Below are 57,671 nucleotides of genomic sequence, written 5' to 3' on the forward strand. Positions count from 1 at the left end.
GGTGGCTGGCGTGCGCGAACGAAGGCGCGCTGCCGGTCCATCACGTCGGAGACCGCGTCGGCCATGTCGTTGAAGCTGGTCGCGAGCCGGCGCAGCTCGGGTGGGCCGAGCCGGGGGCGCACCCGCGCGGTCCGGCGGCCCTCGGCGATCTCGTGGGTCACCGCGTCCAGCTCGGTGACCGGGCGCAGCACCCAGCCGGCCAGCCCGAACGCGGTGGAGACGCAGGCCAGCACCGCGAGCAGGCCGATGCCGGCCAGCAGCAGCCACCACGCGCTGACGGTGCGGCGCACCCCGTCCGCCGGGCTGGTGGTCACCACCGCGCCGAGCACCTCGCCGCCGTCGTTGATCGGCACGGCCGTCACCACCGGCCCGCCGTCCCACGGCCAGACCGACTCGGGGCCGCTGAACTGCTGCCCGGACAGCGCGGTGTCGAGCGCCGCGCCGGTGCCCGCTCCCGGCTCCCAGGCCGACGAGGCGGCCACGGTACGGCGCTCCCGGTCCACCACCGCGGCACCGATGCCGTAGAGGGCGTCGTAGGCGGCCAGTTCCCCGTCGAGCGGACCGGGGCTGCCGCCGCGCAGCGCCGGGCCGGCGAGCGAGGCGAACCGGGTGGCGTCGGCGAGGCGGTCGGCGCGTACCCGGTCGGTCTCCCGGGAGGCCAGCGTGAACGCCAGCGGCGTCTCCAGGGCGATCAGGACGAGCACCATCAGCAGCAGGTAGCTGATCACCAGTCGGCGCCGCACGGGCCCCTCCTCACGCGCCGCGGAGCCGGTAACCGACCCCGCGCACGGTCTCCACCAGCGTCGCGTCGCCGAGCTTGCCGCGCAGCGACCCGACGTGCACCTCCACGGTGTGCCGGTCGGCCCAGGTGGTGCCCCACACGTCGAGCAGGATCCGCTCGCGCGGCACCGCCACCCCCGGCTGGCGGGCCAGCGAGAGCAGGATGTCGAACTCCTTGCGGGTGAGCGACACGTCCCGGCCGTCCACGCTCACCGTCCGGCCGCCGACGTCGATGCGCACCGGCCCGGCCTCGATGAGGTGACGCTCCGGGACGGTGTGCGCGGCGCGGCGCAGCACCGCCTCGATGCGCGCCTGCAACTCCACCATCGAGAACGGCTTGACCACGTAGTCGTCGGCGCCCAGCCGCAGGCCCAGCACCCGGTCGCGTTCCTCGCCACGGGCGGTCACCGCGATGATGCCGAGCTGGCTGCTGCGGCGGCGCAGCTCGCGGCACACCTCGGTGCCGTCGCCGTCGGGCAGCGTCAGGTCGAGCAGCACCAGGTCGCAGGGGGCGGCGGAGAGCGCCGCGGCGACTGTGGCGGCGTGTTCCACCTGGTAGCCGCGCCGGGTCAGCGCGGACGACAGCGCGGCGGCGACCCGACGGTCGTCCTCGACCAGGAGGATCCGCACCCGTTCCTCCCTCCGCTCGACGTGTGCCCTGCGAATGGTGGCAGACGCGCCGCCGGGACGCGAGGCCGCTCTAGGCTGCTGGCGTGATCTACAAGATTCTCTCCGACGACGAGTGGGCGCGGGCACGGGCGGACGGGCGGTTCGCCGGCACCGCGATGGACCGGCAGGACGGCTACGTCCACCTGTCCGCCGCCGACCAGGTGGTGGAGACCGCGCGGAGGTTCTTCGCCGGGGTCACCGGCCTGACCGTGCTCGCGGTGGACGAGTCCCGGCTCGGCGACGCGCTGCGCTGGGAGGCCTCCCGCGGCGGCGCGCTGTTCCCGCACCTGTACGCCGCGCTGCCGGTGGACGCTGTCGTCGCCGCGCATCCGCTGCCGGCCGACCGGCCCGCCGCCGACGCGGTGGCCGAACTGCTCGGGTGAGCGCTCGTTATGCTGCGTCGAGCCCGCCCGACGGCGCGACGCGCCCTGCCACGATGCGAGTTGAGATGACTGACAGCAACGACCGGTCCGCCTCCGTCTTCGTCCACCCGACGGCCGACGTGGAGGACGGCGCCAAGGTCGGCGACGGCACCAAGGTCTGGCACCTGGCGCACATCCGGTCGAGCGCGCAGGTCGGCGCCGGCTGCGTGATCGGCCGCAACGTCTACGTCGACGCGGGCGTCACGGTGGGCGACCTGGTGAAGATCCAGAACAACGTCTCGGTCTACCAGGGCGTGACCATCGAGGACGAGGTGTTCGTGGGTCCCTGCGCCGTGTTCACCAACGACTTCCGCCCGCGCGCGCAGAATCCGGACTGGACGATCACGCCGACGCTGATCCGGCGTGGCGCCTCGATCGGCGCGAACGCCACGCTCGTCTGCGGCATCGAGGTGGGCGAGTACGCGATGATCGCCGCCGGTTCGGTGGTGACCCGCGACGTCAAGCCGTACCAGCTGGTGGCCGGCAACCCGGCCCGGCCGAAGGGCTGGGTCGACGCCAAGGGCGAGGTCGTCTCCCGCGACGTCGACAACCCGCCGCACCAGGGCTGAATCGACGAGAAAGGGGCGACGACCGCGCCGGTCGTCGCCCCTTTCCCGGTACGCCTCAGCCGCAGAGCCGGCCGATCTCGTCCCGGAAGCGGTCCATCGGGTTCGACCCGGCCGGGCCGAGCAGGTACTCCTTCAGCTCCCGTCGCGCCCCGGTCATCGGGTCGTCGCCGGACCGCGTCACGTCGAGGATCTTCGCCAGCTCGCCGCAGTCCGCCGAGAGCAGGTACGCCGCGCGCGCGGTCGGGAACTGCCGGCGGAACTCGTCCTCGGACAGGCCGGCCGGGTTCGCCACCACGTACGGCCGCTCGCTCTGCACGAAGTCGGAGACCACGCTGGACACGTCGCTGACCAGCAGGTCGGTGACGTTGAAGCAGTCGAACAGCCCCGGCGTGCGGCCGGTGACCACCAGGTGCGCGGTCCCGTCCAGCGAGGACGGATCGGTGTCGCCGCCGGCCGCCTTGATCCGGCCCACGATGCGCTCGTGTACGGCCCGCGCCTTCGCCGACCGGCTGCCGGTCAGCGGGTGCGGCTTGTAGATGACCCGCACGTCACCGGCGGCGAGCAGCCCGGAGACGATCCGCTCCCCCATCAGCACCAGCGAGGTGTGGTACGGGTCGTCGTCGAGCCAGCCCTCCCAGGTGGGCGCGTAGAGCACGGTGAAGCGGTGGTCGGCGGCGCCGGAGCCGAACGTGTGCACCCCGGCGAGCTGCGGCCGGCCGACCTCCACGATGTCGCGGTCCAGCACGCCGACGTCGGCGCGCGCGTACCGCTCCCGCCCGGCCGGCCCGGCCACCCAGACCTCGTCGTACACCTTGCTGTACGGATTCACGCTCGCCTGCTTGTCGCTGTCGCCGTGGCCGACGAAGACGTGCTTGACGCCCGGTTCCCGCAGCAGGTGGATGTTGGCGCCGACGTTCGCGGCGTACAGGGCCACGCGCAGCGAGCTGAGGTCGAGGTTCATGAAGTCGACGCCGGCCGGCACGCAGATGACCGGCAGCCGGGTGTCGGCGAGCTGCTCGAACGCGTCAGCGGCGCGCAGCAGAACCACCGCGCGGCGGCCGGTCGCCTCCACCGGGGCGAGCCACATGTTGGCCTGGTAGACGTCCTTTGGCCGGGCCGGCGAAGTAGAGCGCGACCTCGGGCGTTCCCGGGCATCCAGTCGTGCACGGCGGGCAGCACGCCCGGCTGGCTGCCCCGGCCGCGCAGCGCGGTCAGCGCCAGCACCGCGGCGGTGACCAGGCCGGCGGCGAGCGTCACCAGGCCGGTGACCACCACCGGGGCGACCTGGTCGCGCGCGGCGGCCACCACCGCCGCCGGCACCAGAAGCACGTTGAGCAGCGGCATGTTCAGCCCGGCCAGCCACCGCGCCCAGGCCGGCGGCACCGGGACGCGCCGCAGCGCGCCGAGGTCGATGTTGCGGGTGTACGCCGGGGGGTCGACCCGCCCGTCGATCACCTTCGTCACCGCGTTCGTGGCTACCGCAACGGTCCAGAGCGCGGCGGGCAGCAGCAGCACCGCGATCGTGCCGGCCACGCCGGGGCGGGCCGAGACGACCACCAGCAGGACCACCGACAGGTCCCGCACCAGCTGCCGGAAGGTCTCGCCGAGCCCGGCCTTGTCGAGCAGTTCGGCGGTCGGAGTGTGCCGCCCGGCCAGGGCCAGTTCACCGGCGAAGGCGACCACGGCGGCCACCGCGAACGGCACCACCAGGCCGAGTACTCCGGAGAGGACCATGACCGCGTAGCCGAGGAGCGTCGCGCCCACCGCGGCGAGACCCTGCTGGCTGCGAATTCTGCTCAACAACGACACGCTCCCTGTCTGCCCCGACGTCGGCCAGGTTCGATTCGGACCGCTGCGACCCTAAACGGGTCACATGACACAAGTATTGCCGGGGTGTCCGGCAGGTGAACGGCGGACGCCGATCGGCTGGTGGCGACACGCGACGGGCCCCGGCCGTGATCACGGCCGGGGCCCGGTACGCGCGTGTGCGGTCAGCCTCCGATGACCACCCGGCGCACGCCGGTCCAGCGCTCCGGGTCGGTGACCCGCCGGCCGTCCACGAGCACCGTCACGCCGGGCAGGTCGGCCGGGGAGAGCGTGCGGTACTCCGCGTGGTCGGCCTGGATCACCGCGGCGCCGAGCGGCTCGCCGTCGTAGCCGGGCAGGCCGTGCGCGGCCAGTTCCTCGTTGCTGTACATCGGGTCCGACACGTACGGCACCGCGCCCCGGCGGCGCAGCGCCTCGACGGTCGGGAAGACGCCGGAGAAGGCGGTCTCCTTGACGCCACCCCGGTAGGCGGCGCCGAGCACCAGCACGCCGACCCCGGTCAGGTCGCCGTACGCGGCGGCGAGCAGGTCGACCGCGTACTCCGGCATGGCCGCGTTGGCCTCGCGGGCCGAGCGCACCACGGTGGCGGCCGGGTCGTTCCACAGGTACATCCGCGGGTAGATCGGGATGCAGTGGCCGCCGACCGCGATGCCCGGCGAGTGGATGTGGCTGTACGGCTGCGTGTTGCACGCCTCGATGACCTTGGTGACGTCCACGCCCACGGTGTCTGCGAAGCGGGCGAACTGGTTCGCCAGGCCGATGTTCACGTCCCGGTAGGTCGTCTCGGCGAGCTTGGCCAGCTCGGACGCCTCGGCCGAGCCGAGGTCCCACACGCCGTTGGGGCGGTCCAGGTCGGGCCGCTCGTCGAAGTCGAGCACCGCCTCGTAGAACCGGACGCCGTGCGCGGCCGACGTCTCGTCGATGCCGCCGACCAGCTTCGGGTAGCGGCGCAGGTCGGCGAAGACCCGGCCGGTGAGCACCCGCTCGGGGCTGAACACGAGGTGGAAGTCGGTGCCGGCGGTGAGGCCGGACCCCTCGGCGAGCATCGGCGCCCAGCGGTTGCGGGTGGTGCCGACCGGCAGCGTGGTCTCGTAGCTGACCAGCGTGCCCGGCTTCAGCCCACGGGCGATGGCCCGGGTGGCGTCGTCCATCCAGCCGAAGTCCGGCACGCCCTCGGCGTCCACGAACAGCGGCACGACCACGACGACCGCCTCCGACTCGGCGACCGCGGCGGCGGTGTCGGTGGTGGCCGACAGCAGGCCGGCGGCGACCGTCTCCTTCAGCTTGACGTCCAGGTCGGCCTCGCCCGGGAAGGGCACCGCACCGTCGTTCACCAGCTGGACGACCCGCTCGGAGACGTCGGCGCCGATCACCCGGTGCCCCTTGGACGCGAACTGCACGGCCAGCGGCAGACCGATCTTGCCGAGCGCGACGACGCAGATGTTCATGAACTACTTTCCTCCTCGGGGGAGCCGGCGCCGAAGACGGGCCGCGACCCGGCGAAGCGTCACCGGCCAGACGGTGAACGCCAAGTGACCTTTGTGGTTGTTGTTGATCGTGACCAGATGCAGTCGGGTGCCGTCTCGGTACACCACCCGGTGGATCAGCGGCGGCCGGAACCCCCGCACCGGGACGGCGGCGCTGTCCGCCACCCGGACCCGGACCGCCCGGGTCGTTCCCGCCGGACCGAGGTCGGCGGCCAGATCCGGGAGCCGGAACGTCGCCTCCACAGTCGTGCCCATCGGGTCGGCCGGCAGCAGCCGCACGGCGGCCTCCGCCTCACCCACCCGCACGGACATGTCCCCGCCGACCAGGTCGGCGAGATCCGGCCGGGGACTGCGGGCGAGGATCTGCACCCGCCGGTCACCGTCGGGCCCGGTCACCGAGCGTACCGAAACCGCGGTCAGCGCGGCGAGCCACCGGCTCGCCGCCGGCTCCAACTCGTACCATTCGTCACTCAGGCCACCCGCCTCACCGAAGCCCGGGAACGCGGCGAACCAGCGCTGGTCGCGGACCACCGTCGAGGGCAGGCCGTCGGCGGCGGTCAGCCGGATGATCGCCACCAGGTCCTCCGGCCGGCCGTACGCGGCCGTGCCGACGAGCACGCGGGTGGCCGCGTCGAGCCGGTCGCGGATGCCGTCGGTGAGGTACTCCCGGACCAGCTTGCCGACCCGCGACCGGACCTGCTCCCGGGTCTCGGCGTCGAGCTTGAGGTAGTCGGGGCGGAACAGCTTCGCGATCTCCCAGGCGAAGTGGCGCCGCAGCACCGCGTCGCGCCGCTGCCCCGGCTCCACCATGTCGGCCACGAACCGGACGATGCGCTCCACACACTCCAGCCGGGCGAGATGGTCGCTGCGGTAGGTGATGTTCGTGGAGTTGAGGCGCTTGACCGCGAAGTAGTAGTCGTAGTCGGCGAGCACCGAGATGCGGGCCGCCCGCAGGCACGCCTCCAACGTGAACGGCTGGTCGCTGCCGACCGCCATGTCCTCCGGGAAGCGCAGGTGGTGACGCTCGATCAGGTCCCGCCGGAACAGCTTCGTGTTCGACAGCGAGAACGGCAGCGGCGAGTCGAACAGGTCGATGTCGGACCGGGTCCGGTCGTAGATCTCCTGGTGCACGTAGCGCTTGTTCACGCCGACCATGCGGCCGAGCACCACGTCCGAGCCCCACCGGTCGGCCGCCGACACCAGCCGCTCCAGCGCCTCGCGGCCCAGGTGGTCGTCGGCCCCGATGAAGAATACGTACCGGCCGGTGGCCAGGTCCAGCGCCCGGTTGCTGGGGGCGGCCGGCCCGCCGGAGTTGGGCTGGTGCACCACCGTCAGGACCGAGGGGTACGCCGCCGCGAACCGCTCCAGCTCCGCGCCGCTGCCGTCGGTGGAGCCGTCGTCGACCGCGACGATCTGCAGCCGGTCGTGCCCGATCGTCTGGTTGACGAGCGACTCGAGGCAGGTGGTGAGGTCCGGCATGGTGTTGTACACCGCGACGACGACCGTGACGTCCGGTCGGCTCACCGCCCGGCCGCCGTCCGGGCCGAGGTGTCGATCGTGACGGCGCCCCGTGCCGCGGCTGCCGCCCCCAGGTCCGCCGCAGAGATCGCCCCGTCAGAACCCATGCCCGTCCGTCTCCGTGTCAACCACTGTCGCACGTGCGACCCGAGCGAGTGTACGACAAGCGCGGCGCGGGAGGCCGATGCCCGGCCGTGCCGGGAAGCCGGTGTCGCCGTTGCTACCCTGCACCCGGCTCCCGGGCGAGCGCTCCCGCCGGTCGCCGACGCCCCGGACGCCGACGCCGGGGGCGAAGATCACTCGGACAGGACCACGCATGACCGCACCGACGCGCGGCCAACAGCCGCCCGCGGAGACGGTTTCCCAGCACCGGGCCTCCTTCGGGCACCGGCTGGCGACCGCCTTCCGCAACGCCCTGCCCGCGCTCGTCGGCTACGTCGCCGTGCGAGCGGTGGGGCTGGTCACGCTCTGGCTCTGGGCCCGCGCCACCGGGGCCCGGCCGGCCGCGCTGCTCACCGGGTCCGACGGCGTGTGGTACCTGCGGATCGCGCGCGACGGCTACGACGGCTACGCCCGGGTCCAGAGCGACATGGCCTTCTTCCCGCTCTATCCCCGCCTGGTCGGGGCGCTGGAGCCGTTGACCCCGCTCGGCGCGCGCGCCACCGCGCTGGCGGTCGCCGCCGTCGCCGCGCTCGCCGCCGCCTGGGGTCTGTTCGCGGTCGGCGAGCGGCTGTACGACCGCCGCGTCGGCATCCTGCTCGCCGTGCTCTGGGGCGTGCTGCCGCACAGCATCGTGCAGAACATGAGCTACAGCGAGGGGATCTTCACCGCGTTCGCCGCCTGGTCCCTGTACGCGCTGCTGCGCCGCTCGTGGCTGCTCGCCGCCGTGCTCAGCCTGTGCGCCGGACTGACCCGGCCGACCGGCTCCGCGTTGCTCGCCGTGGTCTGTCTCGCGGCGCTGATCGCGGCGTTGCGCCGCCGCGACGGCTGGCGCCCGTGGGCCGCGCTGGTGATCGCGCCGGCCGGCTGGGTCGGGTACCTGGCCTGGGTGGGTTGGCAGACCGGGCGGCCGGACGGCTGGTTCCACATCCAGGACGCCGGCTGGGGCACCACCTTCGACTTCGGCGCCGACACGGTCCGGGTGGCGCAGCGCGTGCTGGCGCAGCCCACGGCGCTGACCATGTACGTGGTGACGCTCGTGGTGCTGATCGCGCTGGCGCTGTTCGTGCTCAGCGCCCTCGACCGGCAGCCCTGGCAGCTCCTGCTCTACAGCGGCCTGATCCTGCTCACCACGCTCGGCGCGGCCGGCTACTACCACGCCAAGGCGCGCTTCCTGCTGCCCGCGTTCCCGCTCCTGCTGCCGGTCGCCGTCGCGCTGGCCCGGGCCGGCTGGGCCCGGGCCGTCACCGTGCTGGCCCCGCTGCTGATCGTCTCCGCCTACTTCGGCGGCTACGTCCTGATCATCTGGAACCGGTCGCCGTAGGCGCGCCGCTCAGTTGCTGAACGGCCGCACGTCCCAGAGCCACACGTCGTCGACCTGGCGGCCCGGCCCGTACAGGGCGTCGAGCACCACGCGCAGGTCTTCCTGCCGGCGGTGCTTGGGCAGCGCCACCGCGTCCGCCCGCCAGTAGCGGGCGTCGGCGCGGGCCTGGGCGACCTCGGCCGGCGTCACGTCGGTGCCGCGCTTGCCCTCCGCGACCAGCGTGAGCAGCTTCGCCGTCGGCTGCGGCTCGACGCCCCACCGCCCGGTCGGGTCGTCCTTGGACGTGGGGGCGAGGAAGTAGCCCTGTGGGACCGCGAACTCGGCCAGCGCCACCGAGCCCCAGTAGACCGAGGTCATGTTCGCCACCGGCACCGGCACCAGGGTGCGGCCGGGGGCCACGTGGTCACGCCAGGTGCCGGCGGTGACGAAGTCCGGCACCGCGGGACGGCCCTGGGCCGGCAGCGGGGTGGGCAGGATCGGCACCAGCGCGGCAACCACCGCGACGACAGCGATCCGGGCTGGCAGCCGGTCCCCGTCACGCGCGAGACTCGCCACCCGGTCCAGAGCCAGCGCCAGCAGGACGCCCACGGCCATGGTGGTGATGAACCCGAAGCGGGCCACCACCACGGCGTCGAAGACCGGAAGGTGCTGCAGCAACGCGAACGGCGCCGGGATCGTGGTCCGCTCGGTGCCCCACGTCCAGGTGGTGCCCATCGACAGCAGCGCGCACACCACGGCGACCAGGGTCAGCACCCGGACGGTGACCTCCCTGCGCAGCCACCACGCGGCGGCGACCGCCACCACCACCAGCGACCAGCCGAAGAAGCTGACCTGCTCGGTGGTGTTCGGGCCCCACCCGCCGGCGCTGGTCGGGCTGCCGGCGATCGACTCGGTCGCGTAGCGCACGTAGGAGCCGAGCTTCAGGGCGTAGACGTCGGGGCCGCCGGGGTGCCCCATCCGGTGCTGCGGCCCGAAGAACTGCATCCACAGCGGGTACGCGGTGACGACAGCGACCAGCGCGCCGGCCACCCCCAGCCCGCCCAGCAGCCGGGGGGCGCGCCGCAACGCGACCTTCGGCGCCAGCGCGAGATGGGCCAGCGCGGCGAGCAGGCAGCCGAGCGCGAGCAGGAAGAGGATCTCCACGCTGATGAAGAACTGTGCCGCGATCAGCGCGCCGAGCACCAGCCCGTCCCGCAGCACCCGGCCGCCCCGGGCCAGCACCAGCACCCGCCAGCCGATCAGCGGCACCAGCCACTGCGCGGTCATGTGCGGGTGCCCGTTGCTGTGCGACACCAGCGCCGGCGCGAACGCGCAGAACAGGCCGCCGACGAACGCGGCGGCACGGGACCGCACCACGTGCCGGGACAGCACGTGGTACCAGGCGTAGCCGGTGCCGACCAGGTTGAGCGTCATCAGCAGCACGTACGCCGTCGGGGCGCCGAACAGCAGCGTCACCGGCGACAGCAGGATCCCGGGCAGCTGCATGCCGACGTTGGTCATCAGGTTCACGCCGTCGGGGGCGTTCTGCGCGGTGGTGAAGAACGGGTTCTCCAGGTGCCGGACCGCGTGCGCCGCGTACGCCAGCATCCACTCGTTGAATCCCTGGTCGTCCGGGCGGCTGCCGAGCAGGCGTCCGTCCGGGTTGCGCCACCCGCGGGCGGTCACCAGGAGCGCCCAGGCCAGGTAGACCGCCGCGACGACGCCGTCCCACCGGCTCCACCGCCGGACCGGCCGCTCGCCGGTCCCGTCGCCGGCCTCGGTGCGGCCGCCGTCGTCCGTCCCGGTCTCCGCCGGCTCCGGCGCCCGGCGGACCTCCGTGTCGCCGGGCGAGGTGTCGCCGGGAGTGGCCGCAGCGGGGTCGGTGGGACGGGTGTCCGGAACGGTCATGAGGCAGGAGTTTACGGCTGCGCGGCGTCGTCGCCCGGCACCCCCCGGGCCGCCCGCCCGGCGCGTCTCCACGGCCTGGTCAGCGCCGCGTCGAGCGCCGCCACGGCCAGCACCACCAGGCTGATCCGCAGGTAGATCGCCTCCTGGATGCCGAACCGGCTGTACTCCCCGGCGGACAGCATGAGGCTGGCGAGCACACTGACCAGGCTCACCACCACACCGAGCACGCCGGCCAGGACGAGCCACGGCCGCCGGCGGACCGCGCCGGTGAGCACGCACGCCAGCACTGTCGCCACGACGGCGCCGGCGAGCAGAGGAAGCACCAGGTCGCGGCGCGGGTACCAGACCCTCTCGACCGCGTCCGGCAGCATCGACACCGGGCGGCCGTACGTGTGCAACTCGGTGCTGCCCAGCGCCATCGGCAGGATCCGGCCGACCATGATCTCGCGGTAGTGATCCGGCTCGGCCATCGCGTACCGGAAGCCGATTGCCATCTCGTGCTCCTCGGCCCACCGCTGCAGTTCGGGGCAGTTCGCGTACGCCTCGGAGAACTTGCGGACGTTCCACCGCCGGACCAGGCTCGGGTCCTCGATCGCGACGCACCGCGGCATGCCGAGCTCGCGGTGGTAGACCTGCCGCATCTCCGGGTCGCGCTGCACCTCGACCATCAGCCGGTAGAGGAACGTCTCGTCGGTCTGCGAGCGGCCCGACGCGCTCCACTTGGCGAACGTCTCGTCGGTGGGACCGAGCAGCGCCGCGTTCCAGCCCAGCCCGGCGCCGATCGCGACCAGCGCCACCACCGCCGCCCAGCGGTGCGGGCGGCTGCGCCACGCCAGCACCGCCAGCACCGCCGGCACCAGCGCGATGAACAGCAGCATGTCCTGCCGGACGAACATCCACCACACGGTCACCACGACCGTGGCGGCGAGCAGCGGCCACGAGCGCCGGCGTACCCAGAGCACCAGCAGGCCGAACGCGAGCAGGCCGAGGCTGATGGACAGCGACTCGGCGGTCAGCGTGTGGTCCCACACGTAGACCGCGCGGGTCAGCGCCAGCACGAACAGCGCGACCCCGGCGCAGACCCGGGCGGTCGTGCCGCGCAGCATCGTCCAGAGCGCCAGCACGAGCACCACCCACGCCGCGGTGCTGATCAGGGCCTGCGTCCACGCGCGGGCGGGATCGCTGCCGGCCAGCGTGTAGAGCAGCGGGGTGCCCCACAGTCGCGGCGCGTGCCCGGTGAAGGAGAGCGTCGCGGTCGGGTTCGGCCCGTCGAGCAGCCCGGCGTACGACCGGGTGTCGAAGGTGCGGAACGCCTCGGCCCGCGCGGCGATACTCAGCCGCGCGGCGACGAACGCGACGACCAGACCCGCGAGCACGAGCTGCGCGGGGCGCGGCCGGGGACGCGGCCGCCGGGCGGCGGGCGGCTCAGCCGGCTCCTGCGGGCGCTCTTGAACGACCGACGACTCGACCATGACGGGATTTCCTCGCGCTCGTGCCGGCCTTGTCGGCGTCCAGAAGCGGAATGCCCCGATGTTAGCCTGGATCGCCCGCGTGGGGGTTCCCCTCACCGGCCGGCGCAGCCGGTTCCGCGGGGCGCCCACGGACGCCGCCCCGGTCGGACGGACAGTCAATCGGAGGGATCACCCACATGAAGGTCGTCAGCATCGTTGGCGCCCGGCCCCAGCTGGTCAAACTCGCACCGATCGCCGCGGCGTTCGCCGCCACGGAGCACGAGCACGTCATCGTGCACACCGGGCAGCACTACGACGCCGACCTCTCCGACGTCTTCTTCTCCGGGCTCGGCATCCCCGACCCGGATGTGCACCTGGGCATCGGTTCCGGCAGCCACGGCGTGCAGACCGGCAAGACGCTGGCCGCCCTCGACCCGGTGCTCGCGGCCGAACGACCCGACTGGGTGCTGGTGTACGGCGACACCAACTCCACGCTGGCCGGCGCGCTGTCCGCGGTGAAGATGCACCTGCCGGTGGCCCACCTGGAGGCGGGGCTGCGTTCGTTCAACCGCCGGATGCCGGAGGAGCACAACCGCGTCCTCACCGACCACTGCGCCGACCTGCTGCTGGCGCCCACCGAGGAGGCGGTGCGCCACCTGTCCGCCGAGGGCCTGGCCGCCCGTTCCGTGCTGGTCGGGGACGTGATGGTCGACGTGTGCCTGCGGGTGCGTGACGCGGTGCTGGCCGGTGACCAGCCGCGCCCCGAGCTGCCGGCCGGCATCGACCCGGACGCGCCGTACCTGCTGGCCACGCTGCACCGGGCGGAGAACACCGACGACCCGGAGCGGCTGGCCGCACTGGTGGGCGCGCTCGCCGAGCTGCCGGTGCCGGTCGCCCTGCTGGCGCACCCGCGCCTGCTGGCCCGGGCCGAGGAGCACGGCATCAAGCTGGGTGGCGGCGCGCTGCACGTGGGCCGGCCGCTGCCGTACGGCGGCATGGTGGCCGCGGTGCTCGGCTCCGTCGGTGTGGTGACCGACTCGGGCGGCCTGCAGAAGGAGGCGTACCTGCTGGACCGGCCCTGCACCACGCTGCGCCCGGAGACGGAGTGGGTGGAGACCCTCGCGGACGACTGGAACCGGCTGGTGCCGGACCCGTCCGCGCTGGGCGCCGACGGCTGGGTGCGGACCGCCACCCGGCCCCGGCCGGCCGCCGCGCGGGGCAACCCGTACGGTGACGGCCGCGCGGCCGAGAACGTGGTCCGGGTGCTCGCCGAGCACGCCCGCTGAAATCGGACCGGCCCGCCGGGCGCCGTCGCGATCGACGGTGCCGGCGGGCCGCTTCACGTGGTGCGGCAGGCGGCGTCAGGCCGCCGCGGTGAGCTGCGCCAACGGGGGCGGGTCGAGCGAGGTGGTGGCGACCACGTTCGGGAAGCGGCGGGCCAGCCGCCAGCCCAGCGTGATGGACAGCGCGTCGGAGGCCACGATCAGGTCGACCGGGTCGCGCTCCAGGTCCAGTTCGGACAGCCGCTTGTCGGCCAGCCGGGACAGCACCAGCGGGCGCACGTTCGAGTACGCCTTCATGAACACTCGCTTGTGGAACGCCCGGCTCAGGCGCTCCTGCCGCCGGCTGAGGCCGCTCGCCGTGCCGCCGCCGGCCAGCCGGCTCAGCCCACGGGCCACTCGCCGGGGTCCGCTGGTGACCACGATCCGTTCGGTACGCAGCAGCGGATGCCGCTTCTCCGCGGCGCCGAGGGTGAACAGCCGCACGTTGGGCCGGCCGGCCAGGTCCGCCCAGTTCGTGTCGCTGAGGACCACCACGTCCAGCCGGGCGCCCTCGTCGAGGAGCCGCTCGGCCAGCGCCACGACCTTCTCGTGCGGTTTGTGGTTGAACGCCAGCAGCAGCGCCCGCGGCGTGCGGGACGCGCCCGCGGTGGACGGCTGGTTGCCGGCTGCGTCGTCGAACGTCACGATGCGATCCTTCCCGCCTCGATCTTGCGCCGCACCATCGAGCGCAGTCTGGCCTCCAGCGGCGCCGTGACCGCCTGCCGGGTGAACGTGTCGGCGTGCGCGCGCGCCTCGGCACGCTGCTTCGCCGACATGTCCCGGGCCGCCTTGCCGGCGGCGATCATCGACTCGGCGATGTCGTGCACGTCGAGGCTCTCCGGGTTGAACCAGAGGGGATAGCCGGCCAGCACGTCCTGCGCGGCGATGCCGGGCGCGTGCACCGAGACGATCGGGCTGCCGCTCGCCATGTACTCGAAGATCTTCCCGGAGGTGACGTACCGCGCGCCGCCGGCCAGGAAGACCAGCACGTCGCTGTCCTGGTAGACCTTGCCGACCTCGGTCTTGGAGACCGGGCCCCGGTAGTGGATGCCGTACTCGGGCAGCGCGTGCCCCTGCTCGCCCTCGACCAGGCCGAGCCGCGCGATGAGGTCGGTCTTGCCCTGCTTGAAGTAGCCGAGGTGACCGTGGATGTTCAGCTCCGCGTCGGCCAGGTCGGGATGCCGCCGGGCGATCTGGAACGCCTCGGCCATCTGCTCCACCGGCTGGGTGCTGTTCATGGTGCCGAGGAAGGAGAAGCGCAGCGGGCGGTCGCGGTCCGACTCGGACGGCGGCGTGGGCGCGTCGAGCTGGGTCAGCAGATCCGGGTCCCAGCCGTTGGGGACCACCATCATCCGGTCCGCGGCGTTCGGGTAGCGGTCGGCGTACCAGGCCAGCAGCGGCTGGTTGACGAAGATCGAGGCGGAGGCGTCGCGCAGGATCCGGCGCTCCCAGCGCCAGGCGGGGTGGCCCGGCTCGTACCCCGGCTCCTCGGTGAACATGTTGAGCGTCCAGGCGTCGCGGTAGTCGACGGCGAACGGCACGCCGGTGGCCTTGTGGATCATCCAGGCGGCGGCGAACGAGGCGAACGGGTTGCCGGTGGCGAGCACCACGTCGAAGCGCCGCCGGGCGTGCATCCGCAGCGCCTTGCGCACCGACGCCAGCGCCCAGGACAGGTAGTGCTCGGGGAAGAACTTCTTCAACCCGAAGTTGTAGAGGTTGCGGGCCAGGATCGGCGACATGCCCCGGAACCGGCCGTAGGCGTGCAGGTCACGTTCCCAGGCGAAGTGGCTGATGTTGGGCCGCTCCACCTGGACCGACGGGTGCACGGTCTCGGCCAGCTGCTCGTCGACCGAGCCGATCACGCGGTGCAGGAACGACAGCGGCGACGCGAAGGCGGTCACGTCCCAACCGTGCTCGGCCAGGTAGTTCGCGGTGGCCCGGGCCCGGTACACGCCGCTGGCCCGCGACGGCGGAAAGTAGAAGGACAGGTACAGGATGCGCGGTCGGCGCGTCGGGCGCGTCATGGATTGTCCCCCTGGGCGGAATCCGGGTCGGGTCGGTTCTGGCCATCGGTCGCCACTCCAGAGTAGTCGTAACTGAAGCAGACTCTCGGGCTCGCGTGACCGCGTCGGCGCTCCAGCAGGCGCACCGCGTACGGCATCGCCACCGGATCGGTGACGACGAGCACATCCACCGTGGGACGCGCGCAGGCCCGGGCGAGAAGCCGGTCACGCTGGTCGCCGCGCATCCGCACGAACGCCCGGTGCGCCGGGTCGGCGAGGCGCCGCTGGAACGCGCGCTCGGCCCGCTTCGACACTTTCCGCAGCGGACCGCGGCCGATGGTCCGCAGCAGCTTGCGGGGCGCCTTGTACAGCGCCGCCTGTTCGACCCGGTCGGCCGGCAGCCGACGTTGCAGGGCGGCCAGGTCGATCACCCGCACGCCGGTGGCGAACGTCTCACGACTCCAGGGGCCCATCTTGTCGACCACCACGGTGGCGGCGCCCCCGTCGGCGATCACCTGGCGGGACTCCTCCACGACCGCGCGCCGCCGGACCGACCCGACGGACAGGAAAAGGACGTGCATCTCACTCCATCAGCTGCGGCGCCCGGCGTCAGACCGCCGGGTCGGCCTCGTCGGAGAACCACAGGCGGCGGTGCGTCTCGGCGACGGCGGCGTAGCCGTACCGGTCGGCGAGCGCCTTACGGGCGTGGGCCGGTTCGAGGTCGTCGGGGAACCGGGACCGCAGCCGCCGGTATCCGGCGACGATCGTCTCCGGGTCGTCTGTCACGTCGATCATCTGACCGGCGGCGTCCTCGATGCCGGCCAGCGTCCGCTCCGGACCGCCGCAGCGGGTGACCAGGACGGGCAGCCCGGCCGCGATGGCCTCGATGACCGCCACCCCGAACGTCTCGCGGCGGCTCGGGTGCACCAGCAGGTCGTGCTCCCGCATCAGCTCCAGCGCCCGCTCGGGCGGGACCGCCCCGGTGAACGTGACCGCGTCGGCCACCCCGAGCTCGGCCGCCCGGGCGGTCAGGCTCGCCAGCAGCGCGCCCTCCCCCACCAGCGTCAGCGTCAGTGCCGGGTCGTCCTGCCGGCACCGCGCGAACGCCTCCAGCAGCAGCGGTACGCCCTTGAGCTCGGAGAGCGCGCCGACGAACAGCCACCGGCGCAGCGCGGTGATCGGCGTCGGACGGGGCCGGTCGAAGGAGATCGGGTTGGCGATCGCGCCGATCCGGTCCGCGTGGTGCGGGAACGCCTCGACCAGCGGGGCCCGGACGCCCTCGCCCACGGCGAGGAAACCGGCGCACCGGTCGAGCACCTCGTCGTACATCTCCCGGCCGCGGGCGGTCTCGAGCACCTTGTCCAGGAAGCTGGCGTGCTCGGTCACGTAGACCCGGGTGTCCGGGCCGGCGTTGCGGATCGCCGCCCAGCCGCTGGGCAGCCCGACGTGGGCGTGCACGACCGGTGCGGTGAGCGGACGGCCGCCGAGGGCCGCGCGCAGCGCCTCGTCGTGCCGGTCGGCGATCTCCGCGTGCCCCAGCCCGCGGGGCACCGGCACCGGGACGTAGACCAGGTCGGCGCCGCCGACGGTCGGGGTGCGGTGCCGGGCGTGGCCGAGCAGGACGCGGTGGGCGTCCTTGACCCGGCGCTCAGCCGCCGGATCGAGGGCGGCCACCCAGGCGTCGCAGTGATAGACGGTCATCCGGTCGGAAACCGGTGCGGTCGCGTCGACCATCGCCTGGACGAACGAGCCGCGGAAGGGCAGTTCGCGGGTCGGGAACCAGGGCGTGAGGACGACGACGTCCCGTGCTGAAGTTGCCGGCACCCGAACCTTCCTCGCCGCAAGTAGGGACCGCGCCACGTTAACATGCACGAACCGCGCTCGCCGACCACGCGGGTCGGCGTTGCGGCGCCAGCCTCCGCGATCGGAAGGACCCAGCCCAGATGGGCAGCAAGCTCGCAGCCGGCGTGCTCCGTCGCGTCACCGCTCCCCGGGTGGTGCGTCACCGCGCGGCGGCCCGTCTGATCCACGGCCTGGCGGCCGCGCCGCTGCTGCCGGCCGGCGCGCGGTCGTCGCTGGCCCGCCGCCTGCGCGCCGGCATGGTCCGGGCCGGCTGGCCGGCGGCGGAGTCCCGGGCCGCGCTGGTCGCGGTGGCCGGTGGCGTGGGCCCGGCCGCCCGTGCCGACCTGCTCGCGCAGGAGGCCGCCGACGAGATCGCCGAGGGACGCACCCCGGCCCACCTGACTGCCGCCGTCGAGGCCGACCTGGCCGAGGCGGACCGGGCGTACGCCCGGGGTGACGGCGAGGCGGCGGCCCGGCGGCTGCACCGGGTGCTGCACACCCAGTTCCACCGGGTGATCCACTTCGACCAGCTCGACTCGCCGCTGGCGGACGATCCGGCGGCGTTCCTCGCGCCGCTGCACGGCAGCGCCGTGGGTCGGGCGCTGCTGACGCCGCGCGGCCGCCGGCAGCCGGCCGCGCCGCCGCCGACGGACCGGCCGCAACGGGTGCTGCTGCTGCTCAACGGAAGCGCGCACTTCGTGCAGGCGATCCGGGAGCGCTACGCCGCCCACCCCGATGTGGAGCTGCGTTACGTGCGGCTGGACGACGACCCGGTGGCCGGGCCGCTGATCCGGCAGTCCAGGCGCATGACCGCCGAGGCGCTGCTGCGCGACACCGAGTACGGCAGGCAGGTCGAGGCCTGGCTGCGCCCGCACCTGGACTGGGCCGACACGGTGTTCGTCGACTGGGCCGTGGCGACCGCTGTGATGGTCGGCCTGGTCGACCCCGGCGACACCCGGGTGGTGGTCCGGCTGCACAGCTACGAGGCGTTCGGCAGGTGGCCGAACCTGATCGACTTCAGCCGGGTGGACGACGTCGTCTTCGTCTCCGAGCACCTGCGTGACTTCACGCTCCGGGTGGCGCCCGGGCTCACCGGCGCGCACGCGCCGCGTACCCACGTGTTGTGCAACGCGATGGACCTGGCCCCGTTCGCGCGGCCGAAGGACTCCGCGGCCCGGTTCACGCTCGGCCTGGTGGGCACCAGCGCGGTCGCCAAGGACCCGCGGTGGGCGATCGAGGTGCTGCGGCTGCTGCGCGCCGCCGACGAGCGGTACCGCCTGCTGCTGGTCGGCGGGAGCATCGACACCGGGATGAGCCGGGCGGCGCGCGACTACGCGGCGGCGCTGGAGACGGAGCTGGCCGAGCTGGCGCCCTCCGGCGCGGTGACCCGGCTCGGCCACACCGACGACGTGCCGGGTGTGCTGACCGGCATCGGCGTGGTGCTCAGCAGCTCGGTGCGGGAGAGCTTCCACTGTGCCGTGGTGGAGGGCGCCGCGAGCGGCGCGGTGCCGGTGGTGCGGGACTGGCCGTTCTTCGCCGATGGGGAACACGGCGCGCGTACCGTCTTCCCGGCCGACTGGGTGGTCGCGACGCCGGCCGAGGCCGCCGCCCGCGTCCGTGCGGTCACCGCGGACGAGCAGGTCTGGCGGGCCGCCGGCGAGGCCGCGGCCAAGCACGCCTCGGCCACCTGGGACTGGTCGGTGAACGCACCGGGCTTCGACCGTCTGCTGGGGATCGACTGACCGGGCCGGCCGGGCGTCGGTGACGCCCGGCCGGGCCGGTGTCAGGCCGGGGTCGGCTGCAGGCCGCGCCCGTCCCGGTCGGCGGCGGCCGGGCCCACGGCCACGGTACGGCCGTCGGACGCGGACTCCAGCAGGGCGGCGGCGACCTGGACGGTACGCAGGCCCTGCCGCAGGGTGACGATGTCGCTCTGCTTGCCCTCCACCGCGTCGCGGAACCGCTCGTGCTCGACCAGCAGCGGCTCCCGCTTCGGGATGGCGTAACGGACCATGTCGCCCTCGGCCACGCCGCGGAACGCGCGCAGCGCCTCCCACTCGGTGTCGATGGCGGCGTTGGCGTAGAAGGTGAGGTCGGCGGTGAGCGTGTCGGCCACGAAGCAGCCCTTGTCGCCGGTGACGACGGTGGACCGCTCCTTGAGCGGGCTCAGCCAGTTGACCAGGTGGTTGACCATGGTGCCGTCGGCGAGCTGGCCGACGACGGCGACCATGTCCTCGTGCAGCCGGCCGCTGCGCGAGACCGTGCGGGCGGAGACCGAGGTGTACTCCTGGCCGGTCACCCACGCGGTGAGGTCGATGTCGTGGGTGGCCAGGTCCATCACCACGCCGACGTCGGCGATCCGGTGCGGGAACGGGCCCTGGCGCCGGGTGACGACCTGGAACACCTCGCCCAGCTCCCCGGCCTCCAGGCGGGTGCGCAGGCTCTGCAGCGCCGGGTTGTAGCGCTCGATGTGGCCGACGCCGGCGACCAGGCCGGCGGCCTCGAACGCCTCGACCAGCCGGGTCGCCGCGTCGACGGACTGCGCGAGGGGCTTCTCGATCAGCGCGCAGACGCCGTTGGCGGCCAGCTCCATGCCGATCGGCTCGTGCAGCGCCGTCGGGCAGGCCACCACCGCGTAGTCGACGCCGAGGGCGAGCAGGTCGCTCAGCTCGGGTACGACGGGCGCGCGCAGCGTCCCGGTCACGTCGCCGGCCGGGTCGACCACGCCGACCAGCTCGACGCCGTCGAGGTTGGACAGCACCCGGGCGTGGTTGCGCCCCATGGCGCCGAGGCCGATCAGACCGGCGCGCAGCTTGCGACCTTCACTCACTGAGCTGTCCTTCGTTCGCGACTGCGGGGCTCGCAAACCCGACTCACTCCTCGCGCTCACCGGGCACCGCCGGCCAGGTTCGCGCCCTCGGCGATCCGCTCCAGGTCGGCCTGGCTCAGCGACGGGTGCACCGGCAGCGAGACGACCTCGGCGGCGGCCCGCTCGGTCTCCGGCAGGTCCCACGCGCCCGGCTTGCCGTCCACGAGGTACGGCTTGAGCCGGTGGATCGGGGTCGGGTAGTAGACCGCGTTGCCGATGCCCAGCTCGGTGAGGCGGGCCTGGGCGGCGTCCCGGTTGCCGGTGACGCGCACGGTGTACTGGTGGTAGACGTGCCGGGCGCCGTCGGCGACCGGAGGGGTGACCATGCCGGTGATCGCCGAGTCGAGGAACTTGGCGTTGGCGCGGCGCTGCTCGGTCCACTCGCCGAGCTGGGTGAGCTGCACCCGGCCGATGGCGGCGGCCACGTCCGTCATCCGCATGTTGGCGCCGACGATCTCGTTGGCGTACCGCTGCTCCATGCCCTGGTTGCGCAGCAGCCGCAGGGTACGGGCCAGCTCGGCGTCGGCGGTGCTGATCATGCCGCCCTCCAGGGCGTGCATGTTCTTCGTCGGGTAGAAGCTGAAGCAGCCGGCGGTGCCGAAGGCGCCGACCGGGGTGCCGTTCAGCTCGGCGCCGTGCGCCTGCGCGGCGTCCTCGACCACAGCGAGGCCGTGCTGCTGCGCGATCGTCATGATCCGGTCCATCGCGGCCGGGTGGCCGTAGAGGTGTACCGGCATGATCGCGACGGTCTTCGGCGTGACGGCGGCGGCGACCGCCTCCGGGTCGACGCAGAAGCTGCCCGGCTCGATGTCCACGAAGACCGGCTCGGCGCCGACCAGCCGCACCGCGTTGGCGCTCGCGGCGAAGGAGAACGAGGGCACGATGATCTCGTCGCCCGGGCCGAAGCCGAGCGCCATCAGCGTCAGCTGCAGCGCGGAGGTGCCGGAGTTGACGGCGACGCAGTGCCGGCCGCCGACCAGGTCGCCGAACTCCTCCTCGAACGCCGCGACCTCGGGGCCCTGCACGACCCGGCCGCTCCGCAGCACCCGGACGGCCGCCTCGATCTCGGCCTCGCCGATGATCGGCCGTGCGGGGGGAATGAACTCTGGATGCGGCCCGGCCATGGGGCTTCCTCCTGTCGACACGTGGTTCATGGGAGACATTTCGGGGGATGCTACCGCTCTGTCAGGAAAACAATCGGGTCGCGCTGATTGTCCGACTGGATGTGACGTTCTGTTCATGATCGACGACGGCCCTCCGGGGGCGACCCGGGTCAGACTTCCACCTCGTCGCGCACAGGCCCCACGCATGCTACCCGCAGGGCGGCGACGATCGCGGCCGCCATCCGGGGCACCTCGGCGGGCTCCAGCGGGGCCCGGGAGATCGCCATCCGCCAGTACACCGGCCCCACGATGAGATCGACGGCGGCACGCCGGTCGGTGTCCGGGGACAGCTCGCCGCGCTCGACCGCCCGGCCGATCAGGATCCGCCCCACCGCCTGCTGGTAGTCGTCCAGGGCGGCCTGCAGCTTCTCCGCGATCTGCGGGTTGCGGGCCGCCTCGGCCAGCAGGTCCGGGATGATCTGCGCGGCCAGCCGGTGACGCAGCGCACGCGCCATCACGTGCAGCAGGATCTCCAGGTCACCGAGCAGGCTGCCGGTGTCCAGCAGCGGGATGTTGCGGCCCGCCACGGCGGAGACCATGTCCAGCACCAGGTCGAGCTTGGACCGCCAGCGGCGGTAGATGGCGGTCTTGCTCACACCGGCCCGGCGGGCCACCGCCTCGATGGAGAGGCGACCGTAGCCGACCTCGGCCAACTCCTGCATCACGGCGGTACGGATGGCGCTGGTGATCTCCCCGCGCAGCACCGCCGCGCCGGCCGGGGCACGCCTCTTCTCGGTCGTCACGTGGAACAATGTAGCGCAACGACGGTACGGTTGCGTCCCGACGTTCGGTGGACTACCTTCCATGCAGCAGCGAGGCGGCTCCTCCCCGCCGGGCCACGCTGGATCTGTTCACCGCACTGCTCCCCATCAGCACGAAAGATCGGAGCGCCTGATCATGGCCAACACCGCGGTGGCCGACCCCGAATCCGGACTGAGCCGGGCCGAACTGGCCCGGCGGTACGGGTTGCGGGTCGCCGGGGAACGACCACCACTGGGCGAGTACACCCGCCGGTTGTGGGCGTACCGGCACTTCATGACCGCGTACTCGCGGGCGAAGGTCGCGTCCTCGCTGAGCAACACCCAGCTCGGGCAGCTCTGGCAGGTGCTGACACCGCTCACCAACGCGGCGGTCTACTTCCTGATCTTCGGCGTGATCCTGTCGCAGAACCGGAACGTGTCGAACTTCATCGCGTACCTGTGCACCGGCGTGTTCATCTTCATGTTCACCCAGACCGCGGTGTCGAACGGCACCAGCGCGATCACCGGCAACCTGGGCCTGATCCGGGCGCTCCAGTTCCCCCGGGCCGCGCTGCCGATCACGGTCACGCTGGTGCAGCTCCAGCAGCTGCTCATGTCGATGGTGGTGCTGGGCGCGATCGTGCTGTTCACCGGCGAGCCGGTGACCTGGCGCTGGCTGCTGCTCGCCCCGACGCTGCTGCTCCAGACGGTCTTCAACATCGGCCTCACCATGATCATGGCCCGGATCGGCTCCAAGATCACCGACCTCAAGCAGATCATGCCGTTCGTGATGCGCACCTGGCTGTACGCCTCCGGCGTGCTCTACCCGGTGGCGCTGTTCCGCCAGCACCTGCCGCACTGGGCCGCGAGCCTCCTGGAGTGGAACCCGCCGCTGGTCTTCATCGAGCTGGCCCGCTTCTCGCTGCTCAACTCCCACCAGCCCGATCTGGTCAGCTCGCCGCCGAAGCTCTGGGCGCTGGGCCTGTTCTGGGCGGTCGTCATGGGCATCGGCGGGTTCGTCTACTTCTGGCGCGGAGAGAAGGAGTACGGCCGTGGCTGAGCAGACCCTGCCGCTGAACGCCGGTCCCGTGATCGACTCGGGTCGCGTGCCCACAGTCGTGGTGGACGACGTGCACGTGATCTACCGGATCCACAAGGGCGCGAGCGGCGGCACCACACCGGTCTCCGCGCTCAAGCGGATCGTCTCGCGCACCAAGGCGCCGAACATCCGCGAGGTGCACGCGGTCAAGGGCGTGAGCTTCACCGCGTACCAGGGTGAGGCGATCGGCCTGATCGGCAGCAACGGCTCCGGCAAGTCGACGCTGCTGCGGGCCATCGCCGGGCTGCTCCCGCCGGCCCGCGGCGCGGTCTACACCCAGGGCCAGCCGTCCCTGCTGGGCGTCAACGCCGCGCTGCTCAACGACCTGTCCGGCGAGCGCAACGTGGTGCTCGGCTGCCTCGCCATGGGCATGCAACCGGACCAGGTCAAGAAGATCGCCCCGGAGATCATCGAGTTCTCCGGCATCAACGAGCGCGGCGACTTCGCCTCGCTGCCGATGCGCACGTACTCCTCCGGCATGGGCGCCCGGCTGCGCTTCGCCATCTCGTCGGCGAAGAAGCACGACGTGCTGCTCATCGACGAGGCGCTGGCCACCGGTGACCGCAAGTTCCGGGTCCGCAGCGAACAGCGGGTCCGCGAGCTGCGCGACAGCGCCGGCACCGTGTTCCTGGTCAGCCACTCCATCGGCTCGATCCGGGACACCTGCGAGCGGACCATCTGGCTGGAGGGCGGCGTCCTGAGGATGGACGGCCCCACCAAGGAGGTCTGCGACGCGTACGAGGGCCAGAAGTAGCCCGCCGGAGCGCACCGGTCCCGGGATCGCCCGGATCGGTGCGCTCCGCCGTCCGCGTTAAGGTTTTCGGATCCATCCCCTTTCACCCAGAGTGAGGTACGGCAATGACGCAGGACCACACCACCGCACCGGACGCCGCGCCGGCGAGCCCGGCACCCTGGCGACCCGCGCGTACGGTGGCCGTGATCCTCGCTGGGGGGACCGGCACGCGCCTCGGGCTGGGCATCCCGAAGCAGCTCCTCAAGATCGCCGGTAAGCCGATCATCGAGCACACCCTGGCCGTCTTCGAGGCCGCGCCGGAGATCGACGAGATCATCGTGCTGATGGCCACCGGTCACGTCGACGACGCGCGGCGCATCGTCGCCGACGCCGGCTTCCGCAAGGTCACCAAGGTGATCGAGGGCGGCGAGACCCGCAACGACACCACCCGGATCGCGCTCGACGCGGTCGGCGAGGGCGACGTCAACATCCTCTTCCACGACGCGGTACGCCCGCTGGTCAGCGCCCGGATCGTGCGCGAGTGCGTGAACGCGCTCTGGACGTACTCGGCCGTCGACGTGGCCATCCCGTCCGCCGACACGATCATCCAGGTCGACGCGGACGACTGCATCACCGACATCCCGGTCCGCTCCCGGCTGCGCCGCGGCCAGACCCCGCAGGCGTTCCGCTCCGGCACCATCCGCGAGGCGTACCGCCGTGCCGAGGGCGACCCCGACTTCGCCGCCACCGACGACTGCGGCGTGGTGCTGCGCTACCTGCCCGGCACGCCGATCAAGGTGATCGACGGCTCGGACGAGAACATCAAGGTCACCCACCCGGTCGACGTGCACCTGGCCGACAAGCTGTTCCAGCTCGCCGCCGCCCAGGCGCCCCGGCTGACCCACCGCGGCTACGCCGAGGAGCTGACCGGCCGGACCATCGTGGTCTTCGGCGGCAGCTACGGCATCGGCCACGACCTCGCCGAGCTGGCCCGCGGCTACGGCGCGCAGGTCTTCCCGTTCAGCCGCTCCACCACCGGCACCCACGTCGAGCGCGCCGAGGACGTCACCGCCGCGCTGAAGACCGCGTTCGAGGCCACCGGCCGGATCGACCACGTGGTGGTCACCGCCGGCATCCTGGAGAAGGGCGCGCTCGCCGAGATGGACTCCGAGACGATGGACCGTCTCCTGCACGTCAACTTCGTCGGCCCGGTCACCATCGCGCGCCAGTCGCTGCCGTACCTGCAGCAGACCAAGGGCCAGCTGCTGCTCTACACGTCCAGCTCGTACACCCGGGGCCGGGCCCGCTACGCGCTCTACTCGGCCACCAAGGCCGCGCTGGTCAACCTCACCCAGGCGCTCGCCGACGAGTGGGCCGAGTTCGGCGTACGGGTCAACTGCGTCAACCCGGAGCGCACCGCCACCCCGATGCGGACGCGGGCGTTCGGCGAGGAGCCGGAGCACACGCTGCTCTCCTCCGAGGCGGTCGCGCAGGCGTCCCTGGACGTGCTGATCTCCGAACTGACCGGCCAGGTGGTCGACGTGCGCCGGTCCCCCGGCGAGCAGGTCGCCGCCGTACCGGCGCAGCCCGGCGCCGACCGGTCCGAGCTGTCCACCGGCGCCTGAGACCGACGGGACGTGCCAGATGCGTGGTGACCTGGTCCGCAAGCTGCTCGCCCGAGTACTGACCACCGGGCTGGCGGTGCTGGCCTTCCTCGTCGTGGCGCTCACCGGCGCCACCGGCTGGGGCCTGGCCCTGGCCGTCGCGGCGCTCGCCGCCACCGCCTGGGAACGCCGGGTCCGGCCGTCCGCCGACGGTCTCGCCGAGACGGTGCTCGTCGCCGCCGGCATCCTCGTCGGCTACGCCCGGCGCCTCGACGACGGCTTCGACCCGGCCCTCGCGGCCACCGCGCTGGTCCTGCTCGGCCTGGTGCTGCTGGTCGGCCCGCTGCGGCAGGCCGGCGCGCTGGAGATCCGGGCGGCGAACCTTCCGGTACGCACGTGGACGCCGCTGGTCGCCGCCCGGCTCGGTGACGCGCTGCTGGTGCTGCTCGCCGTGGTGGCGCTCGCCGCCGCGCTGGCCCTGCCCGCCTTCACGGCGCTCGCCGCCGCGCTGCTCGTCGGCGCCGGCTGCGGGGCGGTCGCGCTCGACCTCGCCCGGCGCCGGTTCCGGCCGCCCGCCGGGCGGGGGCCCGGTCGGCCGCGCGCTGCCGCCGCCACCAGCCCGAGTTCGTGCTGCACTTCTCCGCGCCGCCCGGCTCCGAGTACCAGGTCACCATGTGGCTGCCGTACCTGGAACGGATCGGCCGCCCGTTCATGGTGGTGCTGCGCGAGCCGGAGCTCCTGCCGGCCGTCGCCGCCGCCACCCGCGCCCCGGTGGTCCTCTGCCCCACCCTGAAGGCGCTCGACGAGGCGCTGGTGCCCAGCCTGCGCGTCGCCTTCTACGTCAACCACGGCGCGAAGAACGCCCACCTGATCCGGTTCAACCAGCTCACCCACGTGCAGCTGCACCACGGCGACAGCGACAAGGCCCCGAGCGCCAACCCGGTCTCGGCCATCTTCGACAAGATCTTCGTGGCCGGGCAGGCCGCGATCGACAGGTACGCCCGCGCGGGCGTGGAGATCCCCGCCGACAAGTTCGTCGTGGTCGGCCGGCCCCAGGTCGAAGCCATCGAGGTACGCCGGGAGCCGGTCGCCGCGTCGGCGCACCCGACGGTCCTCTACACCCCGACCTGGACCGGGCACCACGCCGACGCCAACTACTGCTCGCTGCCGGTGGCCGAGACGCTGATCCGCCGGCTGATCGACCGCGGGGCGGCGGTGATCCTGCGCGCCCACCCGTACACCGACAAGAACCCGGCCTCGGCCCGCCAGCTCGCCCGGCTCACCGAGCTGCTCGCCGCCGACCGGGCCAAGACCGGCCGCCCGCACCTGTTCGGCGCCGCCGCGGCCCGCGAGCTGACGCTCACCGAGTGCGTCAACCGCGCCGACGCGCTGGTCTCCGACGTCTCCGGCGTCATCTCCGACTGGCTCTACTCCGGCAAGCCGTACGCGGTCACCGACACCGGCGCCGACGGCGAGCACTTCGTCGAGCGGTTCCCGCTCGCGGCGTCCGGCTACGTGCTGCGGCGCGACATGTCCAACGTGGACCAGGTGATCACCGACCTGCTCGACGCCGACCCGAAGGCCGCGCAGCGCTGGGCGGCGCGCACCCGCTACCTGGGCGACTTCCCCGCCGACGCCTACGCCGAGGCGTTCCTCGCCGCCGCCCGCCGCGAGCTGCAGGCCGACTGGGCGGTCCCGGCGCAGCGCGCCGTCGTGTAGGCCCCGCTCTACAGGTACGCGTCGAGCAGGGCGAGCACGGCGGCCGGGTCCTCGACGTGCGCGTTGTGGCCCAGGCCGGGCAGGGTGGCCACCGGCACGCCCAGCTCCTTGAGCTGCGCGTCGCTCACCATCGGGTCCTGCTCGCCGCGGGCCAGCAGCACCGGCACGCCGGTCGCGGCCAGCAGGGCGGGCAGCCGAGGCTCGCCGACCGCGAACGCGGCCGGGTCCATCGCCAGCCGCCAGCGGCCGTCGACCCGCCGCAGCCCCGCCTCCACCACCGGGTGGTCCGGGGCGAACAGCCCGGCCAGCCCCGAGACGCGCAGGTAGCGGCGGGCCACCTCGTCCCGGGTGGCGAACCAGGTGACCGGCCGGGCGGCCAGTTCGCTCGCCTTCGCCAGCTCGGCCGGGGACCAGACCGCCTTGATGCCGAGCCCCACCACCGCGTCGACCGGAAGAGCCCGCTGCCGGGCCGCGAGCGCCAGCGCCACCACCCCGCCGAGCGAGTGTCCGAGCAGCACCAGCCGGTCGTGCGGGCCCAGCCGGAGCGGACCGAGCCCGTCCGCGACGCGCTGGGCCAGGGCGTCGAACGAGTAGCCGTCGAGCGGCGGCGACCAGCCGTGGCCGGCCAGGTCGGGGGCGAGCCAGCGCCCGGGCCAGCGGCGCTCCAGCAGCGGCGCCCAGGGCAGCCACACTTCGCCGGTGGCGCCCATGCCGTGCAGGAGAATCAGGTGCCGGTTCCCCGTCGCATCGCCCATTGGCGCAGTCTGCCACCGCCCGCCCCGGACACGCGAGACCAAACCCGACCGACCCGCCCCCACGCCCCACGCCGCCCGCCCTCGCCCTCGCCCTCGCCCTCGCCGCCGATCTTGGAGTTGTGGTGCCTTCCATAGCGGGCGAGCCGGGCATACCAGGCGCCACAAGTCCAAGATCGACGCGCCGAGAGGGCGGCGGGCCAGGGCGGGTGGGGACGGGGAAGGCCGGCGCCCCGGGAGGGGTGCCGGCCTTCCGGGGGTGCGGAGGGTCAGGCGGAGTAGCCGCGGCTGGCGATCCAGTGCGCCAGGTCGATCGTGGTGAGCCAGTACGACGGCAGCGACGGGTCGGCCGAGTCGGCGATCCGGACGGTCCGGCCGTCGTCCTTGTAGCCGATCACCGCGACGTAGTGGCCGCCGGGGAACGAGTGCCAGCCGCCGTTGGTGTCGGTGGCGGTGCCGGCGACGTTCGCGACGACCCCTCGGCCGTTGCTGATCGCCTCGACCACGTCGGCCTGGAGCCGGTCCATCTGGGCCGGGCTGGCCGAGCCGGGAATCATCCGGGTCCGGTACGGGTTGCCCTTGACCTGCTGGTTGAGCACGCGCGTGGTGTCCTCGGCCGAGTTGGTGCCCATCTCGGTGGTGCCGAGCGGGCCGGCGAGTGCGTCCTGGCTGCGCTCGATGCCGGTGGCGCTGAGCGCGTTGCGCACGGCGGCCGGGCCGCAGTAGTAGTAGTTGATCTGCGCCTGGTAGTCGTAGTCCAGCGTCTTGCTCGACGGCGGCTTCGGCGCGGCCTTGGTGACGTCCGGGTCCGCCGCGGCCTTCTTCGCCGACGGGGAGGCGCTGGGCGACTTGCTGGGCTCGGCGCTCGGCGACACCGGCGGGACGCCGATACGCGCCTCGCTGCGGCTGGCGGGCTCGCCGAGCCGTGCGCCGAGTTCGGCGACCGAGGCGGTGTTCTCCTGCTGGACCGGGGCGTCCTCACCGGCGGCGAGGGCGGTGCCGGCGCCGGCGGCCAGCACGAGCGCCGCGGCCGATCCGGCGATGATCTGGTACGGGCGTTCGGTGGCGATCCGCCGCAGCTGACGCTTCAGGTGGTGCTTCACGAAATCCTCCACGGGGGGCGTGATCGGCACACGCCGGCCCGGCACGTGGAGGGGTTCACACGTGCTGGCAGGCCGGATTGGCCGGGGGAACGGGTACGCCCGCGATGCCGGGCGCCCAGGGGCGGTTTGCCGGTCGCGTCAGGCGAGCGCGGGTACCGCGGAGCCGTGGAGGCGGGGGGACGATCGAGGGGTGGGCACGAGGATGGGACTCCTTCCGTGGCCGCCGACCGGGTTAGCTGACGGATTCGGGCGGGAAGTACGCCCTACCGCGGCAGTGGCCGCGGATTCACCCCGATGGTGCTCATGGTTCCCCGGTTCGTGATGACACGATTAGGCGGGTCGGCGCGGCGTCGCCTTCTGCGATCGGTTACCGCACCGGACGCGCCGACACTACCGGCGGGTACTGCCCCTGCCAAGCGCTCCCACCTGCGTAAACATGATCCCCGGTAACGGATTTCGGAACAGCCGGTTACTCACTTCACTCAATGGGACAAGCGGTGGTGACGGCGCCCGGGAGGCGAAAAGGGGACAGACGGCGAGCGCCTGACCGGCAATGGCGCGGCTCATTGGCCTGTTCTGCGCTCCACGCCCGTTTCGGCGCCGGGGGTGAGCCGGCTCACCACATTCCGGGTAACAATTCGGTCGCCTCAGCCGACCCGGGCCGGACGCCAGCGGGCGTTGCGGACGGACGCGCCGACCGGCAGGGGGATCGTCGCCACGCCGCGGGACACCGGGGCGGGCCGCACCGCCAGGGTGGCCGCGTACGCCTCGGCGGCGAGCGTACGGGCGGCCTCGGCGGCCAGTTCGGCGTCCCGCCACGCCTGCCGCTCCCGCTCGGCGGCGCTCTCCCAGCCGGTCCGGCGCCGGTCCCGTACGGCCCGGGCCAGCACGATCTCCTGCTCGGCCGGGTGCCGGCGCGGGTCCCACCCGTTGCGGCGCGCCAGCACGTCGGCGAGTTGCCGGGCGGACAGGTCGCCGCGCCAGTGCGCCGTCATGGCGGCGTGGTGCAGCCAGCGCTCCCGGGCCGCGTACTCCGCCGGGGTGCGCGGGGTGCGCGGGGCGGCCAGCGCGGCGGCCCCGGCCAGGCGGCGGGCGGCGCTGTCCGCCTCGTCGTACGCGGTCCAGGCGCGTTCCGCCTCGTCCTGCGCGGCCAGCCACCGTTCCCGGCGGCGACGGGCCGTCTGGGCGGCCCCGGCGGCGGCCACCGCCACCTCCTCGGCGTACCGGACGAGGTCGTCGCGGCGCGCGGCGTCCTGGTCCACCGGATCGGCGGCAGCCTCGGCGACGCCGTCGCGCTCGGGCCGGGCCACCAGCGCGGCGAGCAGGCCGAACGCGAGCAGCATCAGGAAGGACCAGATGGCGGCGGCCTCGGGGACCGCGGTGAGGAAGTGGTAGAGAGCGGTCTGCGACATGGTCGGCACCTCACGGGAAGAACCTGGCGGGAGAATCCGCACGGCCGGTCGGGGCGCGGCGCGGGGGCGCCGGGCCGTCGAAGGGCGGGTGCGGGATGACGTTCGGTGGGTGCGGTGACGGGCGCGGCCCGTGGGCGGATCAGCGGGCGGGCGGGGCCCGCAGGCCGACCGGCGCGGTGATCCGGCCGGCCGGGACCGGCTGCGGGTCGTTCGGGAGCGTGTCGGTGGCCCGTGCGGCGGGCGCGGGTGCGCCGTCGGGACGGGCCTGCCGCTCGGCGGCGCGGTCGGATTCCGGTCGCGGGGCGGCCGGCGTGCTCACGTACGCCGGGCCGGCTGGCGCGGCCGGGGCGGCGACGGCCGGCAGCGTGGCCGCGCCGAACGAACAGGCGACGACCACGGCGAGACTGGCGAGCATCCGGGCGGTCCAGCGCGCCACCCACCACACGGGGCAGGTGAGCGCGATCGGAAGCACGGGTACAAATTACCGCCGAACCCCCACTGGCGCACCGCCGCACGGCGTGTCGCGGACCGACCGGCCGGCGTGTGCGCGTGTCAGTCCGGGCGACGCCGCCCGGCGTACTCGATGTCCTCGGCCGGACCGGAGACGGACCGCGCGCCGCCGTCGGCGGCCGCGCCCTCGGCGGGCCCGCGTGGAGCCGGCACGGCCGGTGCGCGCGACGCCGCGCGGGCCCGGCGGGTCGGGCCGAGCAGGCGCATCATCGGCACCTCCACCCAGCGGTGCAGCGCGGCGGCCAGCGCGAGCGTGAGCAGCAGGAAGCCGAGCACCGCCAGCGGCCCCCGCCAGCCGGGCAGGCCGGTCCCCCAGTCCCCGGTCAGCCGCAGCACGGTGACCATGACCAGCACGTGCACCAGGTAGAAGGCGAACGAGACCTCACCGAGCCAGATCATCGGCCGGGACCGCCAGGGGGTGGGCCGGCCGCGCACGTCGGCGTCCGCCGCCGCGGCGATGACCAGCAGGTACGCCACGGCGAGCAGCGCCGCCCAGAACTCGGCCGGGATCCACAGCGCGGCGACCACCCAGGTGGTGACGAACAGGCCGGTGGCGACCGCGAGGTTCGGTCCGCGCCAGCGGTGGCGGCGCATCAGCTCGGCGGCGGCCACCCCCATCCAGAACTCCAGCGACCGGGTCACCGGGAAGATCTGGGTGAACCACCACCGCTGCTCCTCCGGCACGAGCTGCTGGCCCGGCCACAGCGCCAGGATGAGCAGCGGCGCCGCGACCAGCACGGTCCGCAGCACCCCGGTACGGGCCCGGCGCAGCCACGGCACCACCAGCGGCAGGCACAGGTAGAACGCCAGCTCGCAGGAGAGCGACCAGCTCACGTTGTTGACGCTGTAGAAGTAGCCGTTCAGCGGGATCCACGCCTGGACCAGGAAGAAGTTGCCGATCGCCGCCCACGGCAGGACCGGGTCGGCGAACCAGGCCGCGACCGCCAGCGCCGCCACGAACGTCACCACGTGGTTCGGGTAGATCTTGGCGAGCCGGCGGCGCAGGAACGTCCACGCCCGCTCCCCGTCCCGGTACGACCAGACCAGGACGAACCCGCTGAGGATGAAGAAGAACTCGACGCCGGACAGGCCGAGGCTGAACGCCTTGTCCACCACCGCCTTCAGGTGCGGCTCGGCGACGATCCCCATGGTCCCGGCGTGGAAACCGAAGACCAGCAGCGCGGCGATCCACCGCAATCCGGTCAGCGACGGCAGGCGCGGGGCACGGGTGACAGTCGGCGCGCTGGTCATTCCGGGCACCCTACCCCGGAGTACCGGGACGTTCCCGGCGAGCCGACGGCCGCCGGGTCACCCAGGGACGGCGGATAGGATTTCCGTTCCTGCACGCGCGGGCGACGCCCGCCGGCACGCCGTGCCGTACGGAAGGTGAGCGAACCGGATGCACCAGCGGATCCTGCTCCGCGCCCGCAAGGGCCCGTTCGACGTCCTCACGCCGGAGGAGACGTTCGCCGGCAACTGGATCGGGGACAACAGCGGAAACCTGGTCTTCAGCCACGCCGCGCACAAGCTGCTGGCCACCTCCGCGGCGGAGATCACCGCGACCCGCACCCCGGCCGACCCGCGCCTCGCCGACGAGATCAACGAGCGGTACGACGTGTTCGTCGTACCGCTGGCGAACGCCTTCCGTCGCAGCTTCGTGCACCGCCTCGCCCCGCTGACCCGGCTGATCGAACGGCTGAAGATCCCGGTGGTGGTGCTCGGTGTCGGCGTGCAGACGAACGTCGACGGCGACCGCGAGTACCTGCGCCCGATCGACGAGCCGGTGCGCGCGTTCTGCAAGGCCGTGCTGGACCGGTCGCACAGCATCGGCGTACGCGGCGAGGTGACCGCGAGCTACCTGAACACGCTCGGCTTCTCCGATGTGGAGCAGATCGGCTGCCCGTCGATGTTCCTGCACGGCGACACGTTCCAGCTGGCGAAGAAGCAGCCGGAGCTGACCGCCGAGTCGAAGGTCGCGCTCACCATCTCGCCGTACGTCCGCTCGATGGCCTCGGTGGTCCGCCACCACCACGAGCGCTACCCGAACCTGTGCTACGTGCCCCAGGACCTGCGGACGCTCGGCACCCTGCTCTACGGCGACGCGCCCGAGCACCGCGGCCAGAGCAGCGACATCCCGCTGCACACCTCGCACCCACTGTTCGTCGAGGACAAGGTGCGCATGTTCGTCGACCCGTGGACCTGGATGGACCACCTCTCCGGGTACGACTTCGCGTTCGGCACCCGCATCCACGGCACCATCACCGCGCTCGTCGCCGGCACGCCCGGCTACCTGTTCGCGCACGATTCGCGCACGCTGGAACTGGCCCGCTACTTCGACATCCCGCACCGGATCATGCGCGACGTGCCGGCCGACGTGGACGCCGCCGACCTCTACGCCGAGGCCGACTACACCGCGCTCACCGAGGGCCACAAGGCCCGCTTCGAGACCATCACCGCGTTCCTGCGCAAGCACGACCTCGGCATCTCGTTCGACGACGACGACAGCGCCGCCCGCTTCGACCAGCGGGTCCGCGAGACGGTGTTCCCGCCGGCCGTCCGGCCCGCTGCCGCCACCCCGCCGGCCGAGCTGCTGACCCGCATCGAGCGGCTGCGCGACGAGAACGCCAAGCTCACCGGGACCATCGACGCGCTGCGCTCGCAGCAGCTCCGGGAGCGGATCAAGCAGGCCGTCCCGGGCAAGGTCCGCCGGATGCTGCGGCGCTGATCGTCGTACGCCTGTTCTAAGCAGGGTACGATCGGCGGCGTGCCCGACGTCGCGTACCAGCCTTCGATGCTCGACCTGGCCGAGCAGGGCCCGACCCTGGGCCCGCTCGCCGGGGCGGTGCGCCGCCACGAGCTGAGCCGGGGCGCCTGGGTCGACCACCTGCCCGGCTGGGTCCGGGGCTCCGACGCGGTGCTCGACACGCTGCGCCACGACGTGCCCTGGCGGGCCGAGCGCCGCACCATGTACGACACCGCTGTCGACGTGCCCCGGCTGCTCTGCTGGTACGCCGCCGGCCGGCCGCTGCCGCACCCGGTGCTCACCGCGGCCCGCGACGGCGCTCACCCGGGCACTACGCGCCCGAGCTGGGCGGAGCCGTTCGTCACCGCCGGCATGTGCCTCTACCGCTCGGGCGCGACAGCGTGGCCTGGCACGGCGACACGCTGGGCCGCTCCGCGCACACCGACACCATGGTGGCGATCGTCTCGTTCGGCTCCCCGCGCGCGCTGCTGCTCCGCCCTCGCGGCGGAGGCGGCGGCAGCCTGCGGTTCCCGCTCGGCCACGGCGACCTCGTGGTGATGGGTGGCTCCTGCCAGCGCACCTGGGAACACGCGGTACCGAAGACCACCCGCCCGGTCGGCCCCCGCGTCAGCGTCCAGTTCCGTCCCACCGGCGTCGCCTGAGCCCGGGGCGGGCCCACATCCGTGCTGGGCACGTGCTAGAAACAACTCCCAGGGTCGATCACGCCCCCGTCACCCGATGACGCGAAGGGCGACCGATGACCCAGTCCCCCACCTCCCGCTGGTCCCCGTGGACGCTGCACGGCGACGGCCGCCAGGTACGCCCCGGCGACGTGGTCGCGCCCGACGAACGGCTCTCCTGGCCGCGCACCGTCGGCGTGGGCGTGCAGCACGTGGTCGCCATGTTCGGCGCCACCTTCACCGTCCCGCTGATCACCGGCTTCCCGCCCGCCACCACGCTGCTCTTCTCCGGGCTCGGCACGCTGCTGTTCCTGCTGATCACCGGCAACCGGCTGCCCTCGTACCTCGGCTCGTCGTTCGCGTTCATCGCGCCGGTGCTCGCCGCGAAGACCGACGGCGGCATCGGCGCGGCCCTCGGCGGCATCGTCGTCGCGGGCGTCGCGCTCGCGCTCGTCGGCGTGGTGGTACAGGTGGCCGGCTCCCGCTGGATCGACGCGCTGATGCCGCCCGTGGTCACCGGCGCGATCGTCATGCTGATCGGCCTCAACCTGGCGCCGGTGGCCTGGGACGGCGGCGGCGCCGGCACCGGCGTGAAGGCGCAGCCGCTGATCGCCGTGGTCACGCTCGTCGCGATCCTGCTCACCACTGTGCTGTTCCGCGGCTTCGTGGCGCGGCTGTCGATCCTCGTCGGCGTGGTGGTCGGCTGGGTGCTCGCCGCGCTGACCGGCAACCTCGACCAGCAGGCCGTACGCGGGCTGCGGCAGGCCGCCTGGGTCGGCTTCCCCGAGTTCCACACGCCGAGCTTCGACGCGCGCGCCGTCGTGCTGGTCATCCCGGTGATCCTGGTGCTGATCGCGGAGAACGCCGGGCACGTCAAGGCGGTCGCCGCGATGACCGGCCGCAACCTCGACCGCGACATGGGCCGGGCGCTGCTCGGTGACGGCGTCGCCACGGTGCTGGCCGGCTCCGGGGGCGGTTCCGGCACCACCACGTACGCGGAGAACATCGGCGTGATGGCGGCGACCCGCGTCTACTCCACCGCCGCGTACTGGATCGCCGGCGGCACGGCGATCCTGCTCGGCCTGTGCCCGAAGTTCGGCGCGCTGATCCTCACCGTCCCGGCCGGCGTGCTCGGCGGCGCCACCACCGCGCTGTACGGCCTGATCGCCATCCTGGGCGCCCGGATCTGGATCGAGAGCCGGGTCGACTTCCACGACCCGATCAACCTGTTCACCGCGGCGGTGGCGGTGATCATCGGTGCCGCCAACTACACGCTGACCGCCGGTGACCTGTCGTTCAACGGCATCGCGCTGGGCACGGCGGCCGCCCTGATCATCTACCACGGCATGCGCCTGATCGCGCGGCTGCGCGGCACCACGCCCGAGTCCCGCCAGTCCCCCGACCCCGAACTCTGACCCCTCCCCTCCTCTCCCCTTCCGCCCGGCCCGGCCCGGCCTCGTTGATCATGAGGTTAGCGGCGCAAATTGTCCGACTCACACCCGCCAACTTCATGATCAATGGACCACTTGGCGCGCGATTGGGGCCGGCCCACGCGAGCGGGACACCCAGAGGGCCCGAAGTGCAAGATCGCGCGGGTGCCCCCAGCGGCCCGACGCCCTCGCAGCCAGGGCCAGCCAGCCCTCAACCACGTCGATCATGAAGTTAGCGGCGCCCGGTGTCCGTTTTGTCGCCGCTAACCTCATGATCGACCGTGCAGGGCCGAGGTCTTCCGCCAAAACACCCGGAATGTGCCCCATTACCCCTGGGGCAGCCCTGCCCCCGGAGTGCCCGGGCGCGTTGATCAAGGAATTTAGGGCCTGCAGAGAGCGCAAAAAGGCCGCCAACTCCTTGATCAACGCGTCGGGGCGGGAGGGGGCGGTCTCCCGCCGCCCTCCCCCAGCTGGCTCGTCAGTCGCGGTCGATGTGGTGACCCACCACCGTCGGGCCCAGCATCACGGCGAAACCGGAGCCGTCCCGGCGCGGGTCGGCCGGCGGCAGGTCCACCGGGTCGCCGGTCGCGGTCGCGCCCACCGGCCGCGGGCCGATCCAGGCCACCGACAGCTCCACCTCGCCCTTGAGGAACCGCTGCGCGCGCACGCCGCCGGTCGCCCTGCCCTTCGCCGGGTACGCCTTGAACGGCGTCACCTTCACCGTGGCGCCGGTCGACGTGACCACCATCGGCTCACCGTGCGCCGTATCGTCGGTGCGGATCGCGCCGAAGAACACCGCCCGCGCCCCGGCGGGCAGGTTGATGCCGGCCATGCCGCCACCCTTGAGCCCCTGCGGGCGCACCACCGAGGCGGCGAAGCGCAGCAGCGACGCCTCCGAGGAGACGAACGCCAGTGTCTCGGCGCCGTCGGTCAGCCAGGTCGCGCCGATCACCTCGTCGCCGTCCCGCAACGAGATCACCTCGAACTCTTCGGAGCGGACCGGCCAGTCCGGCGCGCACACCTTGACCACGCCGGCCCGGGTGCCGAGCGCCAGCCCGGGGGACCCCTGCGCGGACGACCCCAGCGGGGCCAGCCCGACGACCGTCTCGCCCGGCTCCAGCGGCACCAGTTCCGCAGCCGACATGCCGCCACGCAGCGACACCGTGCCGGACTGCTCCGGCAGCACCGGCAACGGCAACACGTCGATCTTGAAGGCGCGCCCGGCGCTGGTCACCAGCAGCACCCGGCCCCGCGCGGTGGAGTGCACGATCGCGCGTACCGCGTCGTGCTTGACCCGGCCGCTGCGCCGGCGCGCCTCGGCGGCCTCCTCCGACTCGGCCGCGGTCCGCGCCACCAGCCCGGTGGCGGAGAGGATCACCTGGCACGGGTCGTCGGCCACCTCCAGCGGGCCGGCCGGCACCGAGGCGGCGAGCACCTCCTTGAGGTCGCCGTCGACGAGCGTGGTGCGCCGCGGCGCGCCGAACTGCTTGACCACCGCGGCCAGCTCGTCGGAGACGACCTTCCGAAGCACCTTGTCATCGTCCAGGATCTTCGACAGCTCCGCGATCTCGCCGCGCAGCTTCTCCTGCTCGGCCTCCAACTCCAGCCGGTCGTACTTGGTCAAACGGCGCAGTGGAGTGTCCAGGATGTAGCTCGCCTGGATCTCGGAGAGCTTGAACTTCTGCATCAGGCCGTCCTTGGCGGCCTGGGCGTCCTCGCTGGCGCGGATCAGCTTGACCACCCGGTCGATGTCGAGCAGGGCGATCAGCAGGCCGTCGACCAGGTGCAGGCGTTCCTCCCGCTTGCGCTTGCGGTACGCGCTGCGTCGGGTCACCACCTCGTAGCGGTGCGCCAGGAACACGTCGAGCAGTTCCTTGAGCCCGAGCGTGCGCGGCTGCCCGTCCACGAGCACCAGGTTGTTCACGCCGAAGGACTGCTCCAACGGGGTGAGCCGGTAGAGGTCGGCCAGCAGCGCCTGCGGGTTGACGCCGACCTTGCACTCGACCACGAGACGGGTGCCGTTCTCCCGGTCGGTGAGGTCCTTGACGTCGGCGATGCCGGTCAGCCGCTTGGTCTTGTTCACCTCGTTGGTGATGGCCGCGATGACCTTCTCGGCGCCGACGCCGTACGGCAGCTCGGTGACGGTGATGGCCTGCCGGCCGCGGCTGCCCTCCAGCGGGCCGATCTCCACCCGCCCGCGCATGCGCACCACGCCGCGCCCGGTCTCGTACGCGCGGCGCACCTCGTCCAGGCCGAGCAGCAGCCCGCCGGTGGGCAGGTCGGGGCCGGGCACGAACTCCATGAGCTTGTCGAGCGTGGCGTCCGGGTGGTTGATCAACCAGCGGGCGGCCTGGACCACCTCGCCGAGGTTGTGCGGGATCATGTTGGTGGCCATGCCGACCGCGATGCCGGATGCGCCGTTGACGAGCAGGTTCGGGAACGCCGCCGGCAGCACCGTGGGCTGGGTCAGCGAGCCGTCGTAGTTCGGCTCGACGTCGACGGTGTCCTCGCCCAGCTCGCCGGTGAGCAGCATCGCCTCCCGGGACATCCGGGCCTCGGTGTAGCGCGCCGCTGCCGGGCCGTCGTCCGGCGAGCCGAAGTTGCCGTGCCCGTCGATGAGCGGGACGTTGAGCGAGAAGTCCTGTGCCAGCCGCACCATCGCGTCGTAGATCGCGGTGTCGCCGTGCGGATGGTACTTTCCCATCACATCCCCGACAATTCGAGCACTCTTGACGTGGCCGCGGTCCGGCCGGTGGCCCTGCTCGTACATCGACCACAGGATCCGCCGGTGCACCGGCTTGAGCCCGTCGCGCGCGTCGGGCAGCGCGCGGGAGTGGATGACCGAGAACGCGTACTCCAGGTAGGAGTCCGAGACCTCGGTGACCAGCGGGTTGTCGAAGACGCGAGCGCCGGCCTGGTCGAAGGCGGCCAGATCCGCCTTCGCGCGGTCGTCCTTGCGGCGTGCCATGGTGCGGTTTCCTTCCGAGACGAACCCGTTGGTCAGGCGTCGATGGCGTCGCGGTCGACCCGGTCGGCGGAGTCGATCAGCCAGTTGCGGCGGGGCTCGACCTTCTCCCCCATGAGCAGTTCGAGGATCCGCTCGGCGGCGTCGACGTCGTCGAGCGTGATGCGGCGGACCGCCCGGGTGGCCGGGTTCATGGTGGTCTCCCACAGCTCGTCGGCGTCCATCTCACCGAGGCCCTTGAAGCGCGGGATCGGCGTGACGATCTGCTTGCCGGCCTTCTCCAGCTTGCGGACCGTCGCCTCCATCTCCGCCTGGGTGTAGGTGTAGACGGTCTGCGGGTTGCGCCCCTTCGTGGTGATCTTGTGCAGGGGCGGCATCGCCGCGAAGAGCCGCCCGGCCTCGATCAGCGGCCGCATGTAGCGGGCGAACAGCGTGATCAGCAGGGTACGGATGTGCGCGCCGTCGACGTCCGCGTCGGCCATGATGAGGACCCGGCCGTAGCGCAGGGAGGACAGGTCGAACGTGCGGCCGGAGCCGGCGCCGAGCACCTGCACGATCGCGGCGCACTCGGCGTTGTCCAGCACCTGCTGGAGGTTGGCCTTCTGCACGTTGAGGATCTTGCCGCGGATCGGCAGCAGCGCCTGGTATTCGGAGGACCGCGCGAGGCGCCCTGTCCCGAGGGCGCTGTCCCCCTCCACGATGAACAGTTCGCTTCTCTCGATGCCCGCGGCCCGGCAGTCGACGAGCTTGGCCGGCATGGCCGCGCCCTCCAGCGCGGTCTTGCGGCGGGCGGCGTCCTTCTGCTGCTTCTGGGTGAGCCGTACCCGGGCCGCGTCGACGATCTTCTGGAGCACCGTCCGGGCCTCGGCCTTGGTGCGCCGGTCGTCCAGCCAGCTCTTGAGGTGCGCCTCGATCAGGCCCTGGAGCACCTTGGTGATGCCGGCGGTGGACAGTTCGTCCTTGGTCTGCGAGGTGAACTGCGGCTCCGGGATGCGCACGTGCACCACGGCGGTCATGCCCTCCAGGACGTCGTCCAGGGTGGGCGCGTCCTCCTTGGGCTTGAGCAGGCCGCGGGCGTTGCGGGCGGCGTCGGCGAGGGTACGCGCCAGCGCCCGCTCGAAGCCCTTGCGGTGGGTGCCGCCGTGGGCGTTGCGGATGGTGTTGGTGAAGCACTCGACGGTGCGCTCGTAGCCGGTGCCCCAGCGGAACGCCACCTCGACCTCGGCGCGGCGCTGCACGTTGGACTGCATGACGCCGTTGGCGTCGGCGGCGTTCTCCCGGTAGGTGCCCTCGCCGGTGACCAGCAGCGTGCCGGAGACCGGCCGGTCGCCGGCCGGGGCGAGGTATTCCACCATGTCGGTCAGGCCGTTGGGGAAGTGGAAGCGTTCCTCGACCGGCTCCTCGCCGGTCTCGTCGCGCAGCCGGTAGGCCACGCCGGGGACGAGGAAGGCGGTGTTGCGCAGCTTGAGCCGGACCGCCTCGGTGTCGAGCGCGGCGCCGGTCTCGAAGTAGCGGGGGTCGTGCCACCAGCGGATCGAGGTGCCGGTGCGCTGGCCGCGCTTCATCGCGCCGACGATCTGCAGGCCGGGACCGGGGGTGAACGGCGCGTCGGGGCCGGCTCCGTCGAAGACGCCCGGCACGCCGTGGCGGAACGACATCGCGTGGATCTTGCCGCCGCGCCGGACGGTGACGTCGAAGCGGCGGGACAGGGCGTTGACCGCGGAGGCGCCGACGCCGTGCAGGCCGCCGGAGGTCTTGTAGCCGGAGCCACCGAACTTGCCGCCCGCGTGCAGGCGGGTGAGCACCAGCTCGACGCCGGAGATGCCGGACTTGGCGTGCACGTCGGTGGGGATGCCGCGGCCGTCGTCGTCGACCTGGACCGAGCCGTCGGCGTGCAGGATCACGTCGACAGTGGTGGCGTGACCCGCGACACCCTCGTCGGTCGAGTTGTCGAGGATCTCGTTGACGAGGTGACCCACGCCACGGCTGTCGGTCGAGCCGATGTACATGCCGGGGCGCTTGCGGACGGCGTCGAGGCCCTCCAGGTGCGTCAGGTCGTCGGCCCCGTAGAGGGTCTCAGGCTGTGCGGTCAACTGGTCGTACTCCCAGGTCTCGGCGGTGTGGTGCCGTTCACCGTGTGACTCCCCCACGATGATCGCCGGGCGCGGCGCGCCGGAGCGAGCCTAGCCGGATGCCCTGACAGGTCGGCGGTACCGGGGCGGTGCGTTGCGCGATCGGCCTCGCGGCCGGGTCCGCGCCGCCGCCGCGTACGGCGGTCCGGCGGGCGGACGGGGCGTCCAGGCGGCACAACGATCCGCACGCCCGATGTCTTCCCCGGCGACCCGTCGCAGGTGTCAGGGCATTGACGCACGTCACACGCGCGTGATCTGATCGCCATCCCAAAGAATCTTTCACGTTTCGATGTCTGGGAGGTCGGGCATGTCCGTGTTCCGTCGTTCCGCGCTCGCGGCGGCGCTGGCGCTCGCCGCGGTGGCGTTACCCGCCGCCGCGGCGCCCGCCCAGCCGGCTGCCGCCGCGCTGCCCACCGCCGCGGTGGCGCTGGGAGACAGCTTCATCAGCGGCGAGGGCGCCGGGGCGTACGCGCCGGTGGTGGACGTCAACGGGGTGGCCCAGGGCTTCCCCGGCTGGTCCGCCGCCAACGCCAACGCCTACTTCTGCCACCGATCGCCGAACGCCTCGCTGTTCCAGGCGAACCTGCCCGGCATCTCCGCGCGGTTCAACCTGGCCTGCTCGGGCGGCCAGCCGTACGACATCGCGAACGCCTCGTCGACGCGGGCCAAGGGACGGCAGGTGGCCGCCCAGCTCGACCAGCTCCGGTCGGTGGCCCGGACCCACGACATCGACCTGGTGCTCGTCGGCCTCGGCTCGAACAACAGCTCGTTCACCTTCGGCAGCGTGGCGGAGAAGTGCGCCAACCGGTTCATCGCCGACGCCTGGACCGGCTGGTGGGAGTTCTGGGCGTACCTGGGCGGGCCGGTGGAGCAGAAGCCGTGCACCGACGCCGACCTGGGCACCGCCGCACAGTTCGCCGCCGCCACCGCGGAGACCACCACGGCGCTGCGGCAACTGCTCACCACGCTGGACGAGATCGACGCCGACGGCCAGCACCGGGTGGTGTTCCAGGACTACACCAACCCGCTGCCGTTCGAGCTGGAGCAGAGCTACTGGACCGAGGACAGCCGGGACGACACCCGGGACAAGTTCCGCGCGCTGGGCGCCGAGCGGTACGCGGCCGGGTGCCCGATCCACCGGGCCAGCCTGGCACCCGGGCACCGTTTCTCGCAGGGGCTCGGCACGCTGGTCAGCTCGGTGCGCGGCACGCTCGCCAACGAGTTCCCGCAGGACGACCTGGTCTACCTGAACGTGCAGCGCGCGTTCGACGGGGCCCGGCTCTGCGAGTCGACCGGTAGCCCGGGCAACGCCCTGGCCACGCCGATCCGGCTGATGGACGGCCCGACCGGCACGTTCGTCACCAGTCTCTCCGGGTTCGACAAGCTCGACATCCAGCGGATCGCCAACGCCTGCGGCACGTACTTCCAAACCTGCCAGGAGTCGTGGCACCCGAACGCCGCCGGGCACAAGGTGCTCGGCCGGTGCCTGGCCGGGGCGGCGGCCACCGGCGCCCGTACCGTCTCCTGCGTCCGCGCCCCGGACGGCACGGTGAATGTGAGCTGAGCACGCCGGACCGGGCCGGGACGAACCGGCCCGGTCCGGCGTCAGGCCCGGATCGCGGCGCCGAGCACGTGCGGCGAGGCCGGGGCCGGCAGCCCGGTCGGCGGGAAGCGGAAGCGGTCCAGCGCGGTCACCTCGAAACCGGCGGCGCGGATCGCGGCCACCGTGTCCCGGGCGGTGTGGCAGCCGGCGCAGAACAGCGGCCAGAGCGTGGCGTCGGCCAGGCGCTGGGCCCGGCGCAGGCCGGGCGTGGCGGCCACCACGTGTTCGTAGAAGCGCAGCTCGCCGCCGGGCCGCAGCACCCGCCGCGCCTCGCGCAGCGCGACCGCCTGGTCCGGCACCGAGCAGAGCACCAGCGACACCACCACCGCGTCGGCGGCGCCGTCGGCGACCGGCAGTTCCTCGGCCAGCCCGGCGGCGACGGTGACCGGGACCGGGGCGCCCGGCGCGGCGGCGTGGGCCAGCGCGCGCAGGTGGGGTTCCGGCTCGACGGCGAGCACGCCGGTCACGCTCGCCGGGTAGTGCGCGAGGTTGCGGCCGTTGCCGGCGCCGACCTCGACCACCCGGCCGCGCAGCCCGGCGACCAGGCGGGCCCGGTGCCCGGCCACGCCGGCCTGGTCCATCGCGACGCTGGCGCGGGCGAAGAGCCGGGCGAAGATCGGATGGGAGACGGCCATCAGCGACCGGCCGGTGGCGCGCCGAGGCTGAGCAGGAGCGGGCCGGCGGATCCGTCGACCAGGTCGCCGAGGCGTACGCCGTCGAGCACGGCGAGGAAGGCGGCCTGGGCGCGGCGCAGCTCGCCGCGCAGCCGGCACTCCGCGATGAGCGGGCAGACCGGCTGCGCGCAGTTGACCACCTCGCCGTCGCCCTCGAAGGCGCGGACCACCTGGCCGACGGTGAGGTCACCGGCGTGTTCGGCGAAGGCGACGCCGCCGGAGCGGCCTCTGATGGTGACCAGGACGCCGATGCGTTGCAGCCGCTGCACCACCTTGGCGACGTGGCTGCGGGGCAGCACGAGCCGGGTGGCGAGTTCGTCGACTGTGGCCCGGACCGGGGACGCGGCGGTGAGCATGGCGATCCGCAGCGCCATGTCTGTCGACCGGTTGAGCCTCACGCACCGACCCTAGCCATTCGGTGCCCTCGGCGACACAGGCAGATTCACGGTGACCCATGCCACCGCACTCCCGGGACCTTCGACCCTAAAAGAGGAATCCAGAAATCCTGTTTCGTGGGGATCGACCTGTTCGAGCCCCGGAAGGAGATTCGGTAGTGCTCACGGAATCCTCAGCAGCGATCGTGACCGCCACCCTGCCCGTCGTACGGGCACACGGCGAGGCCATCACCGGCCGCTTCTACCAGCGGATGTTCGACGCCCACCCGGACCTGCTGGACCTGTTCAACCGGGGCAACCAGGCCACCGGCGCGCAGAAGGCCGCGCTCGCCTCGGCGGTGGTCGCGTACGCGGCGCACCTGACCGGCGACGGCGGCATGCCGTGGGTGCCGGTCCTGGACCGGATCGCGCACAAGCACGCCTCCCTCGGCATCACCGCCACCCAGTACCCGATCGTCGGCCGGCACCTGCTCGCCGCCGTCGCCGAGGTGCTCGGCGACGGCGTCACCCCGGAGGTGGCCGCCGCCTGGGACGAGGTCTACTGGCTGCTGGCCTGCGAGCTGATCGCCCGCGAGGCGCGGCTCTACGCGGGCGCCGGCGTACCGGAGGGCGGTCCGGTGTGGCGGGACTGGCGGGTCACCGGCCGGACCCGGGAGAGCGCCGACGTCGTCTCGCTCACCCTCGCGCCGGCCGGCGGCGGCGCCGCGCCCGGCTTCACCCCCGGCCGGTACGTCTCGGTCGCCGTCGACCTGGACGGCGGCCGGGGACAGCAGATCCGCCAGTACAGCCTCTCCGGCCGTCCCGGCGCCGACCAGTGGCGGATCACCGTGAAGCGGGTACGCGGCGAGGGCGGCGCGCCCGACGGAATGGTCTCCGGTCACCTGCACGACCGGGTCGCGGTCGGCGACACGCTGCGACTGAGCCCGGCGTTCGGCGAGGTTGACGCGGCCGGCGGCGACGGGCCGCTGCTGCTGGTCAGCGCCGGGATCGGGCTCACCCCGGCGATGGCGGCGCTGGCCCACCTGGCCGACCGGGATCCGGGACGCCGGGTGACGCTGGCGCACGCCGACCGCGCCGCCGAGGCGCACGCGCTGCGCCACGAACTGCCCGCGCTGCAGCAGCGGCTGCCGAACCTGGCCCTCCACCTCTGGTATCTGGACGCCGCCGGGGCCGACCTGCCCGGCCTGAAGGCCGAGGTGTCCGCCGGACTGATCGACCCGGACCGGCTCGCGCTGCCCGCCGGAGTGACCGCGCACCTGTGCGGCCCGGTGGCGTTCATGAACCTGGTCCGGGCCAACCTGCTGCGCCGGGGCGTGCCGGGCGAGCGGATCGCCTACGAGGTGTTCGGCCCGGGGATGCTGCCGGGCTGACGCCCCGCGGCGAAACAGGACCTCCGGGGACCCGTTCTTCGGTACGGGGCACGCGTCGATGCCCTGGCCAGGGCCGCGAGCCTCCACAGCGGAGCGGGCGGCGCGCGGAGAAGTCGACGATCTCCTGGTTAGGGGCGCAGGCCGAGGGTACGGGTCCCTCCATGCGCGTCCCCGGCATCAACGCGATCTTCCGGCCCCCACGGAAGCTGTGGACGCCGTCCCACCGGAAGCCGGGGCGCCGGCCACCCGCGTCGACACGCTCGTGGAGGCGGCGCGCCGGCTGACCGAGGGCGCCGACGCCGCGTACCGACTCGGCGCACGGGCACGCGAGGTGGCGAGTAAGCGGTCCGGTCCGGACCGCTTACTCGCCGACTGGGACCGGATCCTGGAGGACGAGAACATGCGCATCGCGATGATTTCCCAGCACGCCAGCCCGCTCGCCGCGCCCGGCGCGGAGGACGCGGGCGGCCAGAACACGCATGTGGCGGAACTCGCGTCCGCGCTCACCGTCGCCGGCCACGACGTCCGCGTCTACACCCGTCGTGACTCCCCCGCGCTGCCCGAGGCGGTCGACGCGCCCGACGGCTATCAGGTGTGCCACGTGCCGGCCGGTCCCGCGCGGCGGGTGCCGAAGGCCGACCTGCTGCCGTACACGGGCGAGTTCGGGGGCCGGCTGGCCGACACCTGGCGGCGCGGCGGCTGGACCCCGGACGTGGCGCACGCGCACTTCTGGACGAGCGGGCTGGCCACCGTGCACGCGAGCCGTCGCACCGGCGTGCCGACCGTGTTGACGTACCACTCGCTCGGCACGGTCAAGCGTCGCCACCAGGGCGTGCCGGACACCGGTCCACCGGGGCGCGCCGGTTACGAGCGGGCGCTCGGCCGGGCCGTGGACCGGGTCGTCGTGCAGTGCTCCGACGAGGTCGCCGAACTGGTCCGGATGGGCGTACCCCGGTCCCGGATGGCCCTCGTGCCGTCCGGCGTCAACGAGGCGGTGTTCCGCCCGGACGGCCCGGTCGCGCCCCGCGACCCGGCCCGCCCGCGCATCCTCACCGTCGGGCGGATGGTCGAACGCAAGGGCTTCCTGGACGTGGTCCGGGCGCTACCAGCGGTGCCGGACGCGGAGTGCGTGGTGGTCGGCGGCCCGCCGGCCCACCTGCTGCCCGCCGACACGTTCGCCCGCCGGCTGTCCGCGCTCGCCGACTCGTGCGGCGTGGCCGACCGGGTACGGCTGCTCGGCGGCGTGCCGCGCGAGGAAGTGGCCGCCTGGTACCGGTCGGCGGACGTGCTCGTGGCCGCACCCTGGTACGAGCCGTTCGGGCTCACCCCGCTGGAGGGCATGGCCTGCGGTGTGCCGGTGATCGGCACGAACGTGGGCGGCATCGCCGACAGCGTGGTGGACGGGCTCACCGGCGACCTGGTGCCGCCGCGTGACCCCCGCGCGCTGGGCACCGCGCTGCGGCGGCTGCTCGGCGACAACGTGCGCCGGTTCGCGTACGCCACCGCCGCGCTCGACCGCGTCCGCAGCCGGTACTCCTGGAGGCGCTGCGCGGAGCAGATCGTCGCCGTCTACGGCGCGCTGACGACCGCGGCCCGGCCCGCACCGGCGGTGGCGTGAGGCGACCCCTTGCTACCCACCGGTAGGGTTCGGGCCGTACCCTGATCCGGGTGAGCGGGGACTACATCCAGGAGTTCGTGGACGTCGACGGCGCGCGCATCGGCGTGCAGGTCTACCCGGAGCCGGCCGGTCCGCCCGGCGCGCCGGTGGTGCTGATCTGGCCCGCGATGGGTGTGCGCGCCCGCTACTACCGGCCGTTCGCCGCCGCCTGCGCGAGGCCGGGCTCGCGGTGATCGTGGCCGACCTGCGCGGCACCGGCGAGAGCACCCCCGCGCCGTCGCGCGCCTGCCGGTACGGCTACCAGGAGATGGCCGCCGACGTCGGCGCCGTGCTCGACGCGCTCAAGCCCCGGCTGGACGGCCGCACCCGGCTGCTGCTCGGGCACTCCCTGGGCGGTCAGGTGGCGGTGCTGCACCAGGCGCTGGACGACGACGACCGGGTGGACGGGCTGGCCCTGGTGGCGGTGGGGCTGCCGTGGTGGCGGACGTACCCGGGTCTGCGCGGGTGGGGCGTGCTGCCGTACACCCAGGGGATCGCCGCGACGGCGCGGCTGCTCGGCGTCTGGCCCGGCTGGGGTTTCGGCGGCCGGCAGGCCGCCGGCGTGATCCGGGACTGGGCGCACACCGCCCGCACCGGCCGGTTCCCGGCGCTCGACGGGGTGGACACGGAGGCCGCCGTGCGGCGGATCCGCACGCCGGTGCTCGCGGTCAGCGTCGACGACGACCAGTACACGCCGCACGAGACGCTCGACCACCTCTGCGGGAAGCTGGCCGGCGCACCGGTGACGCGGCACCGCTACACGGTCGCCGAGGCGGGCGCGCCGCTCGACCACTTCACCTGGGTACGCGCGTCGGCGCCGCTGGCCGCCCGGATCGCCGCGTTCGCGGGCACGCTCCCCCGCCGGTGAGCCACGCCCGGGCGTGAGTCGCCCGATCGTGGGTATGCCGCACCGCCCGAACACGGCGGAGGGGGATCTGATGTCAGAACGGCACACCACGCTGCGCTCGATGCACGACCTGGGCCTGGCGGCCTGGTTCGGCGGTTCCCTGATGGGGGCGCTGGGCGTGAACGGCGCGGCGGCGCGGATCAACGACACGACCGAACGGCTGCCGGTGGCCTCGGCCGGGTGGGCGCGGTGGACGCCGGTCAACGCGGCGGCGATCGGGGCGCACCTGGCCGGCGCGGTCGGTGAGCTGGTCACCGAGAGCCCGCGGATGGCCCGCCAGGCGGGCGTGGGGAAGATGAGCGCGGTGAAGACCGCGCTGACGGTCGGCGCGCTGGCGGTGACCGGTTACAGCCGGTTGGTCGGCAGGCGGCTGGAGCGGGCCGGCGGGCCGCCGGTCGAGGGGACCACCGAGCCGAACCACCACACCCCGGCGAACGTCGCCGCCAGCCAGCGGCAGATGAAGCTGCTCCAGTGGGCGGTCCCGGCGATGACCGGCGCGCTGGTCGTGGTGTCGGCGTACATGGGTGAGCAGCAGAAGCCGGGGCAGGTGTTCCGGGGCATGCTCGACCGCGCGGGCGGGCTGATGGCCGCGCCGAAGAACATCGGCAAGGTCGCCGCCGTGGGCGCGGCCGGCCGTCACCTGGTCGGGGCGACCCGCTGACCACCGCGCGGCCGACGACCCACATCGGGGTGGGTCGCCGGCCGCGCGGTGCACCGGGACCGGACCGGCCACGCCGGTGGCCAGCAGCCAAGGTGAGGTGACCATGACCAGCAGGGACCGCCCGGGTACGGGCGACGGGCGCGGGCCGGAGTCGGCCGCGCCGTGGGGCAGCACCGGCGGCTTCGACGCCGACCCGCCGTGGGGCGCGGGCGACGACGACCCGATGGACGAGGGCAGCGAGGAGACGGCGGTGCCCGAGGGACGGCTCGGTGAGCGCCGGGCGGCCGGCGCAGGACGGGGCGGGCCGAAGACGGGCCGGCACGGGTTCGGGACCATGGAACCCACCCGGACGCCGGAGGCCGGGCCGGGCGCGCCGCCGGACCCGCCCCCGTCGGCGCGGACGTTCCCGGACGACCGCGCGGACGGCGACCTCGGCGACAACGCGCTGGAGGAGGCGACCGGGATGCGTCCGGAGACGCGTCAGTGAGAGCTCAGGAGCCGGTGCCGTCCTCGTCCGGGCTGCCGAGCGCGGACGGCTCGTTGTCCGGCACCGGTGACTCGGCCACCGGGTGCCCGGTGTCGTCGACCAGGCCCGGCGCCATGCTGCCGCCGTGCGCCTCCTCGGCCTCCCGGGTCGCCCGCGGGTCCCGCTCGTCCTCGTCGCGCCGCTGCTCCACCGATCCCCCTTCGCGGTCGTCCACGAACCCGGCGGTACCCGGGAGGAAGCCGGGAAAACCTCAGGCGCGCGCGGCGGCGGGCGCGACGCCGAGCAGGTCGGCCAGGCTCGCGGCGTCGCGCTGGGCCTGGTCGCCGCAGCAGTTGTTCATCAGCACGTGCAGTTCGGCGCACTGGTCGGCCAGCTCGCGCAGCAGCACCGACCAGTGCCGCAGCTCCCGCTCGCCGTAGGCGTAGCGGAACCGCTCCTGCTTGTCGCCGCTCTCCCAGGCCGTGCTGTGCCCGTGGAACCGGATCACGGCCAGATCGGTGGTGGCGACCAGGACCGGCGGCACCGAGGAGACGTGCCCCTGCGGCATGTCCACGCAGGCGTACCCGAGGTCGTGCTCGCGCAGGAACGTCACCGTCTCGGCCATCGCGTCCCCGTCGAACCAGGAGGAGTGCCGCAGCTCGACGGTGACCGGCCAGGGGCGGCAGCGGCGCGCCGCGTCCAGGATCCGCCGCCGGGCCGCGTCGCCGCGGGCCAGCCACGGCGGGAACTGCAACAGCACGGCGCCGAGCCGGTCGGCCGCCGCGAGCGGCGCCAACGCCGCGTGGAACCGGTCCCACAACTCGTCGTACGCCCCGGCGGGCAGGTCGCGCCAGCGGATCCGGTTCGGGCCGCCGGCCGGGCGCAGATCCTTCGGCAGCGCGTCGATCGGGGTGTGGTGGCCGGTGAACAGGCGGAACGCCTTGACGTCGAAGGTGAATCCGTCCGGCGTCGCGGCCGCCCAGCCCGCCGTCGTCTCCGGCGCCGGCACCGCGTAGTACGACGTGTCCACCTCGACCAGTCCGAAGCGCTCGGCGTAGAAACCCAGCCGGCCGGCGGGCGTGTTGACGCCGCGCGGATACCACCCGGAGCGGACCAGCATCTGGTCGGCCCAGGAGGACGTGCCCACCTTGATGACACCCATGTAATTCAGTTCACCGCGACCGCCGGACATCGGCAACCGGAGATGCCGTGCGGGCCGTGACCGGCACCGGGGTGACCGGCCTCACCGGCGTTCCGCCGCGCCGAAGTGTGACGCGGGGCCGGGTGGCGGCGCTGAGGGTCACGAGATGGACGCATCCGGCATGGACCAGGAAACCGTCGAGCGGCTGCTCGCCGGCCGCCCCGGCGACACGTCGTCCGCTCCGCCGGGGCTGGTGGCCGTACTGGCTGCGGTCCGGACCGCGCCCGGCACGGGCGAACTCGACGGGGAGGCGGCAGCCGTCGCGGGGTTCCGGGAGGCCCGGCGGGCACGCCGTCGCGCCGCGTCCGTTTCGGCGTCCGGGTGGCCGTGTCCGCGCTCGCCGCGTCCCTCACCAGCGGCGTCGCGCTCGCCGCGACCGGCAACCTGCCGCACGCCGCGCGCCCGGCGGCGACGCCGGTCGACGCCGCGCCGCCCGTGCCGTCGGCCCGCCCCGCCCGGCCGGCCCTCTCACCGGCTACCCGGGCGGCGCAGCAGTCCGCGCCGCCCGGACTCTGCGTCGCGTACCGGGCCCTCGCCGAGGCGGACCGGGGACGCGCTCTGGAGACACCCGCGTTCAGCGACCTCGTCGCCGCCGCCGAAGGCCGCGAGCGCGTGCCGGACTACTGCGCCGCGCTGCTGGGCGACGACGACACGCCGGGGAAGGCCGACGGCGGGCGGGGCGGCGGCAGATCCGCTCACCCGGTCCAGCCGTCGGTCGGGCCGCCGGGGGCGGACGTCCTCCCGCCGGGGCAGGCGAAGCGGCCCGATGGCACCCCGCCCGGGCGGCGTACCGGCTGACGACCGGCTGGTAACTTGTGCCTCCGTGACCCCCCGGCGTCGCCGACCGGCGATCCTTCTCCGCCTCGCAGTGGTGCTCGCCGTGCTGGCCGGCATCGTGCTCACCGCGCTCGGCCCGGCCACGCTGACCGGCCTGCTGCCGTACTTCACCATCCAGAGCAACGTGGCTGTCGGCGTCCTCGCCGGCTACGCCGCCTGGTGCGCGCTGCGCGGTCGGCCGGAGCCGCCGAGCGTCCTCAAGGGAGCGGTGACCCTCTACATCACCATCACCGGCACGGTCTACCACCTGGTGCTGGCCAACCCGGCCAGCCCGTTCGCCATGGCGCAGCCGGACCGGCAACCGGGCGAGTGGTGGGGCAACCAGTTCCTGCACACGGTGGTGCCGCTGCTGGCGATCGCCGACTGGGCGCTGTTCGACAGACGCGGCCGGTTGCGCCCGCGCTACGCCGCCTGGTGGCTGGCGTTCCCGCTGGCGTATCTCGGGTTCGCGCTGGTGCGCGGACTGGTGGTGGACCGCTACCCGTACCCGTTCCTGGACGCGGGCCAACTCGGCTACGACGGCGTGACGGTGAGCGCGATCGGGTTCGCCCTCGCGTTCTGGCTGCTGGGACTGCTGTTCGTGGGCGTGGACCGGCTGCTCGCCCGGGCCGGGACGGCGCAGTCCCCGCCGTCCGCGCCCGCGTCGGCCGACCCGCCGGCGCCGGTCCGGCCCGCCTCGCGGGAACCCACCGGCTCGGGCTGACGGACGCCGGGCGGGTCAAGCGGCCCGCCGGGCGTCCACGCCCGCCCGCAGCCGCCGGCTCGTGCCGCGCTCCCGGCCGTACGCGTCGGCCCGTCCCCACCGGCCCGGCACGTCGAGCAGCTCGATCCGCCCGTACCCGGCCGGGACCGCCGGGTTCACCAGCAGGTTGTCTCCGCAGGGGCGCAGCCCCAGCATGGTCGAGAGCAACATCAGCAGGCCGCTCGCGGCCCACGACTGCGGCCGCCCGGCATCCGGCATCTGCACCGGGTACTTGGTGACCCCGCGGGGGTAGCCGGCGAAGGCCTCCGGGATCGAGCCGCCGAGCGTCTCCGCCGCCGCGAACATGCCGGCCGCGATGTCGCCCGCCTCCGCCTCGTAGCCGTACCGCCGCAGGCCCGCCGCGACGATCGCGTTGTCCCACGGCCAGACCGCGCCGAGATGCGCGCCCACCGGGTTGTACGGCAACTGCCCCTCGGCGTAGGTGCGGATGCCCCAGCCGGAGTACAGGTCCGGCCCGCACAGGTGCCCGGCCAGCGAGTCGGCGCGTTCCGGCTCGACGATGCCGCTCCACAGCAGGTGGCCGAGATGCGAGGTGAGCGCGTCGACGGGCTCGCCGTCCGGGGTGAGGGCCAGCGCGTAGTAGCCCCGGTGCGGCAGCCAGAAGTCGCGATCGAACCGTTCCCGCAGCCGCGCCGCGTCGGCCTCCAGGCGCTCGGCGTAGCCCGGGTCGCCCCAGAACTCCCGCGCCAGCCGGGCGCCGCGGATCCGCGCGTCGTACGCGTACCCCTGAAGCTCACAGGTGGCGCGCGGGTACGGCGGCACGACGCCGTGCCGGTCGACCACCGAGTCCGGGGAGTTGCGCCAGGTCTGGTTGGCCACTCCGCTCGCCGTGTTGCGCGGGTGGTAACGCAGGTAGCCGTCGCCGCACAGGTCGCCGTAGCGGCTCAGCCAGTCCAGCGCCATCCGGGCCGGATGACGCAGCTCGTGGATCAGGTCGACGTCACCGGTCCAGCGCTCGTACTCGTCGAGCAGGATCACGAACAGCGGCGTGGTGTCGGCCGCGCCGTAGTAGAGCGCGGTGGGCTGCTCGTCGAACGCGGCCGCCTCGCCGTACCGCAGCTCGGCGAGGATCTTGCCGGGCTCCTCCTCGCGCAGGTCGTCGAGCCGGCCGCCCTGCAGCATCGCCAGCATGTGCAGCGTGGCCGGGGTCAGCCCGGGCGTGAACGGGAGCGTCTGGAGGCAGGTGATCAGCGCGTCCCGCCCGTACAGCGTCATCGCCCAGGGCAGCCCGCCGACCGGCACCCGGTCGACGTACGCCAGCGGCGTGTACCGCAGCGCGGCCAGGTCGTTCAGCGCCTGCCGGTAGGCGGCGGTCAGCGCCGGGCGGTCGGAGACCAGTTGCGGGGCCTGGTCGAGCCACCGCCGCAGGTCGTCGCGCATGTCCTGCCGGACCTGCTGCCGGTGGGAGTCGATGCTCGCCCGCAGGTCCCGCCCCCGGGCCCCCTTGATGATCATCTCGACGTGCAGGTCGACGTGCCACGCACCCTGCGGCTCGACGCGGATCCGGAAGGTCATCCCGCTCCGGTCCACCTGCGCCGGGGCCGAGCTGGAGACGCACGTCCCCCGGGAGAACCGCCCGCGCTCGTACCGGATCCACAACCGCTGCCCGGCCGGATCGGGGACGATCGTCGGCCGGCGCGGGCCGGGACGCAGGATCTCCGACGTGTCGGCGAAGTCGCTGCCCATCTCCAGCCGCACCGTGTACTCGGCGGGCTCGGGTGAGTGGTTGAGCACCGTGATGCTCTCGTGGTACGCCTCGTCGATGAGGCGGTGCCGGATCACCGACACGTCGGCGTCCACATAGTGGCTGGCTGCGCCGGGCACCAGCACGAAGCGGGTCTCGAAGTAGGTCAGGTCGTCGCGGGACAACGCGTTCAGCCGCTCGCCGTCGACGGTGAGCACCCAGTGGCTCAGGAACCGGGTGTCGAAGGAGAAGAGACCGATCGGCGCGCTGGGGTCGATCTCCATGTCGCCCTGCGCGTCACTGACCGCGAAGGCGTTTCCGGCGAGGACGTGGACCAGCTCCTGCTTCATCGGGCCACCGCCTGCCCGGCCGCCTCCCGGGGATGCCGGGCGTCCGGGTGCCCGGGGAAGATCCGGCGCAGCGCCATCAGCAGCTTGAGGTCGCCCTCGACGGCGATGTCGTTGCGCAGCAGCGCGGCGGCCGGATGCAGGAGGCCCGCCGCCATCCGGTCGAACACCTCCCGGTCCGCGCGGACCACCAGGTCGGCGTCCGCGGAGAGCCGGTCCACCCGGACGTCCTGACGGTCGACGGTCAGGTACCAGTGCTCGGTGCGGCCGTCGTCGTGGAGGTCCAGGCGAATGGTGCCGCAGGTGGTCTCGGGCAGGTCGGGGTTCCGGCCGGCGGCGGCCCGGGTCAGGTGTTCCGCGGCCGAGACGCTCATCGGGCCTCCTCGTCGGTCGTCGCGGCCACCCGCCTGACGGCGCCGGCCGTGCCGCGAGGATCCCCGCGCCCCGGGTGAGGCGAACTCACCCGGTCCGGGTGAGCCGCGGCGGTGACCCGGCAGCGGCCGGACGGGCCCGCTGGGACGGGGCCGGGCGGCGCTCAGCCCAGGATGAGCCCGCGCACGTAGGCGGCCTGGCCGACGTGCTGGAAGTCGTCGTCGAGCACGCTCACCAGCCGCACCCCGAGCGTCACCGGCGGATCCCAGTTCTCGTCCACCACCCGGTCCAGGTCGGCCGGGCGCAGCCCGCGCAGGTAGTCCAGGCTCCGGTCCACCACCGCCCGGTGGTAGTCCAGCAGCACGCCGCCGTTCTCCGGGCGTACCGCGGCGATCTGCTCCGGGCCGTGCCCGAAGCCGGTGTCGGCGCGGTCGGGCCGCAGACCGCACCGCGCCGCCCAGTCGCCGCCGGCCCAGAGCTGCGGCTCGCCCATCACGTCGGCGACGTGGTCGTCCTGGATCCGGGTCAGGTGCCAGACCAGCCAGCCGACCGGGTTCGCCCCGTCGGCCGGCGCCCGCCGCAGCTGGGCCGCGTCGAGCCCGTCGAGCGCCCCGGCGACCAGATCGGGCAACCGCCCGTACGCCTCGATCAGCACGTCCGTCGCGTCCACGCGCACCTCACTCCCCTGCCGTCTCGTGCGTCTTCCCGGGCAGTACCGCCCAGCGTGCCCGGCAAACCTCGTCGCGGGACCCGACATCTACTGTGATCGGGTGGTCGCGGCGCTGGAGCTGTATCTCGACACCGACGCCACCCGGCGGATCCGGGTGCTGTGGGACCTGCTGGAGTCCGACGGGGTGCCGAGCCTGCGGTCACTGCTGGCGCAGCGGCACCGCCCGCACGTCTCGCTCGCGGTGGCGCCCCGCCTGGACCCGCACCGCGTCGCCGAGGCACTCGCCGGAACCGTGGTGGCCGCGCCGCTGCGGCTGGAGTTCCAGCACGCCGGGCAGTTCGTCGGCCGGGTGCTCTGGCTCGGTCTCGCGCCGACGCCCGAGCTGCTGGCGCACCACGCCGAGGTGCACGACCGGCTGGCCCGGGCCGGCGTCGAGGTGGTGGAGCACTACCGGCCGGGACGCTGGGTGCCGCACTGCACGCTGTCCATGCGGGTGCCGAACCCGCTGATGGGGGCGGCGGTGCGCCGGTGCCTGGAGGTGCTGCCGCTGACCGCGACGGTGGTCGGCGCGGCGGTGGCCGACCACGCCCGAGACATCTCCCACCCCCTCCCCTGACGCACTCTCCCACCAAGATCCACACCATCTCGGCGAGCTGGCCGCATCAGACCACCTCCGATGCAGCCACCTCCCCGAACTGGTGTCGATCATCGGGGTCGACCGCGCGCGGCGGCCAGCACAGCTACGCGGACAACCAGACCGCACCAACCAGACCGGAGCGCAGCCCACCTCCGACAACTCCACCGACCTGCCGGATCCACGGAACATGATCCACACCAGCTCGGCGAAGTGGCGGCATCCCGATCCAAGATCGACACCAAGTCGGGGAAGTGGGGGCATCAGACCACCGTTGATGCAGCCACCTCCCCGAACCGGTGTCGATCTTGGGCGGGTCACTGCGGGGTGAGGTCGAGGAGGAACGTCGGGTGGTCCGGCTGTGGACACGGGTCGCCCCGATGACCGAGCCGCTCGCAGGCGCTGTGGCCGATGCTGCGGGACATGGGCGTCGGCGACTCACCGCCGCAGGTCCACCGACGCGCACCGCACCGTACGCCTGCACGCCGGTACGGCGTTCCGGACCGGCGACGTGACGGGGTGGGCCGTTCCTTTTTCACGGCGGTGCGCCGCCGGGCCGGCGGCCGGGCGGTTCTGCAGTCCGGTACGCGCGTTCCCCGCACGGTGCCCGACATCGGTTCAGGATGCGGGCGCGACAGCGTGGCGGGACCGGGTTTCGCGCCATCTGCGGCTGCCCTGACGATCGCGGCAAAACCGACGCAAGCTGGTAAAAGCGCAGGTCAGAGCCATTCTGGCCACCCGAGGACGTGCGGCTGGAGCGGCAGCGAAACACGTCGAAGGAGAGCCTCATGGCCGCACCCGTCGTCCGTTCCGTCACCCCCGACCAGACCGTCCTGCTGCCCGGGCAGTCGACCACCGTACGGGTCGACGCCTACCACCCCGACTCGCGGCTGCTGACGCTCGCCGGCCGGGTCAGCGACCCCACCGGCGTCACCTGGGACAGCCCGGTCCGGGTGGATCTGAGCGTGCCACTGACCGTCCAGCTCGCCAGCGCCTCGCCGGGGGTGACGGTCACACCCAGCAGCGCCGAACCGGGCCGCTTCACAGTCACCGTGCTGGCCGGCCGGGGCACGGTGACGCTGACCGCGACGGCGCGTGACGGCGCCGGCCGCACCGGCACGGGCACCACCACGCTGACCGTGCCGCTGCTGGTCGGGATGAGCGCCGAGAAGGGCGCGCGGACCCAGCGGGCGGTGGCCGACTACCCGGGCATCCGTTACATGCGCGACTTCGGCACTGACGGTCCGGACGCGGACACGCTGCCGGAGCTGCCCGCGCTCAACGCCGGCAAGTTCGCCGACGCGCCGTCGGCCGTCATGCACGTCAGCTGGAAGGACGACGTCGAGCAGTTGGCGAGCTGGCTCGACGGCGTGAGCCGCCCGATCTACCTGACCTGGTACCACGAGCCGATGGGCGACGTGGCGCCGGCGACGTACCGGGCGACGGCGAGCCGGGTGACCCAGATCGTGGCCGCGCACCGCAACCGGCGGTGGGTGCTCGGGCACGGCCCGATAGTGACCCGCTACTGGCTGGACGAGGGACGCGGCAACCCGACCGACTGGGGTTATCCGGGCATGACCCACTACGGCGTGGACTGCTACTCGCGGGACACGGCCGCGTACTGGCCCGCCTCGCGGATGTTCGGGGTGGCCTTCGGCAAGGTGCGCGCCGCGTACCCGGGCATCCGGCTGCTGGTCCCCGAGTACGGGCTGACCCGCGTCGCCACCGACACCACCGGCGCGGGCCGGGCGCGCACGATCCGGGACCACGTCACCTGGCTGCGCCAGCAGAACGACGTGGACGCGATCGCGTACTGGAACAACTGGGCCGAGTTCGAGCTGGGCGACCCGCCGCCGGAGGCCACGGCCTGGCGCGATCTCCAGGTGGGCCCGGCATAGACTGGGCCGATGAGGCGGAGTCGGTGACCAGCGGGAGCGTGTCGTACCCGGGCTACACCCATGGCTGCCTCGCCTACGACGACCCGGCCGCGCTGCGCGCGCTGACGGTCGAGCAGGTCAGCGCCGGTCTCGCCGCCGGTGAGCAGGTCTGGGTGGTCTGTCCGGAAGACCGCGCCACTGTCACCGGCTGGCTGGCCTCGGTTCCCGGTCTCGACGCCGCGCGCCGGCGGGACGCGCTACGGCTGGTTCCCGTCGGCGAGGCGTACCGGCACGACGAGATCGTCGACCCCAACCGGCAGGTCGGGGCGTACGTGCGGGCCACCACCGAGGCGCTGACCGCCGGGCACACCGGCCTGCGGGTGCTGGCCGAGGCGACGAGCCTGGTCCGCACCCCGGCCCAGCGGGACGCCTTTGCCCGTTACGAGCACCGCATCGACCACTGGATGCGGCACCGGCCGATGTCGGCGATCTGCGCCTACGACCGCCGGCAGCTCGGCGACGCGGCAATCGCCGAGCTGGCCTGCCTGCACCCGGTGACGAACGCGGACGTGCTGTTCCGGCTGCACGCCGGCGACGGCGACTCGGTGGTGGCGCTGGCCGGCGAGCTGGACCCGACCAACC

General features: G+C 73.5%; 46 protein-coding genes, 5 pseudogenes and 1 riboswitch (1 of these 52 only partly in view). Of the genes and pseudogenes, 23 read left to right on the forward strand and 28 right to left on the reverse strand.

What is annotated here, in order from left to right; translation table 11 throughout:
• Together MCBG_RS09185 and MCBG_RS09190 are read right to left on the reverse strand one after the other, a co-directional pair.
• Positions 1-743 (reverse strand): annotated as a pseudogene (locus MCBG_RS09185) (HAMP domain-containing protein); the annotation flags it as partial.
• A gap of 10 nt (positions 744-753) precedes the next feature.
• Positions 754-1,410 carry a response regulator transcription factor gene (locus MCBG_RS09190; RefSeq protein WP_043325105.1) on the reverse strand — a complete coding sequence of 219 codons (657 nt, stop codon included), beginning with the start codon at positions 1,408-1,410 and terminating at the stop codon, positions 754-756.
• Between the two features lie 83 nt (positions 1,411-1,493).
• Between MCBG_RS09190 and MCBG_RS09195 the strand changes: the two genes are divergently transcribed.
• Together MCBG_RS09195 and MCBG_RS09200 are read left to right on the forward strand one after the other, a co-directional pair.
• The gene (locus tag MCBG_RS09195; protein WP_043325106.1) at positions 1,494-1,832 is read left to right on the forward strand and encodes a DUF952 domain-containing protein; all 339 of its coding nucleotides are present in this window, start codon (positions 1,494-1,496) and stop codon (positions 1,830-1,832) included.
• Positions 1,833-1,897: 65 nt separating this feature from the next.
• A complete protein-coding gene (locus MCBG_RS09200) occupies positions 1,898-2,440 on the forward strand; it encodes an acyltransferase (protein ID WP_030499741.1) in 543 nt (180 codons plus the stop codon).
• Positions 2,441-2,495: 55 nt separating this feature from the next.
• On the opposite strand, the pseudogene MCBG_RS35130 reads toward MCBG_RS09200, so the two are convergent.
• The 3 genes and pseudogenes from MCBG_RS35130 to MCBG_RS09215 all read right to left on the reverse strand — a co-directional run bounded on the left by MCBG_RS35130 (position 2,496) and on the right by MCBG_RS09215 (position 7,278).
• Positions 2,496-4,243, reverse strand: a pseudogene (locus tag MCBG_RS35130) (CDP-glycerol glycerophosphotransferase family protein).
• A gap of 188 nt (positions 4,244-4,431) precedes the next feature.
• Complete coding sequence (locus MCBG_RS09210) at positions 4,432-5,715, reverse strand: nucleotide sugar dehydrogenase (protein WP_043325107.1); 1,284 nt, start codon at positions 5,713-5,715, stop codon at positions 4,432-4,434.
• A gap of 3 nt (positions 5,716-5,718) precedes the next feature.
• The gene (locus MCBG_RS09215; protein WP_043325108.1) at positions 5,719-7,278 is read right to left on the reverse strand and encodes a glycosyltransferase; all 1,560 of its coding nucleotides are present in this window, start codon (positions 7,276-7,278) and stop codon (positions 5,719-5,721) included.
• 310 nt (positions 7,279-7,588) lie between these two features.
• Between MCBG_RS09215 and MCBG_RS09220 the strand changes: the two genes are divergently transcribed.
• Positions 7,589-8,755, forward strand: a complete 1,167-nt coding sequence (locus MCBG_RS09220) for a hypothetical protein (RefSeq protein WP_064447479.1) — start codon at positions 7,589-7,591, stop codon at positions 8,753-8,755.
• Positions 8,756-8,764: 9 nt separating this feature from the next.
• Here the strand turns inward: MCBG_RS09220 and MCBG_RS09225 are convergent, their stop codons facing one another.
• The gene (locus MCBG_RS09225) at positions 8,765-10,642 is read right to left on the reverse strand and encodes a hypothetical protein (RefSeq protein WP_043325109.1); all 1,878 of its coding nucleotides are present in this window, start codon (positions 10,640-10,642) and stop codon (positions 8,765-8,767) included.
• 11 nt (positions 10,643-10,653) lie between these two features.
• Entirely contained in the window at positions 10,654-12,114 is a 1,461-nt protein-coding gene (locus tag MCBG_RS09230) for a hypothetical protein (protein WP_043325110.1), read from the reverse strand.
• Between the two features lie 176 nt (positions 12,115-12,290).
• On the opposite strand from MCBG_RS09230, the gene wecB reads away from it, so the two are divergent.
• The gene (gene wecB, locus MCBG_RS09235) at positions 12,291-13,379 is read left to right on the forward strand and encodes a non-hydrolyzing UDP-N-acetylglucosamine 2-epimerase (protein WP_043325111.1); all 1,089 of its coding nucleotides are present in this window, start codon (positions 12,291-12,293) and stop codon (positions 13,377-13,379) included.
• Positions 13,380-13,454: 75 nt separating this feature from the next.
• On the opposite strand, the gene MCBG_RS09240 is transcribed toward wecB, so the two are convergent.
• Genes MCBG_RS09240 through MCBG_RS09255 form a run of 4 tightly spaced genes read right to left on the reverse strand, consistent with a single transcriptional unit; the run spans position 13,455 to position 17,242 of the window.
• Positions 13,455-14,060 (reverse strand): hypothetical protein, encoded by a 606-nt coding sequence (locus MCBG_RS09240; RefSeq protein ID WP_043325112.1) that lies wholly within the window; start codon positions 14,058-14,060, stop codon positions 13,455-13,457.
• Positions 14,057-15,439, reverse strand: a complete 1,383-nt coding sequence (locus MCBG_RS09245) for a glycosyltransferase (RefSeq protein ID WP_030499733.1) — start codon at positions 15,437-15,439, stop codon at positions 14,057-14,059. The genes MCBG_RS09240 and MCBG_RS09245 overlap by 4 nt, the downstream gene beginning before the upstream one ends.
• Positions 15,436-15,999 carry a hypothetical protein gene (locus tag MCBG_RS09250; RefSeq protein WP_051611092.1) on the reverse strand — a complete coding sequence of 188 codons (564 nt, stop codon included), beginning with the start codon at positions 15,997-15,999 and terminating at the stop codon, positions 15,436-15,438. Before MCBG_RS09250 ends, MCBG_RS09245 begins: the two co-directional genes overlap by 4 nt.
• Before the next feature lie 28 nt (positions 16,000-16,027).
• On the reverse strand, positions 16,028-17,242 hold the full coding sequence (locus MCBG_RS09255; protein WP_223201138.1) for a glycosyltransferase: 1,215 nt from the start codon (positions 17,240-17,242) through the stop codon (positions 16,028-16,030).
• A 119-nt stretch (positions 17,243-17,361) separates the two neighbouring features.
• Here MCBG_RS09255 and MCBG_RS09260 point away from each other — a divergent pair, with 119 nt between their 5' ends.
• Positions 17,362-19,002, forward strand: coding sequence for a glycosyltransferase (locus tag MCBG_RS09260; RefSeq protein WP_051611094.1), 1,641 nt, complete (start codon positions 17,362-17,364; stop codon positions 19,000-19,002).
• 41 nt (positions 19,003-19,043) lie between these two features.
• Here MCBG_RS09260 and MCBG_RS09265 read toward each other — a convergent pair whose 3' ends face one another.
• From MCBG_RS09265 to MCBG_RS09275, 3 genes are all read right to left on the reverse strand, one after another.
• Positions 19,044-20,087, reverse strand: a complete 1,044-nt coding sequence (locus MCBG_RS09265) for a Gfo/Idh/MocA family protein (protein WP_043325113.1) — start codon at positions 20,085-20,087, stop codon at positions 19,044-19,046.
• 56 nt (positions 20,088-20,143) lie between these two features.
• Complete coding sequence (locus tag MCBG_RS09270; RefSeq protein WP_043325114.1) at positions 20,144-21,250, reverse strand: DegT/DnrJ/EryC1/StrS family aminotransferase; 1,107 nt, start codon at positions 21,248-21,250, stop codon at positions 20,144-20,146.
• A gap of 149 nt (positions 21,251-21,399) precedes the next feature.
• Positions 21,400-22,032 carry a TetR/AcrR family transcriptional regulator gene (locus MCBG_RS09275; protein ID WP_043325115.1) on the reverse strand — a complete coding sequence of 211 codons (633 nt, stop codon included), beginning with the start codon at positions 22,030-22,032 and terminating at the stop codon, positions 21,400-21,402.
• 154 nt (positions 22,033-22,186) lie between these two features.
• Between MCBG_RS09275 and MCBG_RS09280 the strand changes: the two genes are divergently transcribed.
• The 4 genes and pseudogenes from MCBG_RS09280 to MCBG_RS35135 all read left to right on the forward strand — a co-directional run bounded on the left by MCBG_RS09280 (position 22,187) and on the right by MCBG_RS35135 (position 27,184).
• Complete coding sequence (locus MCBG_RS09280) at positions 22,187-23,089, forward strand: ABC transporter permease (protein ID WP_043325116.1); 903 nt, start codon at positions 22,187-22,189, stop codon at positions 23,087-23,089.
• Positions 23,082-23,882, forward strand: coding sequence for an ABC transporter ATP-binding protein (locus MCBG_RS09285; RefSeq protein WP_030499725.1), 801 nt, complete (start codon positions 23,082-23,084; stop codon positions 23,880-23,882). Before MCBG_RS09280 ends, MCBG_RS09285 begins: the two co-directional genes overlap by 8 nt.
• Positions 23,883-23,986: 104 nt before the next feature.
• A complete protein-coding gene (locus tag MCBG_RS09290) occupies positions 23,987-25,486 on the forward strand; it encodes a bifunctional cytidylyltransferase/SDR family oxidoreductase (protein ID WP_043325117.1) in 1,500 nt (499 codons plus the stop codon).
• A gap of 19 nt (positions 25,487-25,505) precedes the next feature.
• Positions 25,506-27,184 (forward strand): annotated as a pseudogene (locus tag MCBG_RS35135) (CDP-glycerol glycerophosphotransferase family protein).
• A gap of 8 nt (positions 27,185-27,192) precedes the next feature.
• On the opposite strand, the gene MCBG_RS09300 reads toward MCBG_RS35135, so the two are convergent.
• The 5 genes from MCBG_RS09300 to MCBG_RS09320 form a co-directional block, all read right to left on the reverse strand.
• On the reverse strand, positions 27,193-27,939 hold the full coding sequence (locus MCBG_RS09300; RefSeq protein ID WP_043325118.1) for an alpha/beta fold hydrolase: 747 nt from the start codon (positions 27,937-27,939) through the stop codon (positions 27,193-27,195).
• Between the two features lie 266 nt (positions 27,940-28,205).
• Positions 28,206-29,051: a C39 family peptidase gene (locus MCBG_RS09305; RefSeq protein ID WP_181373702.1), complete on the reverse strand. Its 846-nt coding sequence runs from the start codon at positions 29,049-29,051 to the stop codon at positions 28,206-28,208.
• 194 nt (positions 29,052-29,245) lie between these two features.
• A riboswitch (cyclic di-AMP (ydaO/yuaA leader) is annotated at positions 29,246-29,386 on the reverse strand.
• 300 nt (positions 29,387-29,686) lie between these two features.
• Entirely contained in the window at positions 29,687-30,451 is a 765-nt protein-coding gene (locus MCBG_RS09310; protein ID WP_043325119.1) for a hypothetical protein, read from the reverse strand.
• Between the two features lie 139 nt (positions 30,452-30,590).
• Positions 30,591-30,923 carry a hypothetical protein gene (locus MCBG_RS09315; RefSeq protein ID WP_043325120.1) on the reverse strand — a complete coding sequence of 111 codons (333 nt, stop codon included), beginning with the start codon at positions 30,921-30,923 and terminating at the stop codon, positions 30,591-30,593.
• Positions 30,924-31,003: 80 nt separating this feature from the next.
• On the reverse strand, positions 31,004-32,212 hold the full coding sequence (locus MCBG_RS09320; protein WP_043325121.1) for an acyltransferase family protein: 1,209 nt from the start codon (positions 32,210-32,212) through the stop codon (positions 31,004-31,006).
• Between the two features lie 148 nt (positions 32,213-32,360).
• Between MCBG_RS09320 and MCBG_RS09325 the strand changes: the two genes are divergently transcribed.
• From MCBG_RS09325 to MCBG_RS09335, 3 genes and pseudogenes are all read left to right on the forward strand, one after another.
• Entirely contained in the window at positions 32,361-33,686 is a 1,326-nt protein-coding gene (locus MCBG_RS09325) for a polysaccharide pyruvyl transferase family protein (protein WP_043325122.1), read from the forward strand.
• A gap of 66 nt (positions 33,687-33,752) precedes the next feature.
• Positions 33,753-34,366 (forward strand): annotated as a pseudogene (locus MCBG_RS09330) (alpha-ketoglutarate-dependent dioxygenase AlkB).
• A 95-nt stretch (positions 34,367-34,461) separates the two neighbouring features.
• Positions 34,462-35,799 (forward strand): uracil-xanthine permease family protein, encoded by a 1,338-nt coding sequence (locus tag MCBG_RS09335; RefSeq protein WP_043325123.1) that lies wholly within the window; start codon positions 34,462-34,464, stop codon positions 35,797-35,799.
• Between the two features lie 493 nt (positions 35,800-36,292).
• Here the strand turns inward: MCBG_RS09335 and MCBG_RS09340 are convergent, their stop codons facing one another.
• Positions 36,293-38,782, reverse strand: a complete 2,490-nt coding sequence (locus MCBG_RS09340; RefSeq protein WP_043325124.1) for a DNA gyrase/topoisomerase IV subunit A — start codon at positions 38,780-38,782, stop codon at positions 36,293-36,295.
• Between the two features lie 32 nt (positions 38,783-38,814).
• Positions 38,815-40,929, reverse strand: coding sequence for a DNA gyrase/topoisomerase IV subunit B (locus tag MCBG_RS09345; protein WP_176722910.1), 2,115 nt, complete (start codon positions 40,927-40,929; stop codon positions 38,815-38,817).
• 289 nt (positions 40,930-41,218) lie between these two features.
• Between MCBG_RS09345 and MCBG_RS09350 the strand changes: the two genes are divergently transcribed.
• Positions 41,219-42,475: an SGNH/GDSL hydrolase family protein gene (locus MCBG_RS09350; protein ID WP_043325125.1), complete on the forward strand. Its 1,257-nt coding sequence runs from the start codon at positions 41,219-41,221 to the stop codon at positions 42,473-42,475.
• 41 nt (positions 42,476-42,516) lie between these two features.
• Here MCBG_RS09350 and MCBG_RS09355 read toward each other — a convergent pair whose 3' ends face one another.
• Both MCBG_RS09355 and MCBG_RS09360 read right to left on the reverse strand, forming a co-directional pair.
• Positions 42,517-43,149: a class I SAM-dependent methyltransferase gene (locus MCBG_RS09355; protein ID WP_043325126.1), complete on the reverse strand. Its 633-nt coding sequence runs from the start codon at positions 43,147-43,149 to the stop codon at positions 42,517-42,519.
• A complete protein-coding gene (locus tag MCBG_RS09360) occupies positions 43,149-43,586 on the reverse strand; it encodes an RrF2 family transcriptional regulator (protein WP_043325127.1) in 438 nt (145 codons plus the stop codon). Before MCBG_RS09360 ends, MCBG_RS09355 begins: the two co-directional genes overlap by 1 nt.
• A gap of 155 nt (positions 43,587-43,741) precedes the next feature.
• On the opposite strand from MCBG_RS09360, the gene MCBG_RS09365 reads away from it, so the two are divergent.
• The 5 genes and pseudogenes from MCBG_RS09365 to MCBG_RS09385 all read left to right on the forward strand — a co-directional run bounded on the left by MCBG_RS09365 (position 43,742) and on the right by MCBG_RS09385 (position 48,665).
• Complete coding sequence (locus tag MCBG_RS09365) at positions 43,742-44,953, forward strand: globin domain-containing protein (RefSeq protein ID WP_043325128.1); 1,212 nt, start codon at positions 43,742-43,744, stop codon at positions 44,951-44,953.
• A gap of 400 nt (positions 44,954-45,353) precedes the next feature.
• Positions 45,354-46,571, forward strand: coding sequence for a glycosyltransferase (locus MCBG_RS09370; protein WP_043330385.1), 1,218 nt, complete (start codon positions 45,354-45,356; stop codon positions 46,569-46,571).
• Between the two features lie 50 nt (positions 46,572-46,621).
• Positions 46,622-47,478, forward strand: a pseudogene (locus MCBG_RS09375) (alpha/beta fold hydrolase).
• A gap of 70 nt (positions 47,479-47,548) precedes the next feature.
• Positions 47,549-48,178, forward strand: coding sequence for a hypothetical protein (locus tag MCBG_RS09380; protein ID WP_043330386.1), 630 nt, complete (start codon positions 47,549-47,551; stop codon positions 48,176-48,178).
• 103 nt (positions 48,179-48,281) lie between these two features.
• Positions 48,282-48,665, forward strand: coding sequence for a hypothetical protein (locus MCBG_RS09385; protein WP_043330387.1), 384 nt, complete (start codon positions 48,282-48,284; stop codon positions 48,663-48,665).
• A 4-nt stretch (positions 48,666-48,669) separates the two neighbouring features.
• Here the strand turns inward: MCBG_RS09385 and MCBG_RS09390 are convergent, their stop codons facing one another.
• Both MCBG_RS09390 and MCBG_RS09395 read right to left on the reverse strand, forming a co-directional pair.
• Complete coding sequence (locus MCBG_RS09390) at positions 48,670-48,879, reverse strand: hypothetical protein (protein ID WP_043325129.1); 210 nt, start codon at positions 48,877-48,879, stop codon at positions 48,670-48,672.
• Positions 48,880-48,915: 36 nt separating this feature from the next.
• Complete coding sequence (locus MCBG_RS09395) at positions 48,916-49,806, reverse strand: DUF72 domain-containing protein (RefSeq protein ID WP_043325130.1); 891 nt, start codon at positions 49,804-49,806, stop codon at positions 48,916-48,918.
• Between the two features lie 360 nt (positions 49,807-50,166).
• On the opposite strand from MCBG_RS09395, the gene MCBG_RS09400 reads away from it, so the two are divergent.
• Positions 50,167-50,643 carry a hypothetical protein gene (locus MCBG_RS09400; RefSeq protein WP_223201140.1) on the forward strand — a complete coding sequence of 159 codons (477 nt, stop codon included), beginning with the start codon at positions 50,167-50,169 and terminating at the stop codon, positions 50,641-50,643.
• 25 nt (positions 50,644-50,668) lie between these two features.
• On the forward strand, positions 50,669-51,385 hold the full coding sequence (locus MCBG_RS09405) for a Pr6Pr family membrane protein (protein WP_043325131.1): 717 nt from the start codon (positions 50,669-50,671) through the stop codon (positions 51,383-51,385).
• Between the two features lie 15 nt (positions 51,386-51,400).
• Here the strand turns inward: MCBG_RS09405 and MCBG_RS09410 are convergent, their stop codons facing one another.
• From MCBG_RS09410 to MCBG_RS09420, 3 genes are all read right to left on the reverse strand, one after another.
• Complete coding sequence (locus MCBG_RS09410; RefSeq protein WP_043325132.1) at positions 51,401-53,479, reverse strand: amylo-alpha-1,6-glucosidase; 2,079 nt, start codon at positions 53,477-53,479, stop codon at positions 51,401-51,403.
• Complete coding sequence (locus MCBG_RS09415; RefSeq protein ID WP_043325133.1) at positions 53,476-53,850, reverse strand: SCP2 sterol-binding domain-containing protein; 375 nt, start codon at positions 53,848-53,850, stop codon at positions 53,476-53,478. Before MCBG_RS09415 ends, MCBG_RS09410 begins: the two co-directional genes overlap by 4 nt.
• Positions 53,851-54,011: 161 nt before the next feature.
• Complete coding sequence (locus MCBG_RS09420) at positions 54,012-54,518, reverse strand: mycothiol transferase (RefSeq protein WP_043330388.1); 507 nt, start codon at positions 54,516-54,518, stop codon at positions 54,012-54,014.
• 100 nt (positions 54,519-54,618) lie between these two features.
• Between MCBG_RS09420 and MCBG_RS09425 the strand changes: the two genes are divergently transcribed.
• The 3 genes from MCBG_RS09425 to MCBG_RS09435 form a co-directional block, all read left to right on the forward strand.
• A complete protein-coding gene (locus tag MCBG_RS09425) occupies positions 54,619-55,134 on the forward strand; it encodes a 2'-5' RNA ligase family protein (RefSeq protein ID WP_043325134.1) in 516 nt (171 codons plus the stop codon).
• Between the two features lie 806 nt (positions 55,135-55,940).
• Positions 55,941-57,050: a hypothetical protein gene (locus MCBG_RS09430; RefSeq protein ID WP_043330389.1), complete on the forward strand. Its 1,110-nt coding sequence runs from the start codon at positions 55,941-55,943 to the stop codon at positions 57,048-57,050.
• Between the two features lie 23 nt (positions 57,051-57,073).
• Positions 57,074-57,671: the 5' portion of an MEDS domain-containing protein gene (locus tag MCBG_RS09435; protein ID WP_043325135.1), read on the forward strand. 230 nt of this gene lie beyond the right edge of the window; the window shows 598 of its 828 coding nt (coding positions 1-598); the start codon lies at positions 57,074-57,076; its stop codon lies off the right edge, out of view.

The organism is Micromonospora sp. M42 (assembly GCF_000568915.1).
Classification (GTDB): domain Bacteria; phylum Actinomycetota; class Actinomycetes; order Mycobacteriales; family Micromonosporaceae; genus Micromonospora; species Micromonospora chalcea.

Excerpts from the sequence above, each read along its gene's own strand:
- MCBG_RS09250 (WP_051611092.1), bottom strand. The coding sequence starts at position 15,999 with ATGCACGTCCTTTTCCTGTCCGTCGGGTCGGTCCGGCGGCGCGCGGTC.
- MCBG_RS09280 (WP_043325116.1), top strand. The coding sequence starts at position 22,187 with ATGGCCAACACCGCGGTGGCCGACCCCGAATCCGGACTGAGCCGGGCC.
- MCBG_RS09335 (WP_043325123.1), top strand. The coding sequence starts at position 34,462 with ATGACCCAGTCCCCCACCTCCCGCTGGTCCCCGTGGACGCTGCACGGC.
- MCBG_RS09220 (WP_064447479.1), top strand. The coding sequence starts at position 7,589 with ATGACCGCACCGACGCGCGGCCAACAGCCGCCCGCGGAGACGGTTTCC.
- MCBG_RS09270 (WP_043325114.1), bottom strand. The coding sequence starts at position 21,250 with ATGGCCGGGCCGCATCCAGAGTTCATTCCCCCCGCACGGCCGATCATC.
- MCBG_RS09380 (WP_043330386.1), top strand. The coding sequence starts at position 47,549 with ATGTCAGAACGGCACACCACGCTGCGCTCGATGCACGACCTGGGCCTG.
- MCBG_RS09320 (WP_043325121.1), bottom strand. The coding sequence starts at position 32,212 with ATGACCAGCGCGCCGACTGTCACCCGTGCCCCGCGCCTGCCGTCGCTG.
- MCBG_RS09395 (WP_043325130.1), bottom strand. The coding sequence starts at position 49,806 with ATGGGTGTCATCAAGGTGGGCACGTCCTCCTGGGCCGACCAGATGCTG.
- MCBG_RS09430 (WP_043330389.1), top strand. The coding sequence starts at position 55,941 with ATGGCCGCACCCGTCGTCCGTTCCGTCACCCCCGACCAGACCGTCCTG.
- MCBG_RS09385 (WP_043330387.1), top strand. The coding sequence starts at position 48,282 with ATGACCAGCAGGGACCGCCCGGGTACGGGCGACGGGCGCGGGCCGGAG.
- MCBG_RS09200 (WP_030499741.1), top strand. The coding sequence starts at position 1,898 with ATGACTGACAGCAACGACCGGTCCGCCTCCGTCTTCGTCCACCCGACG.
- MCBG_RS09410 (WP_043325132.1), bottom strand. The coding sequence starts at position 53,479 with ATGAAGCAGGAGCTGGTCCACGTCCTCGCCGGAAACGCCTTCGCGGTC.
- MCBG_RS09260 (WP_051611094.1), top strand. The coding sequence starts at position 17,362 with ATGGGCAGCAAGCTCGCAGCCGGCGTGCTCCGTCGCGTCACCGCTCCC.
- MCBG_RS09350 (WP_043325125.1), top strand. The coding sequence starts at position 41,219 with ATGTCCGTGTTCCGTCGTTCCGCGCTCGCGGCGGCGCTGGCGCTCGCC.
- MCBG_RS09355 (WP_043325126.1), bottom strand. The coding sequence starts at position 43,149 with ATGGCCGTCTCCCATCCGATCTTCGCCCGGCTCTTCGCCCGCGCCAGC.
- MCBG_RS09245 (WP_030499733.1), bottom strand. The coding sequence starts at position 15,439 with ATGACGCGCCCGACGCGCCGACCGCGCATCCTGTACCTGTCCTTCTAC.
- MCBG_RS09415 (WP_043325133.1), bottom strand. The coding sequence starts at position 53,850 with ATGAGCGTCTCGGCCGCGGAACACCTGACCCGGGCCGCCGCCGGCCGG.
- wecB (WP_043325111.1), top strand. The coding sequence starts at position 12,291 with ATGAAGGTCGTCAGCATCGTTGGCGCCCGGCCCCAGCTGGTCAAACTC.
- MCBG_RS09290 (WP_043325117.1), top strand. The coding sequence starts at position 23,987 with ATGACGCAGGACCACACCACCGCACCGGACGCCGCGCCGGCGAGCCCG.
- MCBG_RS09300 (WP_043325118.1), bottom strand. The coding sequence starts at position 27,939 with ATGGGCGATGCGACGGGGAACCGGCACCTGATTCTCCTGCACGGCATG.
- MCBG_RS09370 (WP_043330385.1), top strand. The coding sequence starts at position 45,354 with ATGCGCATCGCGATGATTTCCCAGCACGCCAGCCCGCTCGCCGCGCCC.
- MCBG_RS09230 (WP_043325110.1), bottom strand. The coding sequence starts at position 12,114 with ATGGTCGAGTCGTCGGTCGTTCAAGAGCGCCCGCAGGAGCCGGCTGAG.
- MCBG_RS09225 (WP_043325109.1), bottom strand. The coding sequence starts at position 10,642 with ATGACCGTTCCGGACACCCGTCCCACCGACCCCGCTGCGGCCACTCCC.
- MCBG_RS09340 (WP_043325124.1), bottom strand. The coding sequence starts at position 38,782 with ATGGCACGCCGCAAGGACGACCGCGCGAAGGCGGATCTGGCCGCCTTC.
- MCBG_RS09210 (WP_043325107.1), bottom strand. The coding sequence starts at position 5,715 with ATGAACATCTGCGTCGTCGCGCTCGGCAAGATCGGTCTGCCGCTGGCC.
- MCBG_RS09310 (WP_043325119.1), bottom strand. The coding sequence starts at position 30,451 with ATGTCGCAGACCGCTCTCTACCACTTCCTCACCGCGGTCCCCGAGGCC.
- MCBG_RS09325 (WP_043325122.1), top strand. The coding sequence starts at position 32,361 with ATGCACCAGCGGATCCTGCTCCGCGCCCGCAAGGGCCCGTTCGACGTC.